The organism is Nonomuraea sp. NEAU-A123, assembly GCF_018603905.1.
Classification (GTDB): domain Bacteria; phylum Actinomycetota; class Actinomycetes; order Streptosporangiales; family Streptosporangiaceae; genus Nonomuraea.
The window spans coordinates 1-56049 of sequence record NZ_JAHFZZ010000030.1; the positions used below are offsets into that span (position 1 = coordinate 1).

Below are 56049 nucleotides of genomic sequence, written 5' to 3' on the forward strand. Positions count from 1 at the left end.
ATCGAGAACATCAACAGCTTCCGCGTCCAGCTGTCCCAATGGTCTCACCAGGGCTACCTCAACAAGATCGGACCAGCCCTCTACGGCCCCCTGCCCACCAGCACTTAAGCCTTTGTCAGCAGGCTCTTAGAAAACGCGCTACCGGACGATCCGGAACTCGCAGCAACTTGGCCACGCTATGCACGATTGCTCTCTCACGCACGCTTCGTGCTGACCGCCCAAGCCAACGGTATGCGCAAAATCGCCCGCTATCTCGGTGTGAGCGGCGACTACCGCACCGCCAAAGCTCTCTACCGGAAAATTCTTGACAACACTTGGGCGAACCTGGGATCCGAGCACCCCGTCACTTTGACCGCACGGTCCAATCTTGCGCGCTGGACGGGATGGGCGGGCGACGCCACCGCAGCTCGGGACCAGCTCGCCGCCCTGCTCCCCGTCGAGGAACGCGTGCTCGGTGCTGAACACGCCCAAACCCTTCTCACTCGCCATAATCTTGCGCGCTGGACAGGGGATGCGGGGGATGCGGTAGCCGCTCGTGACCAGTTCGCTGCCCTGCTCCCCATCCGCGAACGCGTACTCGGTGCCGAGCACCCCTCCACGCTGGCCACCCGGCATAACCTCGCGCGCTGGACAGGACAGGCGGGGGATGCGGTAGCCGCCCGTAACCAGCTCATCGCCCTGCTCCCCATCCGCGAACGCGTACTCGGTGCCGAGCACCCCGACACGCTCGCCACCCGCCACGAGCTTGCACGTTGGATGGGATGGGCGGGCGACGCGGCAGCCGCTCGCGATCAGCTCACTGCCCTGCTCCCCGTTCGGCAGTGCGTGTCAGGCGTTAATCATCCCGACACTCGAAGCATCCGGGCCGACCTCGCCCACTGGACGGATCACGCACCGTAAAAGAGAGGGCTCGGCCTTTCCTCTGTGTCGTATTTTCCCAACTACCAAACTCCACTGGGAAAATACGACACAGTCGAATACGTCACGCCACCAGTCTTCTGTGCAGTATTGCATCGGATGCGACTATTGCGCTTTGCGTTCGTATTGCATCGGGTGCGGGTCTGATTCGGGGACATCCCTGGGCATGTCCAGCAATCGCCTGCCGCGCCTGTCCGTGCGGCGTACGATCGGCTCACCCGTCGAGGTGGACCGGAGGGGCGTATGGATGTCTCTGCTGTGGTGGCGTTGGCGATGCCGTACGTGAGCGCGGCGATCGGCGCCTACGGGAATGCGGTGCTGAACAAGGCGCAGGATGTGGCCGCCGATGAGACGGTCGGCCTGGGGCGCCGGCTGCTGCAGCGCATCTGGCAACGGCCGGAAAGCCAGGCCGAGCTGGAGAGCGCGGTGGCCGACCGGGTCCAGGCGCCAGACGATGACGACAGCCTGGCCGCACTACGGTTACAGATCAAGAAGGCGCTCGCGGCCGACCCGGCGCTGGCCAAGGAGTTCGCCGACATGCTCGGCCCGGCCGCCGCTCCGGCGGCGGTGACGGTGAGCGCGGTCGGTGAGCGGGCGGTGGCCGCGGGAACCAACACCGGCATCATCCAGACCGGCGACAAAGCCCGCGCCGACCGGTGAGCATCCCCCCGCCGGATCACTCCTGTGTGTCCGCCCACGGGCCACGCGCGGTCAGCGTGGGCGGGAGCAACCCAGGTATCATCCAGACCGGCGATAACGCCTCGGCGACCATCGTGCAGCCGACCGGCCCGGCCCCGCAGGCCCTGGCCGGTCTGCCGGCCGCGCCGGTCGGCTTCGTCGGCCGCACCGACGCTCTGGAACAGATACTGGCGTTCCTGAACCCTGCAGGCCGGGGATGGCCGGGGGTGGTGGTGTCGGCGGTGGCGGGGATGGCCGGGGTCGGCAAGACCGCGCTCACGCTGGTAGCCGCCCACCAGGCAATGACCCAGGGCTGGTTCGGCGTCGGGGTGTTCTTCATCGACATGCGCAGCTACACCCCCGACCCCGGCGAACGCGTCTCCGCCACAGCCGCGGCCGGGCAACTGCTGCGCGCGATGGGCATCCGCGACACCGACCTGCCACCCACCGGCGATGAGCAGCTGGGCTTGTACCAGTCGGTGCTGGCCGACCGAGCCGGCGAGGGGATGCCGGTGCTGGTGGTGGCCGACAACGCCGCCGTCTCTGGCCAGGTCGAGCCGCTGCTGCCGGCCCAGCCGTGTCACCGGCTGCTGATCACCTCCCGGCACACCCTGACCCTGCCCGCCCACCTGGTCGACCTGGCCGTCCTGCCCGAAGCCGACGCGGTCGACCTGCTGCGCACCGCGCTACAGGCGGGGCGGGCCGATCCACGCGCCGGCGCCGAGCCCGAACCCGTGGCGAAGATCGCCCGACTGTGCGGACGGCTGCCGCTGGCGTTGCAGATCATCGCCGCTCTGCTGCGCGCCGAACCCGACCGGCCGCTGGCCGAGATGGCAGCCGAGATGGCCGACGCCCAGCAGCGGCTGGACGCCCTCGACAGCGGCGACCGGGACCAGCATGGCCGCCCGCTGGCGGTCCGGGCCGCGTTCGACCTGTCCTACCAGCACCTGCTCGTCGACCAGCCCGAACAGGCTCGGCTATTTCGGATGCTGCCGCTCAACCCTGGCCCGGACATCTCTCTCCCGGCCGCCGCCGCCCTGACCAGCGCTCCGGAGCCGGTGGTGCGCCGGCAGCTGGCCGCGCTGGCCCGGGCGCACCTGCTCACCATCCCGATCACCGGCCGGTGGAGCATGCACGACCTGGTCCGCCTGTACGCCGACCAACACGGCGTCAGCCCGGCAGCTGACGACCAACGTGAGCAGGCGCTGGACCGGCTGCTGTATTACTACCTAGCTACGGCCGAGGCCGCCAACGACCACCTGCAGGCCCTGCCCGGCCAGCCCGTCCCGGACCACTTCACCGGACGAGACGATGCCATGGCCTGGTTCGACACTGAACGCGCCAATCTAGTCGCTGCCGTCACTCTCGCCCAAGCCACCGCACGCCACCACATTGCCCACCTTCTGCCAGCGCGCCTGAACGTCTACCTGCACTGGCGACGCGCCCTCGACGATCTTCTGACCGTCAACACCATCGCGGCGACCGCGAGCACCCGCCTCGGCGACCGCCACGGTGAAGGCACGGCGCTGAACAACCTCGGCGTCGCCCTGCGCCAGGTGCGGCGCTTTGACGAGGCCATCACCGCCCTCCAGGACGCCGCCACCATCTACCCCGACCTCGGCGACCGCCACGGTGAAGGCACGGCGCTGAACAACCTCGGCGTCGCCCTGCGCCAGGTGCGGCGCTTTGACGAGGCCATCACCGCCCACCAAGACGCCGCCACCATCTCCCGCCAGCTCGGCGACCGCCACAGCGATGGCCTAGCGCTGACCAACCTCGGCCTCGCCCTATGCGAGATACGGCGCTTTGACGAGGCCATCATCGCGTTCAAGCAGGCCAAGTCGATGTTCGACTTCACGAAGGATGATCACAGCCGTGCTATCGTGCAGGCCAACCTCACAGAGACCGAGCGGCGACAAGCTGGCGGGTGATGCACGGCGCCACGTCAACCACCCCGACGAGCTACAAGACGAATACGACACAGTTGAATACGTCACGGTGCCGGTCTCATGCTCAATGATCTTGTCGTTGGTGTTTTGGTCGGTACGGCTTCGCTTTCATCTGAGCCTTGATCCCCGATGGTTTTATTGGCCACCGGCGTAGAGGAAACGCTGTAGCGGATCGCCGAGCGCCCACGTCCCGTTCACCCGGGTCACGATGCGTCGGAGGCCTCCCTCTGCGACCGCAAGCGAGTGCGCGAGCCGCTACGACGCCTCAGGGCTACATGCGGATACCGAGCGAGACTCGGCATGGCTCGGAGGCCCGGCCCTCGCATCCCCATCGAGCAGATCGGCGGCCGGTGAATCGAGCCCGATCACATTCGATCAAGGAAGTGCGATGAGAGTGCGACGTACTCGTGTTACTGACGCGTATTGTCGAACACTCGCAAGCATTCACTAGCACTCTGACCTGTATTTTAGTGCGATGACGTCGCTACTTAACGTCTCTGTATGTGTCTTGTAAACAGAAGGTCAGGGGTTCGATTCCCCTCGTCGGCTCTACAAGAGGAAGCCCTTGAACAGGCGTTATGCCGTCAGGGGCTTTCTGTTTGTCAGGACAATGTTGAGATCTTGTTAACACCTTTGCTAACACGGTGGCTCCTGGGTGGCTCCCATCTATCCGCCGACGGCCTTTGCGAAGATGTCAGCAGCGGTGGCCGCCTGTTCGTGGATGACGTGGACGTACACCCGAAGGGCGATCGCCGGGTCGGAATGGCCGAGGCGGGGCCGCGACGACATGGACGGGGGACGCTGGCCAGGAGCAGGGTCGTCGCGTGGATATGGCGGAGATCGTGAGTGCGCCGTGAGGCGCTGTGAGTTGAGTGGAGGTGAAAGACCTTCACCGCTGCCCCTGTCGCAGCAGGGAGGCGGAGCTGAGGGCAGCCTGATCCGGGTGGTGCCGGGGAGGGCGGGAGCAGCCCTGACAACGCCGGGACGGGCCAGTACTGCCAGATGGTGTCAACGACGCTCGAATCCTGGATCAGGCACAGATTTCGTGATCGGACCCTGGTCAGTCAGTCAGCAGGATGCGTTTGCGCAGGAGATCGGGGTTGGCGCGGCCGTACATCTGCCGCTTGAGCATCTTGGTCCGGTTGACGTGCCCTTCGACGGGCCCGGAGCTGTAGGGCAGGGTGAGCCCGGCGGTGACGGCGTCTTGGTCCCGGCGTAATCCGGTCACAAAGGAGTGCAGCTCAGGCAGGTCGTCGTTGAGAACGGCGGTCATCCACGTCTCCAAGTTCTGGCCCTGGCGGTGCATCATCATCTCGGCGAACTGACGCACACGCAGCCGAAGCATCGCCAGCTGAGGGCAGGCGGTGGCGAGCACCTGGAGCCGGCGGTTCTCCTCAGGGTCGAGATTGGCGGGGTTGCGCAGGAACCAGCCGGTGACCTGCCGGACCGTGGGCGGCCGCGATGGCGTCGGCGCGGGAGGCGTTCCGTCGCGCCAGGGACGGACGTACTGGCGGACGGTGGTGCCGCTGCCGCAATAGCCCAGAGCCTGCAGTTCCCGGTAGAGGAGTTCAGCGTTGGTGCATCCCTCGGCCCAGCGTCTGCGCAGGTAGGAGTCGTAGGCTCCCAGGTTCTTAGGCCGCCAGCCGGTACCGGCGTGAACGAGCAGGTCCTCGGGATTGGCGGCACGAGCGAAGCGCCGGACGGTGTTGCGGCCCAGGGACAGCAGGCGAGCGATCTCCCGCAGTCCCTGGCCTTGTTCGAGCAAGGCGTGAACGGCGGCATGCCGCTCGCGGGTTCGCATGGCGATGCGGTCCTGACGGTCGGCGGGCGAGCGAGGCGGAGCGGACGGCGCCGCAGGTGGCGAGGTGTCGGTGCGAGTGCTGGGCGCGGCGATCAGGGCTTGCAGGTGGTGGCGGTGGCGGGTGACGGCGCGTTCGACGGCCTCGCCGAGGTTGCGCCAGATGTGCCAGCGGTCCGCGACTTGGGTCGCGTGCGGCGCGCCCCGGGCGATGCCCTCGGCATAGGCACCGGCTCGGTCACGGCAGACGACCTCGACCCCGGGATGCGCACGAAGCCACGCTGCGAGGGTGTCGGCCGTCCGGTCGGCCAGCACGTCCACCACGGTGCTGGTGGAGATATCGATCAGGATCGTGCCGTAGGAGTGCCCCGCCGCAGAGCGAAGTCGTCCACGCCGAGCACCCGCGGACCGGCTTGGAGGGCCGGGTCGGGCAACGCGCGGATCAGCCTGATCAGCGTCATCCGGCTCACCGAGGCCGCCAGCCGGTCGGCGAGCCGGGCTCCGGCCCGGCCGCCCAGCGCCAGCGCGATCGCCTGCAACGCCCTCGCCGCCCGGATGCTGCGGCGGCCGTATCGGACGGTCAGCCCCGGAACCTGCTCAGCGAACGTCGCCTTTGTGCACGTGGAGGTGCGGCAGAAGAACCGGTGCACTCGCAGGTGAACGAGCACCTCCTGGCCCCCGACCGCAGTATCGGACAGCCGCCGTACATAGTGGCTGTGCACTCGCTGCGACGGCGTTCCACAAGCCGGGCAGGCGGCCTTCACGGTGCCAGTCCTGGCCCGGACCTGCACTGTGGCTCCCGACCGGAACACCTCGTCGACGCACACACCTGCCAAGTGAGGAAACAAGACGGCGAGCAGCTCCTTGATCAACACGCTGCAGATGTTGGTAATCAAGGAGTCGGCTACCGGCCGGAACGCCCGAATCGTGATCTACGCAACGGGTCCGATCACGGAAAGTGTGCCTGATCCAGTATTCACGTGTCGTCGACACCGAATGTTGGGTTCGGCTCAGCGTCCGGCTAGTCAGCCGGATGTGGTGTCGGTCGCCGTGGTGCTGGCGTCCATGGCCGTCAGCGCTTGGGCCGCGCGTTCCCCGTACGCCGTACCCTCGATCGGGTGCCGCCGCGGTGACGTCTGGGTGACATGCTCGAGGAAAATCGGTCTTAACGTCTCGAAGCGCCGGAGAGGGCCATGGCCTACAACGGAGCACGAATCGACACGAGCGCAACTGACGCAGTGTGTATAACGCTCACCGGCGAGTTCGAGCTGACTGTGGCAGACCGTCGGCTCGCGCTTCCACGTGGTGTCGAGCGGGTGCTGGCCTATCTGGCGCTGATGGAGCATCCCGTGAGCCGAACGGCTCTGGCAGGTGCTCTTTGGTTCGATACGTCTGCGCAGCGGGCGGCGAACAATCTGCGCACCACCTTGTGGCGTCTTAGCCGCGTCGGCGTTCGAGTATTGTCTGCCGCTCCCGACCGGCTCGGTTTGTCGTTGAACGTGAGGGTTGATGTCACGGAACTGTCCAGGCTCTCGCAGCGGCTAATTCACGAGGCCAATACGGACGATCTGAGCCGTCTCCCACTGCTTGTTAGGCACGCCGAGCTTCTGCCGGACTGGGATGATCCATGGGTGGTGGCAGACCGGGAGCGGTTCCGACTCCTCCGCTTGGAAGCACTGGAACACGCGGCATCGGCACTGATCGAACGGAACCACCTCGGGGATGCTCTAATTGCAGCTCTGGCCTCGGTCCGGGCGGAGCCTCTTCGCGAAAGCAGCCGTCGCCTGGCAATACGGGTGCACATCTCGGAGGGGAACGTTGTTGAGGCCCTCCGGTCATACCGCGAGTACCAGGCGCTGCTTTGGGAAGAGCTTGGGATCGAGCCGTCTGGCCTCATGCAGCAGCTGATTGAACCCCTGACCGTCCGGAGCGGGGAGTGACGCCAGCGTGCCGCGTCGGTGCCTTCCTCAGAGCAGGCTCCCCGACGTGGGACTTTCCGCCGGCACACGGCATGAGGTAGCTGTTGTTCGCGTCGAGGTTCGCGACACGAACGACGCAGCACTGCTGATTGAGCTACTCGAGGTGGGACACGAACACGGCCGCGACAAGCTACTCGGCCGGACTACGAACGCGGCGAGCGCCTGTCACATTCTCGAACAATGGCTCCTCACACTCGCCTGCGGACTCGATCGGCCATCTACTGCCGAAGACACTGGGGTGTCGGATGAGTGACGTCAGAGAGACGGTCCGGAACGCCGCGCAAGACATCCTTATCGGACTTCAAGGTGAGGAATGAGTATGAGCTCGCTTCCCCATGGCGACGCTGCCACGGTCTCCGGTCCCTGGCAGCCAGAAACGCCATTCCTCGGCCTCGCCCCCGCTGAGCCATCGCTGCGGTTGGGTATGGCGCAGACAGGCCCGTCGTCACCGATGGGCCAGTCGACGACGGAGGCCCCGTTCGTGGCCGAATACCGCCTGGGCGACGAGGTCGTCGACCTCGGCGCTGCCGAGGCTCGGGCCTTCTTTTCCGAGCTGCTCGACCCGGAGTTCGACGAGGCGATGGAGGAGCTGCTCAATGAGGCGGAGACCGAGGTCGAGAGACTCGGGACCGACGAATCAGCGACCGGGGCCTCTCGGGCCGAACGTCTGCTGGAGCGGTGGATCGAACCCCTTCGCTCGGAGGCCGAAGGCCTCTTCGAGCGGATGGCTTATGGCCTCGACACTGCACAGGTCGGCGCGTTGAGCGAAACCGAGTTGGATAAGCTCCTCCAGCGATACGAGCCGCGCGAGACCGACCTACCGCCGGTGTTCGAGAACTTTCTGGGCAAGCTTTGGAAGAAGGCGAAGGGAGCGGTCAAGGGAGCGGTCAGGCTGGCCAAGAAGATCTCGACGCTGATGCCAATCGGATTGATTCTGCGCAGGCTGGCCGGACTTGTCCGGCCACTGTTCAAACGCTTCGTGAACATGGCCCAGGACAAGCTGTCTCCGGCACTTCGGCCGTACGGAGCGATATTGGCGAAGAAGTTCACCGGCGAGCTGGCAGAGTTCGAGGAGCTCGGCCGTGTGCCGGCCGCCGCCGACACACGGGTGCTGCAGCTCGGCTTCGACTCCGAGATCACGGAGCTGTTCTTCGCCCCAGATGAGTTCGCGCAGGAAGAACTGGTCACCGAGGCCATCGTCGCCAGCGCAGCAGAAATCGATATCCTGGGCGAACTCGACGACGCACGTGCCAGGTTTTTGACGCAGTTCCAGGCCCTGGAGGCGGGAGAGGACCCGACGCCGGTAGTGGAGGAATTCCTACCGGCGGTGCTGCCTGCGCTGCGGATCGGTATACGGATGGCGGGTCGCCCGAAAGTCGTCTCGTTCCTGGCCCGCTATTTGGGCCGACTCATCGCACCCTACGTGGGGCCTCAGATCGCACCCGCGCTCTCACAGGCGATCGTCGACGCCGGACTGCGACTCATGACACTAGAGAGCCCTGCCGAACCCACGCCAGGCATCGCGGGCGAGGCATTTGCGAACGCGATAGAGGACACCGTCCGCCGGGTCAGCGAGCTAGCGGCTGACGAACTCGAGGACGAGCTCACGCTCGAGACGGTGGCTTATGAAGGTTTCCAAGAGGCTGTCGCAGCCAACTTCCCGATCGGGATGCTCGATCCGGCGAGCGAGTACCTCGAAACATCCCAACCAGCGGGAACCTGGGTTTCTATGCCGCGCGGTGGACACACGCGTTACCGCAAGCACACCGGCGAATTTCCAGTCACCGTAACGGTGCAGGCAGCAAATGCGATCCGCACCTTCGGCGGCCGCACTCTCGGCGCGTTCCTTCGCGATCAGCTAGGACGCACTGGCGTCGTTCACGGGCGCCTGCACCTCTACCAAGCCGTGCCAGGCACGCGGATCGGACGAATCCTGCGCGCCGAGCGTCGGTCCGGCAGGACAGGTCGGAGCAGCGAACGCATCGCCGTCCATCCGCTGACGCGTGAGGCTGCAGGCATCCTGCTCGGCGAGCCCGGCCTGGGACGCGAGGTGGATGAGGCATCCTTTGTCCAGCCTGAACCGTTGGCCGTCGGTGAACGCCTGTACTACCTGGAGGTGCCTGGAGCCCGGCCCCATGCGGGGCGTTCCAGCAGCGCCAGCATGATGCTCGACCTACGGGCGAGGGAGATCCGCCTCACGCTTAATCTCAGCGAGTCCGACGCCCAAACCATCGCGGTACGACTGCGCCGTAAAGAGCCTCTCGGGGCCGCCCTGGCCGCGCTGCGCCGAATCTACCGGCCCGCGATTCGGACCGCGCTCGCCAACCCGCGTGGCCAGATTCGCATCATTCGCGAAGAACCCGAGCCTCAGGACCTCGTCAGTGGAATGTTTCAGCTGGCCCGATCGCCGTCGCTGCTGCTGGCCAACGCAATCGAGCGGTGGACCGGGCGTGCCCTCGGTGTCGAGCTAGCCCGGCAGCGCGACGCGTTCGCCGCTGCCACAGCTGAAGACTCCGACGGTGTAACGCTCCTGGTCAGCCTGTCTGATCCGCCCGGCCTCCAGGCGATCGCCTCTCTCCTCAGCGGCGGAGCCGGCGGTCGCACCGTGCCCGCTGGTCTCTGGTCATTGGCCGACCTGCATGGCCTACTGAATGGCTATCCGCGCGCAGGTGTCCAGATCCGGCCGGGGCACCACCGTGCTTGACGACACGACCGCCCTGCGCCTTCAGGCCACCCGCCAGGTTGCTCACTGGCGGTCGGCAGTCATCGCTCTCGATGACTTCGAAAATTTCGCCTCGGCCTCGGCATGGGCGAATCTCGAGCACCACCTCGATGTGGCGATTCGCGCGCAGCTACGGAGTTCGGTGCAACGCCTCCAAAAAGGCGCCGACGTGCTTCAGGCGGAACTACAAGCTGCCGAGACCATTGCTGACCTCGACCGTGTCCGCCTTCTCGTTGTGCGCTTCCGGCGCAAGTACCTCCAGGTCGAGACGGCGCTCGACTTCTATGGCGACGCTGTCAACACACGGACCAGCCCGAAGACGGGTGCCCTTCTGCGCGCCTGCGACATTCTCGCCGGCCGAAGCCTGGAGCAAGTGCTGCGTCCGCTCGGCCATCTCACACCGCCCATACTTACTTACGTCGACCGCGGTCTTGGCGCCTCCGTCCTCCGCAGCGGACTCCGGCTGTGGGACGGCCGCTCGATCTCCGTCGCCGCCGCGATCAAGGTTACCCGGCATAACCTCGGCGGCGCCCGACCGAGTGCTCTCCTGCATGAAGCCGGACACCAACTGGGCTTCAGCCTCGGGTGGAACGACGAACTAGCCGCCGCATTCCGGCAGGAGTTCCGCCGCGACGCCCCAGATGTGGGCGATGCCTGGGCCAGTTGGTCAAGCGAGATGGCAGGCGACGCATTCGCCTTCGCTCACTCGGGCTACGCAGCCGTCGCGGCCCTACACGACGTGATCGCCGGAGAAGAGCGCCGAATCTGGAGTGTGCCACCAGGCGATCCGCATCCTCCAGCCGGACTACGCGTCGTCGCGAACGTGGCCATGGCACAACAATTCTACGGCGCGGGCCCATGGGATGACCTCGTGCGCTCCTGGACGCTCGCCCACCCGGCCGACCGAGCACCGACCGAAATCCGCGAACTGTACGTGCGCTCAGCCGCGCGGCTGGCACGCATCGTGGAGATCCTTCTCCTCAGACCGATGCGTGCGTTCCAAGGACGCCCGATCACCTCGTTGGTGGACCCGCTCCGGGTCCGACCAGACGAGCTGGCGCGGCTACAGCGCGATGCGGGCACAGCACTCTTCACGTCCCCGCACTGGCTTTGGGAAGAGGCCCTGCGGCTACTGGCCCTGTCGGGCTACCGGGCGGCGACCGAACCCGAGCACGCTACCGAGGTCGCGCAGCAATATGAGGACTGGATGACGCGGCTCGGTCGCGGCACCCAAGTCGCAGCCTGAGCAAAGGAGCGGAAAATGGAAGATCAACAACCCTTGGAAGACCAGACCGATTCTGTGAACCGCAGGTACGAGGAACTTTACGCATGGCTCGACGTTCCCTCACCGGCCAGCGAGTTCATCCCATTCTGGAGCGAGGACTGGCAACGCCCGAAGCCCGAAGAGCCCCAACCGTCTCGGCCGAGCGCGTGGGGTGACCAGAGAAATCTGACCGACGACCTCGATGCCTTCTTCAACCAAGCCGGTGGCCTTGGCGCCCACAGCACCGCAACCGACACCACGACATCGGCAGCACAATCCAAGCCACTGCCCAAGCAGTCACGCCGGCCCTGGAATTGGCACACCAGGCGCCAACCACCAGAAACCAGCGTGTGAGGGAGAGGCTGCCATGTTCCGCCAGATCGCCGCAAGCGTTGGCCGGGATCGGTTGATCAGCGCACCCGCTGGGCTACTCGCATCCCAAATCGAGGCTCTCTGGGCCGCCCGCAGTCGCGCCGCAAACATTCCCAGCTATCCCATCCCGCCGGCAACAGGCCCGATCGCGTTCGCATCGAGAGTTCCAAGAACAAACGTTGTGTGGGATCACCTGATCTACGCCTACCTTGTGGAAAACACCCGCTGCGACGAGATAATCCGACGCGTGATCTTTGAAATCACCCACGGTGAGCGTTTTACCGTGCCGCGAAGGCCGACCACCTACGCGTGGCTTCGCTCGACCGAAGAGCTCTTCTACTCCTTCGGCCAACCCCTGCTCGCCTCTACGACAGTCAGCCAGCTCAGATCCGACCCACGCAAGACGAGGCGGAATGCCTACTTCCGCATGTTCGGTATGGACCTGAACCACGGCACAGACGACGGTGGACCATTCCCCTACGAAAAGGCGGAGATCGCTAACCGGGACTTCATCACCACGTTCGAGCAGTTTCTTCGCGAAACGTGGCGGGCGATTGAGCATTCGCGCAACAGCGCTGGGCCGAACCCGACCGATGCTGGCGTTATCGCGAATCTGGCATTGCGTCTCCAGATCATGCTGAACGAACGCCGAGGTGGCTCTGCTGTGATGCCAAACCTGGCTAGGGAGGAGTTCAGCGCGGTCGCTGTCATGTCCTGGATACACCTCTTAATCGACTTCGACAACGATGTCTTGATCGACCTCCAGGCGCTCGGAACTTCGCCTGAGGAACGGCTTTCGCGTCTAAGCGCACGCGTGGGGATACCTTCGCACGCTCATTCACACAGTTTCTTCATCCTTGCCCCTCTCGTATCACGTCTGTTGATCGCCATTGAGGCAGGTGCGTTCAGCAACACGGCCGGGGCCGAGGTCCTATTCCGGCTACAGCCCACTCCCAGCCGCATCCGCGGCGAGGTACTGGAGATCATCGATCATTGGTCCCGGGTCACCGGTCGCAACCTCAAGGCAATCCCGGTCACCTCGAGCACGGTCGCTGCAACCCGGCAAAACACAACCTCCTCAGCCGCGATCGCCGTTGTCCCACGGCAGGGCATGGCACCCAGTGCGCCGTCGCCGAACAGGAACGGCGGCGTATCCCAAGGAACGCTCTAAGGCCGCGTAGCAGAAACCATGGAGTGGATCATGGCAAATAGCAGGGATATATCAGGAGCGAACCGGCGGTTCGACGCGGCGAATAGCAGTACAGTCTCCACTGGAATGAACGAGGATATGCCCACGCGGGTCGCTGTTACCGAGCACTGGGCCTACCAGGTCGAGACCCCATTCCGGCCGGTCCATGAGATCCTTCAGCTTGTCTCCGATGGTTACGGAGGCACACCCGCCATCAAACAGGAGATCCAGTCAAGCCACAATGAGCCCAAAGAGGAAGGGCTGTTGGACGGGTCCGAGAGTGACGGCGAAGACCTAGATGAGTTCGAGGAAGGTGGCAGACCGGTGAACGCAATACAGCCACCTGAGGACCTCGACTTCGAAGAAATCCTGGCCAGGATCCGCCAAGAGCTTGCTCTGCGATTCACGAACCCCAACGACCCTGGGCTCCTCCAACGCCGACAACGACTGCGTGTCCTCTTTACAAGAGTCCCGCAATCTCATGTAAGACAGCTCCACTCCCGACTCGGGGTCCAACGCACTGGTGACGAACTGTCGGGGCTATTCCACGGGCGATTGGCTTCAGCGACCCGGCACGAGTTGCTGAGGATTCTCCAAGACCGCCTTCTAGCTGGCCAAGACTCCTCGGCCCCACAGGGACAAGCCACCCAGCCGGAAACCTGGGGACCAAGGGACCCCCTGCCTGCCATCGCGCAACAGCGATTCGACTCTGCGCTAATGGCTTTGGAGCAGAAAGTCGCTGCAACATCTGATCCCCGCGCTTGGCGTTACCGCTGCTGGCTCGGCAAGCTCAGAGCCGGCGCCGACGACCGCGTAATCCAGTGGCACCGCATCTGTCCGACAACGACAGGCGCTCAAGGCGCGGCTTTCATGATCGACTGTTCGCCTGGACCGCCGGTCAACCAGGCCGAACTCCAGGCTGCAATCTCGTCGCTACAGGACGTAGAGCAGGCCGGTCGAAAGCTCAGATTCATAACGCATATGCGGTCACAGATTCTCTTTTTCCACGAGATGGCAGGCGAGAATGTCCACATGGACGCCTTCCGCGTCTTTCACGACGAGGTCTGGCTGGCGGAACGAAACCTAAATCTGTGGGCAAACTCGCCGACGGGCGGTAGCTCTGGAATGCCGAGGGCATACCGCTCCATTATGGCTTGGATACGCCAGAAACAGGATGATCCACGCAGCATCTATAGTTGCCTATGAGGGGTGTCGTTAAGGATCAGCGCACCAGGAGCGAAGTTGAGCTCGGCTCCGGCGCGGTTGATCAGCAGAGCGGCGGCGGAGTCTGCTTCGGCGGCGATGCGGGCTGAGGTCTCTTCGCTGAGGCGTACGTAGGCACCGAGGCTGGGCAGGTGTTGGTGGCGGGATTCGGCCTGGAGTTCGGGCGCGGTGCGGCCGACGGCGGCCAGGTGCTGGAGGCGAAGTGCCGCAGCTGGTGCAGGGTCCACCCGTTCCCGTGCGGGTCGTAGGTGGCGGTGGCGGTCCTGAATAGGTACTCGGCGCGTGGGTAGGACAGCCGGCCCCGTCCGATGAGAGGGCAGATGTCGGCATCCGCGTGAGCGCGGCGTCCTTCGGTGGGGGCGCGGCGGTCGGCGGGCCGGACCTTAGGCTCCGGCTGCCCCCGCCATCCCGCACGGAAGAGCGCCCTGACTACGTACAAGTAGAGGATGAAGGGCAGACCATAGACGGCGGCTCACTCCAATTCCCTACGGGCGTCAGATTCACCAGATTGACGAGGTAATCCAGAGTCACGTCGGGGGACAGCGCCAGTGTCACTTCCCCCCAGGAGGGCGCCCGCTGTCAGGCTGGCATGGGCCAGGCGTGGCAGCCATCGCCCGCCGACGGGTCAACAGGCTACTTGGCCTTGCATCGCCAGCCGTCTAGCGTTCGCTGGCGGTGGCGTTATCGGGCCTGAGCTGCTCGAAGGGAGACGGCGGACGTTGGGATCAGGACGGGTAGGCCGCTGGGCAGAGTGCTTGTAGTGGTCGAGCAAGATCAGGCATTCGGCTGCGGCGCTGGCGTACCGCTTGGAGTCCGGCAGACTGTGAAAGCGTACCCAGCAGTCCATAGCGCGGCGAAGTGTCGTAGCAGATGGGCGGACAGTTGGGCCAACGCGACCGCCACAATGCTGACGGCTCCGTTAAGGTAGGGGCCGAGAGTTCTCGGAAAGGCATTCGGTAGGGTAACGCTGGCGGCCTCGCGGCACGATCTTGCTAACAGAGATGCTAACAACTCCCTGAGACGATAACGGATGGCGGTGGATGGCCGGTCCTCTGAAGCAGGGCGTGACCTGGGCATCGTGAGAGCGATGGACAGCCGTGGACGGTCTCGTACTGGCTTGTAAACAGAAGGTCAGGGGTTCGATTCCCCTCGTCGGCTCGCAGGTAGAAGGCCCCTTTCGAGAGTTGGAAGGGGCCTTCTTGATCTCTATAGAGCAGCGTTGTACAGCAACGCAGGCAGTGCTCCTGTCCCTGGCGTCAGATCAGTTCACGCCGAGCTCCTTGCGCATCAGTCTTAGGTAGTCGTCGAACGCCGATGTAAGCGGTCCTTGATCGCACTTTCCATCTGCTCTGAAGAAGGTCATGAGTTCCTTGGTCGCTTTGTCGGCCGCACGATAGGTAGGGGAAGAGGCGAAGATCCGGACGGCTAGAAGCTGGTTGTTCAGTGCATCGAGGTTGTCCGCTTCGAGGTCAGATGGCCAGGGGCTTCCGTCGTATCACCGCGTCGGTGACGAGTAGCAGCGTTTGTCGGTCAGTTTGGACAGCACCTGTGGCGGTGGCGGGCCGGAATTGTCGATGAGAAATAGCAGCGCTGCAGCTTGGTCGCAGGACTGGTGGTGACGGGGCCGCGTTCGTGCCGCTGGTGTTCAGCCCACGCCCCCGCCGCACTTCGTTCAGCACGGCGCCGACCCGCTGCCATGGATCGCCATGACGCTGGCAGGCGGGTGCGGCGGGTACGGCCTGGCTGTGCTGAACAGGCCCAGAGACGGGGGAAAGCGCCCCTCACCGGATCTACCTAGGGAGCTCGGTGCTGCACTGGAGGGTGTCGTCGACGTGGGCCAGGCCGAAGACGGCGCCCAGCTTGCTCGGGCTGTCCGGCAGGTAGTCGGACGTTCTGATCCCAGCGATGATCTTCGTCCCAGGGGGCATAGCCGCCGGATCGACGGTGATCACAACTTGCCCGCCCTCCTCCTTGCTGCTGGACATGACCTTGTCGAAGCCCGGGATGTCGACCGGGGAATTACAGAACTCGTTGATCCGTATGTCAGCCGGGATGCCCGCCTGAGCCAAGGTGCTCTCCAGGGTCGCCGGGTCGAGGGTCTGCTCCTTGGTGAGCTTGACGGTGACCGTACCGTCGGCGTTGCTGTTGACGGAGAAGGCGGCGAGCTGGACGTGCACGCCCGCGGGAGGCCCGTTGACCTGCGGGCCGCCGGTCGCGACGGCCAGCGACAGCCCCCCGGCCACGGCGGCCCCCGCCGCGATCGCCGTGACCTTCCTGCGGCGGCGCGCCCGGCCTGCCGCGACGATCCGCTCAACGGGGGTGTGCATGTGCACGCCCTCCATCGACTCCCTCATGGTGTCGAAGACGTCGTTCATGGTTGGCCCTCCTGAGTGATAGCGGTGGCGAGGTCATTGCGCAGTGTGGCGACGGCCCGTGCCAGGTGTGTGGTGACGGTGCCCGGAGCGATGCCGAGGGTTTTGGCAGTGGCTTCAGTGTCCAGGTCGAGGAAGACCCGCAGCGCCACCACCTCCCGCTGCCGCCTGGGCAGGCGCCGCAGGACCGCCATTAGCGCGGGGTCGATGCCCTGCGCCTGCTGGTGTCCTTCGGTGTCCTGGCCGGCCAGGGCGACCTCACGGCGGCGTCTACGCCACCACGAGACATGGGTGTTGAGCGCGGTGCGTACGACCCAGGCGCGCGGCGCGGGATGCGCCCGCACCTTGCGCCAGGCGCTCCACGCCTGCGCGTAGGCCTCGGCGACCAGGTCCTCGGCCAGGTGCGGGTTCCCGGTGCCGACCAGTACGGCACGCAGGCACGCGTCCCTGCTGTTTCGGTAGAACTCCTCGAACTCCAGTTGCTCCACACCCTCTACACGCCTGGGAGCGTCATCACACTTACCGGAAACCGCAATTGTTCGCGCGTGGATGGAGACGACGATGCCCGGCGTACCGCCGGTGAAGAACCGCAGCAGCATCGGGGTGAGCGCGCCCAGCACGAACAGGGCCGGCCGCACCGCCGCCGGGTCCGCCTCAGCGTCGCGACGCCGAGGAAGGCGCATGCACAGTTGCCGAGCGCATCAATGCTCTCACCGCAAGCCCCCGGGCGCTGTTACTTCTCAGCGACACCGCCTTCCAGCGGAACTTCCATGGCCTTCTGAATGGCTACGGCTCCTGCAAGGCGTGCGTCTCCGAGGCGATCGCTTACTGCCCGCATCTCCGGCGCAACGCCATGGTCGTGACCGCAGGCGACTGCATCCCGCACGGAGTGCGTGCCGATCTCTTTCTGCCCTTGGTGCCGGACCAACACAACGCGGTCGTCCTCCTGAGCGACCGGACCGCGAACTGGCGCTCGCCCGAGAACTGCTGGTCCGATTGAAGAACGTACGGCCCGCCCAGATCGAGCGATGACTGAACCCTTTTGCAGGCTCAGACGGCCTGCGCGATGCGGTGGCTTTCGGTCCTGTGGTTACCGCCATGTGGTGCGGTTTGCGATCATTGGACCATGTCGGACGGCACATCAGGACGCTACCGAGCAGGTGAAACGGCCTTGCTCGCCGTGGTGAAGGAAGCTGAGCCATTGGCCGGGCGCTGGCGACAGCGTTTCGATACCTCCGCCTCGGCCGGGGTCCCCGCCCATGTGACGGTGCTCGTGCCGTTTCTGGACATCGATCGCATCGACGCTGTGGTGATCGACGATCTCGGGGCACTGCTCGGTGAGCACAGCCCGTTCACCGTCCGCTTCGCCAGGTGCCGGCGCTTCCCTGACGTGCTCTACCTCGCGCCGACGCCCGACCAGCCGTTTCGCACGCTGACTGAGGCCGTTGCGGCGCGGTGGCCCGAAGCGCCGCCCTACGGTGGACAGTTCGCGGAGATCATCCCGCACCTGACCGTCGCCCACGGCCAGCAGGCCCACGTTTACGACGAGGTGGAAGCCGCGCTGATCGCAGGGCTGCCAGTCACCGCCAACGTCGCGTCGGTCAGTCTCTTCGTCAGTGACGGCGACCGCTGGCACCAACACGCCGAGTTCCCGCTCCGCGGATGATCTGCCTCGTGCCATGAGGTCCTTGAGACCCTTCTCCCGACTCGGCGGCCGTCGGGGCGGCACGGGTCCGCAGTTCGGTGTTCAATCAGCGTCCGGCACGTGTTCTGTCCTGGGCTTGTCCGGTACGACGACGAGGCTGATGACGTGACGTATGCGGTCGTCATCCCTAGCTTGGCCGACCCGTGCGAGGACCACGCTCTCGATCTCCTCGATCATCGCGGCGAATTCTTCTTCGGTCAGCCACACAGCCGCCTGTCGGTAGACCACGCCGTCCGAGGTGGGATCGGCATCCTCGTGGGCCAGATAGCGGTCGAAATCCGTCAGCAACGATGCCGCGAACGTGGTGTACGCCCGTAGGTGATCCTCCCGCGTCATCGCCGTCCGCGCGGCGGGGTCGACCACCGCCTGCTCCGGGCGTACCCGGTAGCTGCGCTCCACCGTGCCGCGCACCCGTTTCTCCTCCACCACCTCCAGCACGCCCGCGTCGGCCAATACGGCGATGTGCCGATACATCGTCGCCGGTGCGATGTCGGGTAGCCGGTCGCGCAACTGTGCGGTGGTCAGCGGATCAGCGTCGAACAACGCTTGCAGGATGCGCATCCGGACGGGATGCAGGAGAAGGTCTGCGGTTGCCATGGACCAATATTCTCACTTACGATAATGTTCTCAAAGACGAGAACAACGAGAGGTGGGACATGTGGGATGTCGATATGAACAGCCACCGCGGACGATGGACTGTCCCTGGTCGGCACCCTAACCCTGCCCGCGGGTCCCCGGCCCGCACCCGGCCGTCCTGCTGCTGCACGGAAGCGGGCGACTGGACCGCGATGCCAACGCCGGCCGGCTCCGCATAGAGCTCGGCCCGCCACGCTCGCGAATAACAGGATCGCCACACTGGGTTATGGCCGGCGTGGTGTCGACGCCACATCCGGTGACTGGCGCGCGACCGGGTTCGCCAACAACCGGCACGATGCCGCCGCAGCACTACGCGTCCTGACCGGCCGGTCCGACTCCGGTGGTCCGTCGGGGCGCTCCTATCTCCGGCTGCTGTGCCGGTCGATTGACGCCGACCTGCTCGCGCAAGTGGCCGGCTGGCTCGCCCTCCGGCTCCAGGGGTGTCCAGGAGATTCGCCCCGTAGAGCGGACGGGTTCTCCCTGGCGGGACGGAATAGTCACTAATACGACCATTCCGATAGGTCGGGTGACGGCTGGGCGCTACGTCTGGTCAGCGTACTCATTTTCGTTGCTCTCGGGGCTCGCGGCCGGTCGTATCATTCTGCCGCTGATCGTCGAGAATGCTTCAATTGCAGTTTCCGCTCGCCTCCTGTGGAAGGAATCAGGAATTCCTTCATGCGATACCCGTGGAAGGAAGAAGGCATGACCATCTCAACTCCTGTTCGCCAGAAGAGCGGCCTTGCCGCTTTTTGGACGGTCACATTCACGACGAGCTGGGCTCTCTGGCTTATTGCGATCAGACTCGGTGGATCGCCGATGAGTTTCCCCACCGTCGTTCCCTACCTGTTAGGCGGCTTCGGTCCGGTGATCGGCGCGATCGTGGTCCGAGCGGGACGCGCTCGCCGCCGTCAGCCCGCTCCTGCTCATACGGTGCGACTTCGGTTGAGCGCGCGACTGCTCTGGGTGCTGCCCCTGCTGGTGATGGCATCGGCAACCGTGCTGGTAGCCGCGTTGCTCGCGTACCTCCTGGGTGGTCCTGCGGTGAGTTCAACGGCGGGGCAGAGTCTGATCGCGGCCGTCGGCGGACCTGTACCGTTCGTCGTCAGCATGCTGATCGCTGGGCCGTTGGCCGAAGAGCCCGGCTGGCGTGGCACGGCATATCCACGCCTGCGTGCGTCGATGAGCCGCCTGCGGGCCGGCCTGCTGCTGGGTGTCGTCTGGGCGGTATGGCATCTGCCGCTGTTCTTCGTCCACGGGACTGTTCAGGCTGCATTCGGTCTGATCAGCTGGGGTGGGCTGCTGTTCACGATCAGCGTCCTTCCGATGGCGCTGCTGACCGGTTACGCCTATGAGCGTGCTGGGGTTGCGGCGGCAATCGCGGTGCACTTCGGCGTCAACGCGACAATGGCGCTGTTGGGCGTCAGCTCGCCTATGACGCAGGCATTCATCGTGGCGGTGCAGATCATTGTCGCGATCGCGCTGCTTGCCTGGCGGCGCGATCGCCGGGCGGACCTGCCGATTCATGCGGACCCCCAACCCACGCCAGGCCGTCACTAACTCGACGTCCTCACCGCCCAAGCCGCAGACCTGCACCAAGCCCTGAACGCCGGCCTGACCCACATCAATCTCGACGGCATCCTCATCGCCACCGATCGTGTCGCCACCCCGGGCCCCAACGGCGCCGACCTGTGGTGGTCCGGAAAGCACAAACACCACGGCGGCAACATCCACGTCCCGATCAAGAAGAAGACCGGCCAGCACAAGGTGAGCGACGACCAGCACACCTGCAACAAGCTCCTACGAGGCCTGCGCAGAGTCGGTGAACGCGCCAACGCCCTGCTCACCGTCACCTTCAAGGCCCTGCGCGGGGTCAGCCTGGACCCCTGGCGCATCGGCAAGATCACCCGTACCGCTCTTGTCCTGCTCCACTGGGAGCATGACTGGACCATCTCGGCATCACACAACGTGATATTTGCTTACTGACAGTGGCTCGCTGAGAGGCTTACCGAGTGGCGACGGGAGCGTACAAGCTCGGACGCTAACGGACGCCCAGCGACCGTCTTTCCAGCTCAGAGCCCATAGAAGTCCTGTTGTGGATCATGGGTGAGTGGCTTTGGGAGCAAGAAGTCAAGGGCGTTGCTGTACGGCACGTCGTACAGCAACGCCGTCGCATGCGATCACACGGGTGGGGCGGCTTGTTGCAGGTTGGCGGCCAGCGACAGGATGATGCCGCCGGTCAGGACGAGCACAGGCCAGGACGGCGGGCCGTGCTGGATGCGTCCGGTTCTCTTGTCGCGTTGGCGTCCGCGGGCGGCCATGACGCAGGTCAGGTCGATGCAGACGGCGATGGCCCAGGCCATCCAGCCCTGCTGGCCATTCTCGGTGGCGGTGTCGCGGATGTGGGTGAAGGAGCCTGACCCCGCGATGTGATCGACAAGCTGTCTGCCGTTCCCTACGGATCAGAGGGATAGGGTTCGCATCCTCTCGGCTGTGCGCATGCCGAAGCTGCCGCTTCCAGATGTCAACTGAAAGCAGAACTACGTTGTTTGTTCTGGGGGGTGGGGGTGCGGAAGAGGAGGGCCAGGCTTGCCAAATGCAGGAGGAGAATGACGATGCCTGTGGTTGATACCGCGGGCTGGTTCCACCAGGGTGTTTCGATCCCCGTGGCCACGTAATTGTGGAACCGGCTCGTGTCGCTGTAATGCAGGGCGGACTCCAGCAGGGCCTCTGTGTAGGGCAATCCGAAGAATCCAGCGATCAAGCCGGCCCATGCCCGTGCGCGCCCGTGGCTGAGTAGCAGGATCAGGCCGCCCACCACGACAGCGATGGCCGGGATCGCAAGGTACTTGACGTGGACCTGCATGTCGAGGAGAAAGGCGCTGGGGAGGAGGTCTGGTTCGCCGCGCTCGTTGATCAGACCGGCCAGGCAGCCGACATAGTTCACTGCGGCGTAGATCAGGAGCAAGGCCGGGGTGAGCAACATCAGCACGGTTGCCTGGCGGGACGGGCTCGCCCACAGGGGTGGGGATTCCTGCTCGACGGGTTGCTTCTGATGCCTGGTCAACCATGACACTCCGTGGCTGCTGGTCAGCAGGACGAGGCCCTGTACTTGGGCGACTGTGCCGGCAACGAGCAGGGCGCCGCGGAGGGGGGAGTACCAACCGGGCTGACTCAGATCGATGACGTGCGTCAGTTCCCCGCCGTCGGGCACGATAAAGAAGGAGGACGGCTGCTTGAGGAATATCCAGAGCATGGCCACGTAGATGGCGGTCAGTCCGGCGGCCACCGCGAGGAGGAGCGTGGGCCGGCGTGTTCCACGCCATACCTTCCATGCGGTCACGCCGAACGCGGCGGAGGCCACCGCGGTGAGTATTCCCAGCCCGAGTAGCTGGTCGCGGATGTCCGTGCTGGACTGGCTTGCCGCTGAGTGCCACATCGCTGCCGAGATCTCCCGCTGGTCCTCGTAGTACGGCAGGGTGAGTGAGCTCTGCGCGTGGGCGAGCAGCGTGATCAGTGCCATCACGGTTCCGGCCGGGGCCGGGGAAAGGATCAAGGCGATCGCGATTTTGATCCTTCGTGGGGGAGCCTCCATGTGATCTTCGACGTGACGTGCTCACCCGGCGTTCCTCCCGTAATGGATCGCCACCCATTCCACCAACCCTTCAGCGGGCGTGCGAGGCAAGGCGCTGAGTTCTTGCGGCGCGTTCAACCACGCCCTGGCCTCTGCCGTACAGCACACAGGTACAGCAACGCCCCCTCGCACAGGCTCCTCGCTCCGTACTCGTGACCAGGGCGCGGCGACCCTTCGGCCACTGCTCTGCCGCTGACTCGTAAGGAAGAGTTATGGGGCTTGAGTTCCCAAGGCGGCTCCCAACTCGTGGTGATCGCGCATCTCCCTCCTCGGGAGGCGATCGGATTAGCTGCCTGGGGTCGTCTTTGGCCTTTCGGACGATGCCATCCAGGCGGCAATCTGAGTGCGCGACTTGAACCCGAGCTTGTTCAGAATATGGCGAACATGGCTGTCCACGGTGTGCTCGGAAATGAAAAGCCGGGCCCCGATCTGCTTGTTGCTCAGGCCGTCCGCGACCAGTCGCGCGACCTCTGCCTCGCGCTTCCCGAGTGGTGCCACGTCGGCGGAGGCGGAGGCGGGGACCTGGGGCGATTCGCCGAGTGCCAGCCTGATGGCGGCGGCTCGGCTCAAGTGTTTTCCCGACTCGAATTCGGACTCGAACCTGGAGGGCCCGAGTTCCGCCGCCGCCGATTGTTCGGCCCGGGTGACGAGTGGGAGGAGAAAGGGCAGGATGTCCGCGCCCGCGCCTGTGCGCACGGTTTCCGCCGCGCCCAGCAGTCGGGCCGCCAGTCGCGCCTCGCCTGAGCCGGCGGCATGGCAGCCTAAGGCGTCGAGCAGGCAATACTGCGCCACCCGGTCGTCGATCCGCTGGGCGATTCGCAGCGCCTCTGTGAACAGGGGCTTGGATTCGCCGAGATCGCCGGCCATCAGCATGGCGGAGCCGTGGTTGAACAGCATCATGTCGAGGCTGTAGAGGTCGCCGATTTCCCGGCTGATCCGTACGCCTTGTGACGACGCGGATCTCACGCTGTCGAGATCGCCGTCGAACAGTCCGTTGAGTGACTGGGCCTGCAGCGACATGAGCGTGGCCGGGAGGTCGTCGCAGGCCGCGCGGGCCTCGCCGAGCAGGCGCTTGGCGGATGCGCGATCACCGGCCATGTTCGCGGCCATCGAGGCCAGAGCGAGCGACTGTGACAGCAGACTCGGCTCCCGGGCCGCCGCCACCGCCTTTTCGAGCGCCGTTCCGGCGGTTACCGGATCGGACTGCAGCACGGCCAGGAATCCGCGCATGAAGTGTCCCTGCGCATCGCCGCCTCCGGACGCGATCAGCTCGTCGAGCCACCGAATGCCTTCGTTGGTCGCCCGCGTCATCCAGTACCAGCCGAGGGAGACGGCGAGGGCGGTTCCGCCGGAGAAATCCTCCTGGTCGAGGGATCGGCGGAGGACCGATCGGACGTTGTCGATCTCCAGGTTCATCCAGTCGAGCCATTCGACAAGCTGAAATCGGGCCTCGGCCGTGGAACGCTGGCACCTTGTTCTGTAGTAGTCGGCGAATCGCCGTTCGACGGCCTCTTGCTCACCGGCTGCCCGCAGCTTGAGAACGGCGTATTCGCGCATCGTCTCGTGCAGCCGATAGCAGGCGAGATCTCCGGCGTCCTCCTTCGTCACCAGGGATTTGTCGACGAGCGACGACAGAAGGTCCAACGCATCCGCGGAGTCGCAGACGTACTCGATGTCTTCCAGCGTGAACCTGCCCGCGAACACGCACAACCGCCGCAACAACCTCTGCTCGCCCGCCGCCAGCAGGTCGTGGCTCCAATCGATGGTCGTACGCAATGTCTGATGGCGTGGCAGCGCGGCCCGGCCACCCCCGACGAGCAGCCCGAACCGGTCGGTCAGGCGATCGAGGATCTGCCCGGCGGTGAGGACCCGGGTCCTGACGGCTGCCAGTTCGATCGCCAGGGGCAGGCCGTCGAGCCGGCGGCACAGATCGACCACGGCCGCCTGGTTCGCCGCGGTCAGCTCGAACGCGCCCGATCCCGCCGCGGCACGTTCCACGAACAGCGCGACCGCCTCGTTCTGCCGGAGCCGTGCGAGAGCCGTGTGAGGCACGGGCAGTTCGAGCGGCGGCACGGGGACCACGTGCTCGCCGGGCGCCGACAGCGGCTCGCGGCTGGTGACCATCACCCGCACGCCCGGCGCGGCCTTCAGCACCTCTGTCACGAGCCGGGCGGCCGCTTCGACCAGGTGCTCACAGTTGTCCACCACCAGCAGCAGCTTCTTGTCGCGCAGGTAGGACAGCAGCCGGGCCAAGGGCTCGGTCGCCGCCTGGTCCCGCAAGTCCAGGGTCGTCAGCACGGCGTCGCCGACCCGGGCCGGATCCCGTACCTCGGCCAGCTCCACCAGCCACGCCCCGTCCGGGAACCCGCGGCCGAGATCGGCCGCCATCCTGATCGCCAGGCGCGTCTTGCCGACCCCGCCCGGCCCGACGAGGCTGACCAGGCGCGCCTCGGTGAGTTTTCTCCTGACGTCTGCCAGCTCGTGGCGGCGGCCCACGAAGCTGGTCGCTTCGGCCGGCAGATTGCCCGAGGGGCGCGGCGGTCTGGCCATGATTGACCTGGACACTACTACCGAATCACGAATCTCCGGGATATTGGCGGTCCGGCCCCGCTGCCTACCGTGACGAGCATGTCCGAGGAGCCGGCGATGCAGCGCGTCGAGGTCAGCTTCGTCGGCGCACCGCCCGTACGGCAGGTGGCGCGCGCGTCGGGAGTCAGTGACGTGCGGGTCGATGGCACGGTCCTGCGCTGTTGCGTCTGCGGCAGCTTCCAGCCGTTCCTCGAGGCGCTGCGCGGCCACGAGGTCATCACCCTGGAGACATCATGAAGGCAATCCGCTTCAATCGGTATGGTTCGCCCGATGTCCTGAGCTTGGAGGACGTCGACATGCCCGCTGTCGGCGATGACGACGTGCTGGTCAGGGTGAGGGCGGCCGCCGTCAGCCCGCTCGACGTCCGCACCATGACGGGCACGCCGTACTTCATGCGCCTGATGTGCGGTCTGCCCCGGCCCAAGGCCATCGGTCTGGGCGGCGAGTTGGCGGGCTGCGTCGAGGCCGTGGGCGGGAACGTCACCAGGTTCCGGCCGGGAGACGAGGTCTACGGCGGCCGTGGCATGGTGCCCACCGCGCGCAGTGCGGCGTTCGCCGAGTACGCCAGCCTCCCCCAGGACGGGATGGTGGCCAAGAAGCCGGCCAACCTCTCCTTCGAGGAGGCGGCGGCCATGCCGGTGTCGGCGCTCAGCGCCATTCAGGCATTGCGCGACAAGGGCCGCATCCTGCCTGGGCACAAGGTGCTCGTCAACGGAGCAGGGGGAGGCGTGGGTACGTTCACGGTGCAGCTCGCCAAGGCGTACGACGCCGAGGTGACCGGCGTGTGCGGCACCCACAACGTGGACATGGTCCGCTCGATCGGCGCCGACCACGTCGTGGACTACACCCGCGACGACATCACCAGGACGGGACGCTGCTACGACCTGATGATCGACATAGCCGGCAACCATCCTCTGCCCGTGATCAGGCGGCTGCTCGCCCCGAACGGCGTGCTCGTGGCCGTCGGCGGGCCGCTCAAGGGGATGTGGATCCGTCCCTTGCTCGGTCCGCTCAAGCTGCTCGTGCTCTCCCCGCTGATCAGTCAGCGGCTGGCGCCGATGGTGGCGAAGGCGAGCGGCGACGATCTCGACCTGCTGCGCCGGCAGGCCGAAGCCGGGAAGATCACTCCGGTCATCGACCGGACGTACGCGCTCAGCGCCGTCCCGGACGCCCTCCGCTACCTCGACAAGGGACACGCTCGGGGCAAGGTGGTCATCACCGTCTCATAGGCGCTGGTGACCGGATCGGTAGCGGCCCGGGGTGGTGCCGATGATGTTGGTGAAGGCTGAGATGAAGCTGCTGGGATTCGCCCAGCCGCAGGCGTGGGCGACGTGGGTCGCGTCGTGGCCGTCGGCGAGAAGGATGAGTGCGTGATAAATGCGTAGTTGTGTGCGCCATTCATAGAAGGTCATGCCGAGCTCGTTGTGGAACAGCCGGCTGAGAGTGCGGGCGCTGGCTCCGATCGCCCGCCCGAGTTCGGCCAATGAGGTGTTGTCTCCGGGCTGCTCGTACATCATCTGGGCAATGGCCTGCAACCGGTCATCGTGCGGTTCCGGCAGTTGCAGTGGCTGCTCGCGTGCTTCGTGGAGTTCGTCGACGAGGACCCGACGGAGGCGAGCGCTCCTGGCCCGGTCGTGGTCGCTCGCGGCGCGGTCGTAGTTGCGTGGGCCCGTGAGGGCGAGCACGATTTCGCGGGCGAGGTCGGAGACCATGAACACGGCAGGATGGCCGGGTATGAGCCGGGCCAGGGACGCCGGTAGGAAGAGGATTCGCATATCGGTCTGGCTGTGAGCGCGGTGGTAGTGCGTGAACCCGGCGGGGGTCCATGCGACTCGATTGGCCGGCACGATCGATGTGCCACGTTCGGTGTGCACGGACAGGACGCCATGGGCCGCGTACACCAGATGTCCACGTGAATGGCAGTCCACCGGGCTGGTTCCGCCCGATGGCCATAGATGTACGCCTCCGGACGGCCATAGATGTGACGTCGGACCGGATCGGGCAACTTGGCGGCCAACGGGCATAACTTGGCATTCTACCGGTGGCCGGTCACAGCCCTTTTTCGCGACAGTGGATGCGTGCGCGATGAGATCTTCGGTGTCGCGACAACCCATGTTGCCGAGGGGTGCGAGATGAGTATGACCATGCGAGCGGCGGTCTGTGTCAGGCCGGGTGGCCCGGAGGTGCTGGAGATCCGTGAGCTGCCGGTACCGGCGGTTCGGGAGGGCTGGAGCCTGGTGCAGGTGAAGGGCGCGGGCTTGAACCGGTCGGAGCTGAGGACCCGCCAGGGGCATTCCCCGAACGTGACGTTCCCGCGTGTGCTCGGCATCGAATGTGTGGGAATCGTGGCAGCCTCGACCGATCCCAAGGTGCCGGACGGGACGACCGTCGCGGCGGTGATGGGTGAGATGGGCCGGGAGTTCGACGGCGGCTATGCGGAGTACGCCTTGCTGCCGAACTCGCTGTTGATGCCGGTCACCACCACGTTGCCCTGGGACGTCTTGGCCGCGCTGCCTGAGACGTACCTGACCGCGCAGGGCTCGCTGGACGCGTTGGGGGTCGTGCCGGGTGGCCAGGGGCGGTTGCTGATCCGTGGCGGGACGTCGTCGGTGGGGATGGCGGCCGCGTCGATCGCGGCCGGCTACGGTGTCGAGACCGCGGCCACGACCCGGCGGCAAGACAAGGCCGACGCGTTGACCGCGGCCGGCGTCGACCACGTGCTCGTCGACGCCGGGGGACCGCTGACGGCGAGCTTGCAGGCGGTCTGGCCCGAGGGTCCGGACCATGTTCTGGATCTCGTCGGGGCGCGTACGGCGGTGGACTCGCTGCACCTGGTCCGTCGTGGCGGGACGGTGTGCGTGGCGGGCTCCCTCAGCGGATGGATGATCCCGGACTTCGAGCCGATAGCGATGATCCCGTCCGGAACCAAGCTCACCGCTTTCCACAGCGACGACTTCAAGGGCAGCGCGGGCACGAACGTACTGCAGCGGATCGTCCACGAGGTCGAGGCCGGCGTCTATCGACCCAACATCGACCGTGTCTTCGGCCTGGACGACATCGTTGCGGCCCACCGGTACATGGAGAACGACCAGGCCACCGGGAAGCTCGTCGTGGTGCCCTAGGTGACTCGTCTACAACCGCAGACCGCGAAGCCGGCCCCACCTCCCTTCCGCGAACTGCGTGCCGAGTCGGTCACCTTCGTCTACCCGGGGTCGTCCACGCCAGCGCTAAAGGACGTTATGCCGTCCACGAGGCCGCGCGCCTGGCCGACGCCGACGACTTCCTGTCCCGCCTCCCCGAAGGCTACGAGACGATCCTGGGCAAGGAGTTCATGGGCGGGACCGATCTGTCGATCGGCCAATGGCAGCGCGTGGCTCTGGCCCGCGCCTTCTTCCGCGACGCCCCGTTCATCGTCCTCGACGAGCCCACGGCCGCCCTGGACGCCCGCGCGGAACACTAGCTGTTCCAGCGCATTCACCATCTGTTCCGGGACCGCACGGTACTGCTGATCTCCCATCGCTTCTCGATGGTCCGCTCGGCCGACCACATCTACTTCCTGCACAAGGGTGAGATGGACGAACATGGCACCCACGAGGAACTCATGACCTCCCAAAGCCGCTACGCCGAACTCTTCACCCTCCAAGCGGCGTCGTATCTGGACCCGGATGGAGCGTGACCTTGACGCTGCGGACGGCGCGGCCTCTAGCGACCTGCTCGACGAACGCGACCGGACGCTTCTGAAGATCGTTCGGGGACGTTGTAAACAGAAGGTCAGGGGTTCGATTCCCCTCGTCGGCTCGCAGTTCAGAGGCCCTCTCGGATGATCCGGGAGAGCCTTTTGCGATCTTGTACAGCTGACCAGGTGCTCGTGACCTATCGCCGATCCCGGCCGTGCCGCAATCCGGGGTCGACGGGCAGCTACGCCGGTCGGGCGAGCCTAGCGAAGGAGAGCACGACGACGGTCGACAGGAGCCAGCCCAGCAGGCTGGCCACGTTCAGGAGCGTCGAGGTCAGCTCTCCCGCCGTACTGCGCGTCTCGGGGTACCAGGTGGCGCGCTGGCCGAGCGAGATGAGCGGGATGACGGTGTCCACCGTGTAGAAGACGAGGTCGAAGCAGCGAACCTGGCCGTCACCGCATGGCCCCGGCAGCGCCGCGTGCCGGGCCGTTGTGGCAGTGGTGTCCGCTGTCGGCGTCGTTTCGTCAACGGTGATCAGGCGGCCGTCCACCGCGTACACGTTGCCGCGCGGGTCGGTGGCCCGCAGCGTCTGCTGCGCGGCGGGAGTCGACATCATGACGCCGACCAGGGCGAGCAGGGCTCCCAGTAACCACAGCGTGCGGCCCGGGCGGTAGCCGTAGCCGACCGTGAGCCCGTACAGGATGTCGCGGAGGTCGCGGAGCAGGCGCTGTGGTGTGCGGCCGTCCGGCGGCTGCGCTTTTCTGGCCTGCTTGCGCTGCTCGATGAGGAGCCGCTCGGCCTCTGCCGGGTGACCGTGCTGGCGGAACACCCTGGCCGCCTGCTCGTACGGGCCCGCATCGAAGGGGATCATGCCGTACAGCCAATCTCGGCGGGCCCGCCAGTCCCAGGAGCCGTCGAACCGGTCGTACATGAAGCCGGCGATCGACGAGCGCCGCGGCCACCTCGCTGGGTCATCTGCGAGCACGGTGGTGACAGCCCCCGTCAGGTCCACCGAGTCCGGGACGGTCGCCCAGCGCAGGTGCATGCCACCGCGTACGGTGGCCGACACCGCGGTGATCGCCCCGAAGGTGCCGCCCTCGCAGTCGAGCCGCCCCTCCACGACGGACCGGTTCAGCGATACACGGCCGTCGGCGGTGAACTCCTTGGAGAGCAGGATCGACCCTCTGACCGCTATTCGCTGCAGCGAGAGCGCCTCGCCGCCAGGGTGGTGCAGCCTGGCATGATGGGCGTCCAGGACGCCGCCGACTGTCGCGGAGTGGAACCTCACCCGGCCGCCCGTGGTCTCCATGCCGCGCAGGTTCACCGTCCCGTCGACTGTCACGCCCTGCGCGCTGATGACCGTGTCGCCCTCCGGGCAGCTCCAGCGGGTGCCCTGCAGGGTGAGGCCGCCCTTAATGTGCGCTCCCACCAACCGCAGCGTGCCCTGTACGGTCACCCCTTCTTCGAAGATGAGGTTGGAACGGAGTTCGGCGTTGGTCAGGTCGAGGGCGCGACCCCTGTCTGCGGCGAACTCACTGCCCTCGCGGATCAGGATGGTGCTGAACGAGCCCATGGACAGGTCCACACCGCCACCGATCCGGCATTCGCCTTCCATACTGAGGTCCCCGCCCACGAAGAGCCCGGGGGCGCTGACCGCGGAGCCGGCGCTGCGAAGGCTGGAATATCCGGCGCCCACGACCCTCCCGGTAGGCTCGAAGTCGGCGTTGCGGATGAGGAACTGCCCGGAGATCCTGGCATTACCCAGATCAAGCCGCCCGCCGATCATGGGGCGACGGCCCGTCTGGTCGTCGATGATGAAGACGCTGCCGCCGATCTGGGCGTCGCCCAAATCCAGCGCCACCCCGCGGTCGGGCCGCGTCAGGCGGGCGCCCGTGAGGTCCAATGAGCCCGCCACGTCGGCTCCGAGGAGTCGCATCCCGCCGCGTGCCTCGAACCCATGCAGCAGCCGGATCGTCCCGCCGACCCTCATCCGGTCGGCCTGAACGGCACGCATCTCGGCGTCGATGACCGTGTCCAGGCAGAGCAGGCGCCCGCCGATCTCCGACTCACATAGCCACACCGCCGCGCTGCACGAGGTGCTGGCCGAGGTCCACAGGCCGCCGTTGATGCGGGACCGGGACAGGTCGAGGTCACGGCGTACGCGCAGGCCGTTGGCGAGGATGCCGGAAATCGTGCAGCCGTCCAGCACCAGCAGGTGCATCTCGGCGCCTTCGAGGTTGAGGGGGCGGTCGAACGCGCAATTGACGAAGCGTAGGGGGAAGGGGACCTGCATACCACTCAGATCAAGGTCGCCTTCGATCCTGGCGCCCTCGATGGCCAGCCCGCGAGAGTCGAGGTCCTCGGGGTTCCGGCGGCACAACTCGCGCAGCAGGCGGCTGGCCACGATGAGTTCTTGGCCGTCCCGCGGGCGGACGACTTCGCCGGCAGCGCCGGCCTGGAACAAGGTGGCCTCATCAAGCATGAGATCACATTAGAAGTACGCAATGCGTATTGCGCCCTGCTTCTGACTTTGTCGACGAGAGACGGATCTGGCTGAAAGTTCACGGTCTTGAGTTGGAGTTGGTGGGCTTCTTCGAGTCGGTCCCGCCGCTCCGCTACGCGCCGTCCGTGCCATCCGCGACACGTATGGAGCCGCGGTCTGTCGGCACAGGCGAACGGCCTGGGAGGTTGGTGCAGCACCCCTATCAGCTGGCCTCGTCGAGGAGGTGCTGGAATGCCTCGTGTACGCGCACCGCCTTCTGAAGGTCTTTCACCGTCCAGTCGCCGTCGAAGTTCGTGGCGAACAGCAGCCGCGTGTCGTCGTCGAACAGCACCCACCGCGCGTCGTGCAGGGTTCCGATGCGCGCGCTCATCTCTGTCTCTTCTCCTCGAATCCCGGCTGCTGGAAGATGTCCCGGATCTGCTGCCCGTGACCGGGCTCAACGTTGAAGAAGAGGGTGAACTCGTTCGTCCGGCGGTACTTCAAGCCCGGGCGAGCCGGCTTTCCTGTATTCGTGGTCATGGTTGCTTCCCTTTCTGGGCCGGGGCCGTCAGGCCGTTGGCGGTGACACGAGTCTCCGGTGCGCTGTGGCTCGACCGGCGGCTCACGTGTCGAGTTCGGCGAGCCAGTTCAGCGCCCGGATGCCGGGCATGAACAGGTATTCACCTCCCCTGGTGACCGCGAAGCGCGGAAGTTCCCGCAGTCGCCGGCGGACGGGGCGCTGGGGGATCGTGAACATCCCGGTGGCGTCGTTGTCCCCGATGACAGGGTTCTTCTCGGTGCCGAGGGCGACGAAGTCCCCGTCGTTCGTCCGCCAACTGTCCTTCCGGAAGCATGGGACCGTAGGTGGCACCGCGGCGCAGGGCGCGGTGCAGCTTGATGTCCACGAACGTGTTCGACAGGGCATCACGCGGGTTCATGCGGCGGATGTGGGAGCCGAGCGGGCAGCGCAGGCCGCGGGGGTCCTCCTGTTGGTAGGCGAAGTCGTTCGCGCGCTGCGGATCCGCCGCGAGGCCGGGATTGTCGTGCTCGGGAGCCAGTACGAGAGGCGCCCCGCTGCGCCAGCGGCCGACCATCTTCGCCGCGAGAAGCTCCTCCTCCTCGGATGAGGAGGCGTTGTCCTTGAGGTAGCGGCGGAAGGCGGCCACCCGCATGTGCAGCTTGCGGAAGGCCACATAGGTGCCGTTACGGCCGAGAATGTCGGGTTTGGGCATCGGCCCGACCCGCCCGAGTTCGTTGACGTACCCGAGAAGGAACTCACCGGCCCTGATGGTCGGACCGAATCCCGGCAGGTAGCCGTAGTGGTCGCCACCCGCCTGCTTCCGCAGGATGCTGGCCACCCCGGCGCCTTCGATGTCGGGCTCGCCGATGCCGTCCACGAACCCCAGATGAGTGCGGCCGGTGGGCCTAGACGTCCACGCTGTGCGGGCGGTGGCCGGTGCCGCACCTCGACGAGACTCCGGCCTGGTGTCAACAGGTCGTATCGACATTTTCCAGAACGAGGTAAATCGTCAGCTTCCCCAGAATACCGCTGAGGGTGCGCATCGCCATTCCCCGGCACCATCAAAAAAACCGCAGCAGGGCGAAGCCGTAAAGAAATGGCAGCAGCGGATGCAGGACCGCGGCTGGCCCATCACGGTCGACGGGAGCTACGGGCCACAGAGCGAAGAAATCTGCCGCGAATTCCAGAAAGAGCATGCTTTCGTGGCCGACGGTATCGTCGGGCGGAACACCTGGACCAATACCTGGGTAGAGACAATCTGCACCCGCCTTCCGCAAGCCGGAGCGAAAATCCTTGGTTCATGCCAGAGCGGCCCTTCACCGGTGAGACACGGTGAAGGGCCGCTCTCGTCGATACCCTCCGCATCCTCTTCAGGCGGCGTCCGTCGGTGCGGGCTGCGCCGCTTTCGCGTGGCCGGTCTCCGGCCTGGCGGGAAACCCCTTCACGATGAGCAGGATCCCCAGGGCGACCTCGAAAAGACCGCCGGGGATCGACGTCGTCAGGGCGATCTTGTAGCCGAGGAGTTCGGCGATCGTGCCGGCCATGAAGAGCGCGTACCCGCCCAGCCCCCACACCGCCAGGAACGCGGGCACCAGCCGCTCGCGCAGCATCGCGCGGCAGAACACCACCATGGCGGCGCAGACCGCGAGCATCCCGAAGTGGAAGGCGTAGTAGTTCCCCTGCTCGGCGACCCGCGCCAGCGCGGGGAAGACCGAGGCGCGGCCGCTGGCCGCGTACTCCTGGGCGAGCGGTATCAGCAGCAGCAGGAACAGGATCCCGACGGCCAGCACCACCACCTCGATTGTCCTGATTGTCAGGTACGCGGTGACGGCGAACGGGCGGCGCGTCCTCAGCAGGTTGAAGATCAATAAGCCGTTGACGATGTCGAAGACGGAGTTGGCCAGCATCAGCAGGGCTCCCGCCGACAGCGTCGTCTTGGCGGCGAGAACACCGGACAGCATGTCGGCGCTGTCCGAGGCGGCTTCGACCAGCGCGCCGCCCGCGAGGTAGACGACGAACGCGAGCAGGTAGCAGGCGCCCACGATCCGGCCGATGGTACGTGCTGACATGGCCTTTCCCTTCTGTCGAAGCTTTCGTACTTAGTATTTTCGTACTTAGTACGGGAAGATAACGTACTAAGTATGAAAGTGCTAGAGTCTCGAAGCGAGATGTCAGAGCCGAAGAGCAAGAGAGCCACGCCGCGCGTGCCGCTCACCCGGGAGCGGGTGCTGCGGGCGGCCATCGACGTCGCCGACGCGGGCGGGATCGGTTCGCTGACGATCCGCTCGCTCACCCAGGCGCTCGGCGTCAAGCCGATGTCGGTCTACTACCACGTCGCCAACAAGGACGAGATCCTCGACGGCATCGTCGATCTCGTCTCCAGTGAGATCGACCTGCCGTCTCCCGACGGCGACTGGCGCGCGGAGATGCGGCGGCGGGCCGATTCGACCCGGCGCGTGCTCAGAGGCCACCCTTGGGCCATCGGCCTGCTCGAGTCGCGAGCCACCCCCGGCCCCTCGACGCTGCGGCACCTCGACGCGACCATCGCCACGCTGCGCGCGGCCGGCTTCTCGGTGCCGCTGACCGCGCACGCGCAGACCCTGCTCGACAGCTACACCTACGGCTTCGCGCTGCAGGAGGCCTCGTTGCCCTTCAAAGGCCCGGACTCAGCGGCCGAGGTGACCGAGTCCATCATGGAGCAGTTCGCCGACGGCGCTTATCCGCACCTCGTGGAGATGGCGACCGAGCACGTCCTCCGGCCCGGTTACGACTTCGGCGACGAGTTCGAGTTCGGCCTCAACGTGATCCTCGACGCCCTCGCGCGATCACTCCCCGGCGACGGCGGCCGGCCGTCTTCCTGACCGGCTCGTCGTTGACTTGGCCTGGGCGGACACTGTCAGCCCACGCCAGACAACCGTTGTGCCAGGATCCGAGCGCGGGCGAGCTGGACATTGCGCGCCTGACCTGCGGCGAACCCGGCCAGGAGCCACGGGGCCGTCAGGTCGAGCCGGTCGCTCACCCGGGTGCCGGTGCCGTCCGGCTCCAGGTCGAAGCGGTAGGCCATGCGAATGCGTCCCGGGCTCCGCACCTCGCCGTAGAGGGACAGGGCCTCGGTGTGGAGGGCCACTTTGATCGGATTGTCGTACGTGAAGATCCGGAGAAATCGGAAACGCTCGACGGCCGTGTACCGGATCACGCCGGGCTCCGAGCGGTCCACATCGCTGACGGCGACCACGAGGGGGGACAGGCCGATGTAGCTCTCCGGAGCCGTGAGGTGCTCGAACACCTTCTCCGGTGCGGCGTCCACGTGGAATTCGTGGGTCAGCACGCTGTTCGACACCCGGCCTCCCGTACCTGCGGTCCCCGCCGAGCATACGGGCCTGGTTGAGGCCGGGTCTCGGCAACTGAAATGATCAGCGTGGTCTCTGTCGCCCCTCTGTATCGCAGGAGCACTCTTGTTCAAGCGCCGTGGTTTGACCTTGTCCGCAGCCCTCGCCGCGCTGTTGGTGTGCGTCGCCGTCCCCGGCGCGGCGGCGGGCGAGCAGGCGGATGATCCGACATATCCGGGGCCGGTCTACAAGACGGTTACGGACAAGAGCGGGCTGCTGTCCTTGCAGACCAATGGGCGGCCTGACGGGCGGGACATGGTCTTCCGGATTTCGGGAGCCGTGTACGCCAACATCGAGGGCAACGCCTACGACCCGCAGCTTCGCCATGGCCAGAAACTGTTCAACGTCGAGGGCTACAACATCCGGCGGCTGTATCGGGTGCCCGGCACCACGCAGCTCTATCAGCTCTCCCGCGAGATCGTGTTCTACACCGACCCCGCCGACCCCACGAAGATCCTGCGGGAATGGAAGAACCCGATTGACCTCCGGACTTACCCGGTCGTTCCTATCAACAACGACGCGGTGAACTTCGGCCCGTTCAACGTCACCTCCGCCTATGTCGGCCCGCCCCTGCGGCAGATGTACGACGAGACGGAGTGGACCAGCGACATCCCGGTTCGCACGGACTTCAAGCTCGCGTTGGGCGAGTCGTTCGGCCTGGTGAAGGGCGTCTACGCGGCCCAGGAGATGTTCGACTTCTACGTCGACGCCCGCGAGGTCGAGGCCCGCACGGCCGCGGGCAGCGTCCCCAACGGCGCGATGAAGACCAAGATCAGCTGGGCCAGGACGAGCCCGTGGGCGCCGTTCATGTGCCTGCCGGAGACCGACGTCCGCGGGCAGCTCACCTACCACGCCCGTAGCTGGTCGCTGCAGTCCTACGAGGACATCGAGCCGTGGCTGCGTGCGGAGGTCGACGCCTCCTACCCGCTCTTCAAAGCCGCTCCCACCGCGCCCGGTTCGAGCGAGAACTCCTGGACCTCCTTCTACAACAAGCAGTTGGGCAAGGGTGCCACCACGTGGGCCGACTGGTGCGCCGCCAATGGAAAGGCCTGAGGCCGAACTTCTCCGACATTCCTCGCATCAGATTGGTCATGAACTCACGCGTCGACCACAAGAGCAGCCGCAGACTCCGTAGCTGGGCGGGGACCGTCGCCATCGCGACCGCGCTGGCGCCGTTCCTCGTCATGGGCACCGCCACCGCGGACAGCACGGCCGCCGCCCTCGAAGAGACCGGTCAGATCGCGGACGGGTTCGACTGGGCGCCCGTGGTGGAGCGGGCGCTGCACTGCCTCAAGCCGCGGCCGGGCGACACCTGGTATGTCGTGCGCGCCCGCGTCGCCGCTGTCGGCGACCTCACGGGTGACGGAAAGCCCGAGACTGTGGTCGTGTCGTCCTGCCCGAGCCCGACGTCGGGCAACCCCGTCATCTCCTTCGTCTACGACGGCGCCGCCAAGCGCTCAGCTCCTCGCCTGATCGGCGCGTTGGGCAAGAACCGCTACTTCAAGTCCCAGACCGTCGCCATCCGGAAGGGGCAGGTACACCTGCGCGGCAAGGTGGTCAGCGGCCGGGCCGCCAATTGCTGCCCCGATCTGATCGTCCGCCAGACGTACAAGTGGAACGGCACGAAGTTCCTCAGGACGTCTGAGAAATCGACCCACATCTCGTGAGCTGATCTCTGACCGCATGAAATCTCTCGGCCTTCGTTGCAGGAAGCAGGATAGTTTTCTATAGCGCGCCTCGCGGTATTTTCGTCACTCACCTGCAACCTTGACGCAACATACGCTTCCGTTCCATAGTGAGCCAGTCACCCCAAGCGCATCTACGGAGGCCGCATAGAACGCAAGAATGTTAGCGCTAACAAAGCAACTTCCTTTCCGTCCCTGCCGTGATGTCGCAGGTCGGCGGGGCATCTCCCGGCATCGCGGCGCCCCCTGAAAGGCAGTGGTTCATCATGATTGTTCGGTCCCTTAAAAAGGCACTGCTGTCCGCGGGCGCGGCCGTCGCGCTCGCCGCCGGCCTGCTGGCCGGCATCTCCACGCCCTCGCAGGCCGCGACGTCGCTCGCGTGTGACATCTACGCCGCCGGCGGCACCCCGTGCGTTGCGGCGCACAGCACGACTCGCGCCCTGTATGCCGCCTACAACGGCCCGCTGTACCAAGTGCGCCGCTCCTCGGACAACACCACCCAGGACATCGGCCTTTTGAGCGCGGGCGGATATGCCAACGCCGCCACGCAGGATTCATTCTGTGCCAATACGACCTGCCTCATCACCATCATTTACGACCAGTCTGGTCGCGGTAACCGCCTCACCCAGGCGCCCCCCGGCGGGTTCTCCGGCCCGGCCGCGGGCGGGTATGACAACCTCGCGGTCGCGACCGCGGCGCCGACCATGATCAATGGTCACAAGGCGTACGGCGTCTACGTGTCTCCTGGCACCGGCTATCGCAACAACAGCACCAACGGCATCGCGAAGGGGGACCAGCCCGAGGGCATGTACGCGGTCTTCGACGGCACGCACTACAACGGCGGCTGCTGCTTCGACTACGGCAACGCCGAGACCAACAGCCGTGACAACGGCAACGGCACCATGGAGGCCATCTACTTCGGGAACATCAAGGTCTGGGGCTACGGCACGGGCAACGGCCCCTGGGTCATGGCCGACCTCGAGAACGGCCTGTTCTCCGGAGTGAACCCGGGTTACAACGCGGGCGACCCGACCGTGAACCACCGCTACCTGACCGCCATCATCAAGGGTGAGCCGAACCACTGGGCGATCCGGGCCGGCAACGCGCAGTCGGGCGGCCTGTCGACCTACTACAACGGAGCGCGCCCCAACGTCTCGGGCTACAACCCGATGAAGAAGGAGGGGGCCATCATCCTCGGGATCGGCGGCGACAACAGCAACAGTTCCGCCGGTACCTTCTACGAAGGCGTGATGACGTCCGGCTATCCGTCGGACGCCACCGAGAACGCGGTGCAGGCCGACATCGTCGCCGCCGGATACACGACGTCGAGCGGCGGCGGCACGCCCGGAACGCTCACCCCCGGCTCGTCGATCTCGCTACGCGCGACGACGTCCTGCTGCACCACCCGCTACATCCGCCACCAGAACGACCAAGCCATCACGTCGGTGATCACCTCGTCCAGCTCGTCTCTCGACAAGAGCGACGCCTCGTGGATCGTCCGCAGCGGTCTGGCCGGCAGCTCGTGCCTGTCGTTCGAGTCGAGGAACTACCCCGGCGACTACCTGCGGCACCAGAACTACCAGTTGTACCGCCAGCACAATGACGGCAGCTCGCTGTTCGCCGCCGACGCCACCTTCTGCCCGCAGACCGGCAAGAGCGGCCAGGGCACCTCGTTCGCCTCCTACAACTTCCCGACCCGGTTCATCCGCCACTACAACAACATCGTCTACATCGCCAGCAACGGCGGCTCGAACGCCTTCGACAGCGCGACCTCGTGGGCCAACGACGTGAGCTGGGCCGTCGACCAGCCCTGGGCATAACTCCGACGACCTGAGCGGAGTCGTCCCCGATCCACGGGGACGGCTCCCCGCCGTGGGAGGCCTCACGGCAGTTGGTCAGGCGTCTCGGTCAAGCCGTAGTAGATGCGCGGGGCGCCGTCCAGGCAGACCTTGACCTTGCCGTCGCGGGCGGTGAGCCGCCGTTCCCTGCCGATGCAGTCGAGCTCCCTGACCGAGCTGCCGGCCGCGGCCACCTTCAGCTCCGTCCGAATGTGGGCGAGGTCGCGGGCCATCTGGCGGCGTACTGCCTGCGCCGGGGGGTGGAACCACAGGAGGTCAGGGAGCGGGAGGCGTTGCTGGCGGAGTTCACCGGGGAACTGGACAAGATCGGGGTCGAGCGCCACTGGCCGGCGCCCGCGGGCTACTGAGCCTTCCGAAGCTCAGGTCCGGCTCCGCTGGTTCAGATGAGATGCTCCAGGAAGACCATGACGGTCATGATGGTGATGCCGGTCACGATCAGGTCGACGGCCCACTGCAGATTGCGGTTCTTGGCGCGCGCGACCCGGGCGATTTCTAGGGCGGTGGCGGCCAGGAACAGTTCGTAGTCCTTGGTCTCGGCGTTCATCTGCTCGATCAGCGCCTCGGGTGTGGGTGCCTTGGCGTAGGAGAGGATCTTCGATCCGCCGCGTTCGGCGGAGACCGGGCGGATAGTGATGAGGATCAGCAGGACCGCCATGGACAGCAGGATCAGTGCCGCGATGACGCCGAAGCGCCCGGGGCCGGGGAAACGGGCCGGGCCGGTGAGGATGAGCGTGACGACCACGCCGTAGGCGACACCCGCCCAGGACAGCAGGAGTCCTGCCCTGCGCTCGCTCGCGCTGATCAGTTCCGCGCGGGCGGCGGTGGTGGCGGCGTCGAGCCGGTCCCTGAGGAACGGGGACAAGGGCACGTGCTGGGCAGCGCTGTCGTCTCCGGCGTGGGCGTCGGAGGCGGTTGGATCGTGGTTCATGGCGGGCAGGCCCTTTCCGCGGGGTCGGGGTGACCGGTCGTCGCGCGATGCAGCCGGGACATCGAGCGTCGCTGGTCTGAATGGGATGGCCTTCGGCGATTTAGTTATGTATGGAGAAGGTTGTCGGGTAAATGCCCAGGTGAGTGGGTCGGGGAGTGTGCCTTTGCCTGTTGCGGACGCTTCCGCCCACGGGATTTTGCCGGTGAGTACGGCTAGGCATCCGAACCTGGCGTCGTGGGGAGCTGCACGCCCCGGCGACGGCTCAGCACCGCCGCGATGGGCAGGGCCGCGGCCAGGCCGCTCAGCAGGACAGCCGCGAGCGCTCCCAGGATGGCCGGCTCGTTGCCGAAGGCGATACCGACGGCGGCGAGCGCCGGCCCCGCGTTGCGTACGGCCGCGACTCCACCCATGGTGGTGCGGCGGGCCCCTGGCCCGGTGGCCAGGGCCGTGCCGAGAGCGAAGGCGATGACGGCGAAGACGAAGCCCGCGAGCAGGGTGAGTGAGCCGATCAGCGCGATGACGGCACGCCAGTTGCCGACCAGCATGCCCACCAGCACGACGAGGAACGTCACGTTCGACACCATGGCGGCCACGGGATGCCACGCCTGCGCTGTGGACGGCGCGTAATGGCGCACGATCAACCCGACGGCGAACGGGACGAGCTGGAGGACCGCCACGGTCAGCATCAGCGTCGCGACGTCGAGCGAAACCCCGCCGCCCACGTTCGCGGTCTTGAGGATGACGTTCGCCGTCGGACCGAAGGTGATGCTACCGATGGCGGCCAGCAGCACCTGCGTCGCCGCACCGGCGACCACGTCGCCGTTCTGCACCATGCCGAGTTTCGCGCCGAACGGTCCGCCAGGTGAGGACGCGACCAGCAGCAGCGCGATGAACGAGGCCGCGGGCAGGCCGAACAGCGCGGCCACACCCCAGCCGAGAAGCGGGACGCACACCAGGTTGGCCAGGAGTACCAGCAGGAGCAGCGGGAGGTCGGTGAAGACGGTACACAGCGCCGGCAGTGTGGTCGCGAGACCGGCGGCGAACATGGTGGCCGCGATGAAGATGACGGTGACGGCGTTGAACAGCAACTGCAGTGTGTTCATGTGGATCCCGGTCCTCTTACCGGAGCGGCGTCGCCGCGCTCAGTCGGTGAGGTCACCAAGCCGGCGCAGCGCGGTCAGTCCCGGCATGAAGCAGTATTCGCCGCCGCGCGTGACGACGAACTGCGGCAGCGCGACCAGGCGTCGCCGTACGGGACGCCGGGGAATGGTGAAATCGCCGGAGCCCTCGCGGGAGCCGATGACGGGATCCCTCGCGTCGCCCGCGCCGAAGAAGACGCCGTCGTTCATCCATTCGGACTGGGCGAACTCGAACTGCCGCCCCAGATGCGCCCCGACGAAGGCGAATATCAGCCCGCGATCGGCCCCGTCGTCTTCCAGGACGCCCTCGGGCAGCAGCGGGCCGTAGGCGGTGCCGCGTCTGATCATTCGGTGCAGCCTCGGCACTCCGGCCACCGCCGCGTCCCGGGGGTTGCCCCGTCGGATGTGGCTGCCGCCGGGGGTGGCGAAGCCGGCCGGATCGTCCTGCTTGTACAGGAAACTGTTGTTGCGGTACGGGTCGGCGCCGAGGCAGGGATCGTCGTGCAACGGGCAGAGTGCCAGGGGCGCGCCGCTGCGCCAGCGGCCCATGATCTTGGCTGCCAGGAGCTCCTCGTCTTCGAGGCTGGTGGCGTTGTCCTTCAGGTAGCGCCGGAACAGGGCGACGCGCTGGTGGAGCTTGCGGAAGACCACGTAGGTGCCGTTGCGGCCGAGCACCTCGGGCTTCGGCGTCTGGATGCCGCCGAGCTCGTCGGGGTAGCCGAGCACGAATTCGCCGGCCTTGAGCGGCACCTCCAGCTTGTTGGATCCGGCGATGCCGCTGCCCTCGATGGCCGGGTGGCTGATGCCGTCGCGGTAGCCGAAGGGTTCGGTCTCGGTGGGCAGCGCGTGGCAGTTCTGGCGCCAGATGGCCGTCACGCCGGGGAGGGCGTCGTAGGCCGGTCGGGCGCGGTCGATGGCCGCCTCCAGGCGCGCATTGTCTGGGGCGAGTGCCACCAGCACCACGTGGACCTCGGGTGTGCCCAGTGGCGCCTCCCAGTTCTCGGGGGCGCTCTCGCCGACGTCGCCCAGCGCTTTGGCGCGTGCGGCCATGCCCTGCCGGAACTCCCAGGCGAACGTCTCCAGTGACTCGTGCGGCACCCCGAGCGCCTTGAGGCCGTGGTAGGTGAGCGCGACACTGACCCAGGTCTCACCCAGCGGGCTCACCGTGTCGGCGGCCGAGGTCACCACGGTGCTGACGCGCCGCATCAGCTCGCGCCCGCGGTCGCGGTCGTCGATGCGGAACAGGATGTAGGTGGCCGCGTACGGGCTCGGCCGGGGGCTGAGGACCCCGCGCTGGATGTCGTCGAGTTCGAGCTTGACGTGGGTTCGCTCGCTCACCGCGACCTCGCCTTCTTCCCGCTGCTCCGCTCTTCCCGCTGATTCGCTCTTCCCGCGCTACTTCGCCGAGACGATGTTGTTCCAGAAGGCGCGCAGGCTTTCGTCGACGCCGAACAGCGAGCTGAAGATCGTGGTGTCGGCCATGATCACGTCACCGGCCCGGTCACCGCTGGGCGGCATCCACAGGAACATGTTGAACTCGGTGTTTCCGGCCTCCGTGAAGGGATGCGGTCTGGACAGGTCGATCGGCTGTCTGCCCAGCACGTGGATGACGTTCGGGTCGTCGGTGGTCACGGCGTAGTGGGGGAGGTGCATGTGGAAGTTGAAGCTGGACACGCCCTCCAACCACCTCTTGGTGTCCAGATCCCGGGCGATGGACAGAGGGGCGCTCTTCTTCCCTTCCGTCACCGCGGGACGGAGGCCGTAGCGGTTCTCGACGGGCACTCCCAGACCGGCGATCAGCGATCGGGTGTACCTGCCGAAGCGTTGCCGGCGGGGCACCAGCGCGTCACCGTGGTGCCGATATTCGATCTCGCGCACCGCCATGTCGTCCGACGCGCCGACGTCATGATGCGGCCCCAGGGCCAGGCAGGTCCCTTCGCGGGTGAGGAAGTCACGCACCGCCTCGATCTCGCCGGGTGCGGCGTCCTGCCCGGTGATCATGTGGTCCAGCCCCCACACGAACATCGTGTCGGTGTCGGCCAGCACTCGCTCGTCCAGGGGAGTGTGGAATCCGGCCTGGTCGACGCGTTGATACACGGGCACGGGATGTCCGGTGGTCTCCTGGACGAACTGCTGGAAAGGCAGCCAGCCCCAGAAGAACAGCTCCAGCCCGCCCGCGATGCCTTGCTGGAACCGCAGCGGATCCGACCATTTCGGGTCCTCGTAGGCCGGCCAGGTCACGCGGCGCACTTCGGTCATCGTGGAGAACCGGTTGTCCAGCTCGGCCGGGTTCCGGCCCGCCTCGGCTGGATAGCTCCATGCGACGTAGATGCTCAACCGCCGCCGGCCGGGCGTGTACGGACGCGGTACGTGGTTCTGGTTGTAGGTGCGCGCCGTTCTGAACTCGCTCATCTCGCCTCCGGGTGGCGCTGGCGGCTCTCACTGCAGTTGGTCGAGCATCTCCGACAGGGCGCTCTTGATCCGCAGAGCCTTTTTGATCTCATCCGCGGTGACGTACGGATACTCGCCGTACTCGATGAAGCTCGGGCAGTGATGCTCGCGGACGAACTTGATGAACGCCTCGGGGTTGGTCTTCCAGTCCTCGGGGAAGCCTTCGAGGTTCTCGAAGGCCGTACTCACCCCCGCCTTGCTGAACAGCGCGATGGCGTCCTCGGTGTACTTGTCGAAGTCGGTGTCGAAGATCCCCTGATACATGAAGCGCGTGTCGTCGTCGAAGAGCACCCAGCGCAGGTAGTGCAGCTTGAGCGGCGCGAGGAGATACGGATCGCTTTCCAGGGCCTTGGCGAGCGCGTAGCCGTACTCTCGCATGGCATCGGCCCGGCCTGGTTTGACCTTCGCGATGACGGTGAACCCGTAACATGCCGGACTGCGCGGGTAGACGGGGCCGTACTTCCCCTGCTCCAGCCGGTCGGTCTCCTTCGGGATGACAACCGCCTGCGGCCTGATGTCCATGGCCGTCCCTCTCCATCGGCTTGCTCACGGGGGGAGATTGAAGCGGCCTGACCAGGACAATTGTCGCACGATACGGCGTCTGAACGCAGTCAGGGCCCGCATCCGAACGGATGCGGGCCCTGACCTAAGGCATGCGCCGTGATCAGGCGGGAACGATGTTCTCCGCCTGCGGGCCCTTCTGGCCCTGGACGACGTCGAAGGCCACCTTCTGGCCCTCGGTCAGCTCACGGTAGCCGCCATTGGCAATGATGTTGGAGTAGTGGGCGAAGACGTCGGCGCCGCCGCCGTCCTGCGCGATGAAGCCGAAGCCCTTTTCCGAGTTGAACCACTTCACGGTGCCAGATGCCATATCGATCTCCTTCTGATGGTTGCAGATACGGGATCCGCACTTTACGGATCCTGTGTCGCTTTGATGAGCCCATCCGGAGATGACCGGCAAACAAAAAACGCACCTGAACATCATGCTAGGTCAGGTGCGCACAAGTCTTTATGGGTACCACAACTGCAACGTTTCAGACTATAGCACACGTTTTGCTGCAGCCGCAAACCCGTACGAGCGGGCTCCGCACTTGACCTTGACCCCAGGGGCCGGGTTTAGCGTCTCGCCCATGGAAGACACCCTTCACGGCCGGGCCGTGCTCATCACTGGTGGCGGTACCGGGATAGGCCGGGCCACGGCGCGGCGCTTCGCCGCCGCGGGCGCCGATGTCCTCATCGTCGGACGTACGGCTGAGACTCTGGCGGCAGCCGCCGAGGAAGGTCCCGGCATCAGGACGTTCGTGGCCGACGTCGCCGCGCCGGACGGCCCGGAGGCCATCGTGGCCGCCGCGCTCGACGCGTTCGGCCGGATCGATGCACTGGTCAACAATGCCGCCATCACCCGTCCGGCGGCCCTTGAGGCGATCGACAGGAAGGTCGCCGAGGAGCAGCTCGCCACGAACCTGCTGGGACCGGTGTTCCTCACCCAACGCGCGCTGCCGTACCTGGAGAACGGGGGCACCATCGTCAACGTCACGTCCAACCCGCCGCACTACGGCTGGGCGAACAATTCGATTTACGGGTCCACGAAGGTGGCCCTCGACTTCCTGACCCACACGTGGGCGGTCGAACTCGCGCAGCGCGGCATTCGGGTCGTGTCCGTGGCGCCGGGGGTGACGTCGACGCCGGTGCTCAGCAATGCCGGTTTCTCGGCTGAGCAGATCGCCGCCGTGGGAGAGTCCCTTCGGGCCCGGATTCCGTTGGGACGGGTCGCGCGGCCGGAGGAGATCGCCTGGTGGATCGTGAACGCGGTACAGCCGGAAGGCGGTTATCTCAACGGTACGGTCATCCGGGTCGACGGTGGGCTGAGCGCGTCTGGGTGAGGAAATGCTGATCGGAGAGCTGGCCGGCAAGGCAGGCACCACCATCAAGGCGCTGCGCTATTACGAGCAGGAGGGTCTGCTACACCCCCGGCGGGCGCCGAACGGTTACCGGGAATATGACGAGGCGGCCGTCGCCCAGGTGGGCACTATCAAGGCGCTGCTTTCGCTCGGCCTTACCGCCAATGATCTCCGGGCCTTTCTGCCCTGCCTCGGTGAGGGCCTCCCCGACGGTCCCATCTGTCCCGACAGCGCGCGGGTCATCGCCCGGAAGCTCACCGATGTGGAGGAGAAGATCGCCGCGCTGGAAATCCTGCGCGGGCGGCTGATCGAAGCGCTGAGTTCATGATCCGTTGATGCTGAACGGCGAGAACCATTGACTGATGACCCGCACCTTTCCGGACGACGGAGGAATGACCGCGACGTAAATGGCTCCGCTCTTCATGGTGACCTTGGACTTGTAGAACGCGTTGCGACTCAGCGCCGCCCATCCGCGCTGCGTCAGCCTCAGCTCCGCCGCGCCGGGGCGGGCGGTGTAGGTGTCCTGCTGGCGCACGCCGTACCAGACCACGGCGCCACCGTCCGACGTCTCGAGCGCGAAGATCTCCGGTACGAGCTGCGGCTGGTATTTCAGCGTCCACTGGCCCCGCGCCTTCTGCCGGTCGCTGCGCAGGCCGGCGACGAGCTCGGTGGTGTAGTCGCCGGAGGCGAACATCTGCTTGGCAGCCGCGTCCTCGCCGAGTGTGCTCATCAGGCGCGTGTGCGTCTCGGCCGCCTCCCGGGGAGAGACGGCCAGGCCGCCGCGCTGGTCCACGTTCAGGGCGGTGGCCAGACCGTTGGGGTCCGTCGCGATGGCGGGGGGCCGGGCCACGGAGCCGGAGACCACACGCCATCCCTCGGCGGTCTTCTGGAAGATCAATTGTGTCCAGTTCGACCCGGTCTTGTACTCGGCCAGGAACCAGGCGCCACTCGGCGGAATCGCGAACCGCGGGTTGGTGATGGCGGGTCGCTTCTCCGGTCGTTCGCCGAGCAGCGCGTTCACCCGGTTGTCGGCGTTGGTCAGTTGCAACGAGAGTCCGGCTTCCGCGGCCTTCCAGTTCGCCTGCTTCGCCAGGCTCTCGTACTGGTCGAGAATGCGCTTGGCCTCGGTCTGGGGGATCGGGGCGAAGGCTGTGGGAGAGGGCAGCGTGCCACCGACGAAAGCCGGTTGTTCGGGTTCGCCGCCATTACATGCGGCGACGCCGGAAAGTGCGAAGAAAATGACCAGGTGGCGGATTTTCATGGCCGTCTCCGGAAAGTCGATTGCCACGAAGTACGCAGCGCGCCCCTTTAAAGGTTCACTTGTATTCCAGATCAGCACGCCTGCCGGAAAACAATCTCCATCGTGCCCGGGTGAACGTGGGCAGCAGCCCGCGGGGCAGGAAAAGGACGACGAGGATGAGGACGAGCGCGTAGACCGCGTACGACAGCACGCTCGGCGCGTACGACGGCATCCCCGGCAGGCTCGCGACCCTGTCGAGCCCCTGCACCAGCAGCGTGATCGCGGTGGCCCCGACGACGGCTCCCCAGATCGTGCCCAGCCCGCCGACGACGGCCATGACGATGTACTGGATCGAGATGAGCACGGGGAACGACCCCGGCGCGACGTACCCGGTGTAGAAGCAGTAGATGCCGCCCGCCAGGCCGGCGAAGGCGGCCGACAGCGCGAAGACGACGAGCTTGTAGCGGCCGACCGGGATGCCGGCGGAGGCGGCGGCGGTCTCGCTGGTGGCCAGGGCGCGCAGGGCCCGGCCCGGCCGGGAGGTGATCACGTTGTGCGTCACGAGCATCACCAGCGCCAGGCCCGCCCACGTCAGGTAGGCGTACGCGGACGCGCTGCCCGCCTCGAACGAGCCGATGCCGAACTGGGGGATGGCCTGCAGCCCGATGTCGCCGCCGGTGACGTCCAGCTGCCCGGCCAGGGAGAGCAGGATGAGCTGCATGGCCAGGGTGGCGAAGGCCAGGTGGTGGCCGCGGAGCCGCAACAGCGGCGTGCCGATCACGAGGGCGAACGCGGCCGCCGCGACGGGGGCGGCGATCAGCCCGATCAGGGGAGGGACACCGTTCAGCGCGAGCAGGGCGGCGGTGTAGGCGCCGATGGCGTAGAAGGCGCCCTGGCCGAGCGAGACCTGCCCGGCGTATCCCATGAGCAGGGAGACCCCGACCGTGACCATGGCCGCCAGGCCGAGCAGGATGTACACGGCCAGCGAGCTGTCGTCCAGTACGGCGGGCAGGGCGAGCGTGACGGCGGCGATCAGCAGCCCACCGGCCAGCCGTTTCACACCGCCTCCTGGTGGATGGTCGATCGGCGGCTCGCCTGTACGACCATGACCACGAGCATGAGACCCAGGGCGACCTCCAGTTGGTGAGACCCGTACCCGTACCCCGCGGCCATGGTCTCGGCGACGCCGAGCAGCAGCGCGCCGCCGAGCGCGACGGCCGGACGGGTGAGCCCGCCGAACACGGCGGCGGCGAAGCCGTTGACGATGAGCGTGACGTCGGTGTCGAACGAGATGGGCCGCAGCGGCGTGACCAGCACTCCGGCGATGCCGCCGAGCAGTCCGCCCAGGGCGAAGGCCAGCAGGCCCATCAGCCGGGTGTCGATGCCGATCACGCGGGCGGCGTAGGGGTTGGAGGCGCACGCGGTCAGCGCCTTGCCCAGGTAGGTACGGCCGAAGAAGAGGACGAGCAGGACGAACGTCGCCGCGGTGACGGAGATGACGAGCAGGTGCTGGGTCTGGACACGAGCCCCGGCGATGGTCACGGAGCCGGCCAGGCCGGGGGCCGAGCGCGGCTGGTCGCCCCACAGGACGATCTCGACGGCGTAGGCGAGGACGCCCACGCCGAGCGTGATGATGAGCGACGACAGCGGGGTGGTGTCCCGTTTGCCGGTGGCGGCCAGACCGGTCAGCAGCCCCGCGAGCGCGGCGACCAGGACGGCGGCGACCTCGCTGACCCCGTGGGGGACCCCGAGCCCGAGCAGCGAGGAGGTGCAGAGCCCGGCGACGACGGCGAAGGTGCCCTGGGCGAAGTTGACCACCCCGGTGACCCGGTAGATGGTGACCAGCCCGCTGGCGATGAGCGCGATCGCGCACCCGACGGCCAGACCGTTGAGCAGGTAACCGATGAACGCGCTCATGTGATCGCCCCACCCAGGTACGCGCCGGCCACGCGCGGGTCGTCGGCCAGCTCGGCGCACTCGCCCTCGGCCACCACGCGGGCGGACTCCAGGACGTACGCGCGCTCGCACAGCTCGAAGGCCAGCCGCGCATTCTGCTCGATGAGCAGCACCGTCAGGCCCAGCGTCCGGTTGAGCTCGACCAGGTGACCCGCCAGCTTCGCGGTGAGCAGCGGCGCGAGCCCCAGCGACAGCTCGTCGACCACGAGCACGTCGGGCCGCGACATCAGGGCCTGGCCGAAGGCCACCATCTGCTGTTCGCCGCCGGACAGCACGCCCGCGCGCCTGCGGGACAGCTCGGCGAGCTGGGGCAGCAGCCGGTAGACGGAGGAGGGGTCGCGCAGGCCGGAGCGCCAGCCGCCGAGGGCGAGGTTGTCGGCGACCGACAAATCCGGAAATACCTGGCGGCCCTCCGGGATGAGCGCCAGCCGGCCGCCGATCCGCACGGTGCCGGACGCCGGGGTGAGGAGGCCCGCCAAGGTGTTGGCCAGCGTCGACTTGCCCGCGCCGTTCGGGCCGAGCAGCGCGACCATCTCGCCGCGCGCCACCGAGAGCGTGACGTGGTCGAGCGCGGTGGCCGCGCCGTACGAGACGACCAGGTCGGAGACGTCGATCATGAAGCCTGTCCGAGATAGGCGGCGAGTACGAGCGGATCCGCGCGTATTTCGGCCGGAGAGCCGTCCGCGATGACCCGCCCGAGGTCGAGGACGACCACGCGGTCGGCGAGCCGGGTCACGAACGCGACGTCGTGCTCGATGAGCAGGATGGTCAGCCCGCTCGCGCGCAGCTCCTCGACCAGGGCCGCGAGCCGTTCGCGCTCGCCGCCTCGCAGACCGGACGCGGGCTCGTCGAGCAGCAGCAGCCTGGGCCGCGCGCACAGGGCGCGGGCCAGTTGCAGCGCCCGCTGCTGGCCGATCGGGAGCTGGTCGGCGGCCCGGTCCGCCCACTCGGCCAGCCCCACCCGGTCGAGGGCGAGATCCGCCTCACGGGCGATCTCGCGCTCGTCGGCGCGATGCCGCGGCAGCCGCAGCGCCGCCGCGACGAACCCGGCCCGGGTGCGGCTGTGCATCCCGACCATGACGTTCTCCCTGACCGTCATGCCGCGGAACACCCGGGCGCCCTGGAAGACGATGGACATGCCGAGCCGGGCCCGCCGATGCGGCGGCAGCCGCTCGACCCGGCGCCCGAGAAAGGTGATCTCGCCCCGGTCCGCCGGCAGATGGCCGGTGATGAGGTTGAACAGCGTGGACTTACCGGCGCCGTTGGGCCCGATGACCCCGCACACCTCGCCGTCGGCGACGCTCAGCGAGACGTCGCCGACAGCGTAGACGCCTCCGAAGGAGCGCGAGATCCCGGTGACCGTCAGCACCGCTACTCCGCGGCCACGGTCTTGGCGAGCTGCGCCTTGGCCCAGGACGTGGTGATGAACTGACCGTTCTTCACGGTGTTGACCGAGATGTACTCGGGGGAGAGCCCGGAATGGTCGGTGGGGGAGTAACGGAACCGGCCATTCGGCGTGACCAGGTCCATGGTCTCCAGCGCCTGCTGGACCTTGGCCTTGTCGGTGCCCCCCGCCTTCTTGATCGCCTCGAACAGCAGCAGGCTCGCGCTGTAGCCGTCCTGCGCGAACTGCGGTGGCGGGTAGCCGTGTTTCTGCTGGTACGGCTTGGCCATCTGCTCGATGACCTGCTTCTGCTTGCCGTCGGGTAACTGCTCGCCCACCACGCCGATGGCGCTCTGCACGGTCATCCCCTCGGCCGCGGCGCCCATCGGCTCCAGCCAGAGCTTGCTGGCCTGGGACGCGGTCAGGAACAGCGGCACCTTCAGCCCCGCGGCGGCGTACTGCTTGGCGGCGGTGACGCCGGGCGCGCCGGAGCCCCAGAAGACCAGCGCCTCGGCCGCGGAGCCGCGTACGTGGGTGAAGAGCGGGCTGAAGTCGGAGGTCGTGGTCTCGTACGACTCGTCCACGGCTAGGGTCACGCCGTACTTCGGGGCGAGCGCGACCATGGCCTTGTGGCCGGAGACGGAGTAGGCGCTCTTGGAGTCGTAGGCGACCGCGATCGTCTTGAGGCCGGTGGCCTGGATGTACTGCAGGTAGCGCTCGGCGTACATGCTGGACAGCGCGGGCGTGACGAAGACGTACGACTTGACCGGCTCGACCTGCTCCTGGGCGGGCGCCAGCGACAGGTACGGCATCTTGTCCCGCTGCGCCAGAGGCTCGATCGCCAGCGCCGAGTTGGAGAAGACCGGGCCGATCAGCGCGTCGATCTCGCCCTTGATCTGGTTGTAGGCCACGATGCCCTGGTCCGGTGCGGTCTTGTCGTCGCGGGCGACGAGCTCCACCTTGCGGCCCAGCAGGCCGCCCCCGTTGTTGATCTGTTCGACGGCCAGCTCGACGGCCTTCTTGTCCTCGCTGCCGAGCGGGGTGTAGTTGCCGGTCAGCGAGACGATGAGGCCCACTTTGATGGGGTCTTGGGCGCCCGATCCGCCACTGCCGCAGGCGGCCGTGGCGAGAACGAGACAGGCCAGGGACGGGAGAAGCCTGCGCATCAGGACCTCCTGGACCGCGAATGTGGCCCTGAATGTAGGCAGGCTTTTTACGCCTGTCAATAGAGTGCCCAACATTGTGATCGGGAGGACGTTGGGCAGAACGGTGACAGCCGTTGCACAGTGGCCTAACTTGGGGCGTACGACGCTCAAGAGAAGGTGATCCACATGCGCACCTCACCCCCTTTCCGCGCAGACCATGTCGGCAGCCTGCTGCGGCCGCCCGCCCTGCTCCGCGCCCGTGAGAGTCTCACCGGCGAGGCGCTGCGCGAGGTGGAGGACGAGGCGATCCGCGAGGTCGTACGCAGGCAGGAGGAGCTCGGCCTGCAGGCGGCGACCGATGGAGAGTTCCGCCGGGCCTCCTGGCACATGGACTTCATCTACCAGCTCGGCGGCATCGGCCAGGCGACCGGCGAGCACATCACGGTCCGCTTCCACAATGAGCAGGGCGATCTCGAGTTCACCCCTGCGGCGATGCGGGTGCACGACAAGATCAGGCTGGACGAGCCGATCTTCGCCGACCACTTCAGGTTCCTGCGCGACACCGTGACCACGGCGGTGCCCAAGCTGACCATCCCCTCGCCCAGCATGGTCCACTACCGGGGCGGGCCCGCCTCCATCGATCCGGACGTCTACCCCGACGTCGAGGAGTTCTGGAGCGACCTCAGCGCCGCCTACGCCGAGCAGGTCCGCAGGATCGGCGAGCTGGGCTGCACCTACCTGCAGTTCGACGACACCAGCCTGGCCTACCTCAACGACCCGGCGCAGCGGGCGGAGCTCGCCGAGCGCGGCGACGACGGCGAGCACATGCACCTGCGTTACATCAAGCAGATCAACATCGCGCTCGCGGCCAAGCCCGAGGGCATGGCGATCACCACGCACATGTGCCGCGGCAACTTCCGCTCCTCCTGGGCCGCCTCCGGCGCCTACGACTTCGTGGCCGAGGCGCTGTTCGGCGAGCTGGCCGTGGACGGGTTCTTCCTGGAGTTCGACGACGAGCGCTCCGGCGGCTTCGAACCCCTGCGCTTCGTGCCGCCGGGCAAGATGGTGGTGCTCGGCCTGGTCACCACCAAGCGCGGCGAGCTGGAGTCCAAGGACGCGCTCAAGCGGCGCATCGACGAGGCCGCCAAGTTCATCGACCTGGACCAGCTCTGCCTGTCCCCGCAGTGCGGCTTCTCCTCCACGGTCGAGGGCAACGTGCTCACCGCTGACGAGCAGTTCGCCAAGCTGGCCCTGATCGTCGAGACGGCTCGGGAGGTCTGGGGCTAAGCGAGGTCGCGCTGGACCGCCGCGAGGTCCCAGAACGCCTTCTGGCGGGTGATGGCGCCACTCTCGTCGACCTCGTAGGTGTTGATCCCGGAGAAGTCGGCGGCGGCCGTATCGGACTCGACGTGGCAGGTCCACTTCACCGCGGCCTGCGAGCCGCCCCAGTAGTGCTCGACGGGGGTGAGCACCATCACCGGGAACGCGTCGAAGATGCCCTGCTGGAAGGCCTGCAACGCGGCCCGCCCGCGTACCGGCTCGCCGCCGACGGGGTCCTCGCTCTGCCCGTCGGGCGCGAAGTTGGCGGCCCACGCAGCCGCGTCGCGGGCGGCGATCGCCGCGAAATACCGGGAAACGGCCTCTTCGACCGGGGTACGGCTCATTTCTTCTCCCATGTGGTTAGACGCCCAGGTACTTGTGCTGGAGTTCGGCGGTGTTCAGCAGCTCCTCGACCGGCACCTGGGCCACCAGCCGGCCCTTGTCGATCACGTTGACCGAGGGGGTCACGTGGGCGACGAAGTCGAGGTTCTGCTCGGCCACGAGGACCGCGATGCCCCGCTCCCCGGCCACGGAGACCAGCAGCTCGGCGATCTCCACCACGATGGACGGCTGGATGCCCTCCGAGGGCTCGTCGAGCAGCAGCACCCGAGGCTCGGTGATCAGCGCGCGGGCGATGGCCAGCACCTGCTGCTGGCCGCCGCTCAGGCTCCGGCCCGAGTCGTTCAGCTTGTCCGCGAGCAGCGGGAAGTCCGCCAGGATCCGGTCCAGCCGCTGCCGCCACTCCCGCCGCTTGGTGCCCAGCACGGCCACCCGCAGGTTCTGCAGCACGCTCAGCCCGGGGAAGATCTCGCGGCCCTGCGGAACGTAGGCCAGGCCGAGCCGGGCCCGCTCGTGCGTGGGCAGCCGGCCGATGTCCTGCTCGCCCAGTGTGAGGGTGCCCTGCCGGAGCGGTAGCTGGCCCATGATCGTCTGGAGCAGGGTCGTCTTGCCCACCCCGTTGCGCCCCAGCAGCACGGCGACCTCTCCCGCCGGCACCTCGTACGAGATGCCGTGCAGGACCTGGGTCGAGCCGTAGCCGCTGGTGATCTCATGAAGCCTCAACATGCGCCCGCCCCAGGTAGATGCTCAGCACGCGCTCGTCGGCGCGGATCTCGTCGATGGTGCCCTGGGCGAAGACCGCGCCCTTGTGCAGGACGGTCACCGGGGCGCCGACCTCGCGGATGAACTCCATGTCGTGCTCGACCACCACCACCGTGCAGTAGGCGGCCAGGGTCCGCACGACTTCGGCGATGAGGTGGGTCTCCTCCCTGGTCATACCCGCCGTCGGTTCGTCCAGCAGGACGACCCGGGGCCGGGCCGCCAGCACCATGCCGATCTCCAGGAGCTGGCGGTGGCCGTGCGCCAGCTCGGCGGCCAGGTCCGCCGAGCGGCCGGACAGCCCCAGCCAGTCCGCCATCTCCCTGGCCCTGCGGTCGGACTCGGGCACCGATCGGCAGTCGGCGTAGGCGCAGACCCACAGGTTCTCCAGCACGGTGGAGTCCAGGTAGACGCTGGGCACCTGCCGCTTGATGCCGAGGCCCAGCCTGGCCCGCTGGAAGGTGGAGCGCCGGGTGATGTCGGCGCCGTCCAGCCAGACCGTCCCCTCGGTGGGCCGGTTGGCGCCGACCAGCAGGGAGAACAGGGTGCTCTTGCCGGCGCCGTTGGGACCCACGATGGAGTGCGCCCGCGTCGGCTCGAACTCCAGCGAGACGTGGTCGGTGGCGAGCAGCCCACCGAACCGCTTCACCAGGTCATGGGTGGCCAGCGTGGCGGGGGGACGCCCGTCGAGCGGCAATGGCGGCGGACCTTCGACGGCGAGCACCGGAGCGGCCTCGTCGGCGTGCCCGGCCCGGCGGCGGCGGACCAGGGAGATGAGCGCGGGCACCACGCCTGAGGGCAGCAGGAGCACCATGACGATGAGCACCGCGCCCAGGATGATCGGCCCGAGGTCTCCGCCGCTGCCGCCCAGCGCCGAGGTGAGCGGCTCGATCATGGCGACCCCGGCCAGGCCGCCGAGCAGCGAACCGCGCCCGCCGACCAGCACCCAGACCACCACCAGCGCGGACTGGGCCAGCCCGAACACCGACGGGTCGACATAGAGCGCGCTGGCCGCGTACAGGGCGCCGGCCAGGCCCGCCACCACGCCGCCCAGCGTGAACGCCTGGAGCCGGACCCGCCGGGGGTCGAAGCCCATCAGCTCGGTGCGGCCCTCGTTGCGCGCGGTGGCCAGCACGATCCGGCCGAACGGGCGGCCCAGCAGCCGGCGCAGACCGACCGCGACCAGCGCGGTCACCCCGACGACCAGGTAGAACGTGGCCGGAATGGTCAGCCCGTCGGGCGCCCCCGGCGCGGTGAGCACGGGTGCGCCGAGCCCGTTGTACCCGCCCAGGACCGCGACCCCGATGCGGTAGCTCGGGTCGGACAGGCTGCTCATCACGGTCAGCAGCAGCAGCGAGAAGGCCAGCGTCACCACCGCGACAGGCAGCTCGCCGAGCCGGCCGTAGAACACGAAGTACCCGATCAGCGCGGCCGCGAGCCCGCCGCACACCGCCCCGACGAGCAGCGCGGAGAACGACTCGCCGGTCACCGGCAGCAGGTTCGCCCCCGCCACGCCGTACGCGTAGGCGCCGATGCCGAACAGCGCACCCTGGGCGAAGCTGAAGATGCCGGCCTTGCCCCAGACCAGGACCAGGCTGAGCGCGAGCAGGCCGTACACGGTCCAGGTGGTGAGCTGCTGCACCTGCGCGATGCTCCCGGCGCCCGCGGCCAGCGCCGCCACGGCGGTGATGACCAGGATGCCCGGAGTGCTGGAGACCAGGCGGGTGAAAGTCACAGGGTCGTCCTTCGGTAACGGCCGGAGATACCGCCCGGCAGCAGACGCAGGATCACGGTCGCGGCCACCAGCAGGGCGGCCGTGCCGAGCAGCGGCGTGGACAGCAGGGTGACCACCTGGCGGACCAGCCCGAGCAGCCCGGCGGAGGCCGCCGTGCCGGTGACCACGGCCGGCCCGCCGAGCACCACGGTGATGAACGCCGAGGAGATCAGCGGGATGCCCATCGTGGGTACCACCGCCACGACCGGCGCGAGCAGCGCGCCGGCGGCACCGGCCAGGGCGGAGCCGAGCCCGAAGGTGAGCATGTTGATGCGGGAGGTGTCGATCCCGAGGTTGGCGGCCATCGCCCGGTTCTGCATCGTGGCGCGGGCCAGCAGTCCGTAGCGGGTCCGCAGGAACAGCAGGAGCACCAGCCCGACCAGCGCCAGGGCGGCGGCCACGATGACCAGGCTGTACCAGCCGATCGAGTACCGCCCGAGCGAGAAGCTGCCGAGCGGGGTGGCGATGCCCTCCGGGCTGCTGCCCAGCAGCAGGGTGGCGCCCTGCTGCAGGATCAGCCCGAGACCGAACGTGGCCAGCAGCGTGCCCTCGATCCGCTTGCCGTACAGGCGGCGGATCAGCAGGCGCTCCGTCACGACGCCGACCAGGCCGGTGACGACCGGACCGGCCACCATGGCCGCCCAGAGCGGGACGCCCTGCCGTACGGCGAGGACGACGGTGAAGGCGCCGATCATGATGAACTCGCCGTGCGCCATGTTGATCACGCCCATCATGCCGAACACGATGGACAGGCCGAGCGAGACGAGGACCAGGGTGGCGACGTCGAACAGGATGTTGGTCCCGGCGTTCGCCAGGTAGTCGAGTGGCATAGTGCTCCATCCAGCGGGGGACCCGCGGTCCTGCGGTCCGCTACGCGGGGGTGAAGGCCCGGTTCAGTGTCGGGTTCCGTACCAGGTCGCAGACGGTCTTCTCGTACTGCGGCGGCTGCGCGGGGAAGGTCTTGAGCAGGTCGAACCCGCGCTTGTCGTTGACCGTGGCCAGGGTGATGTCCTCGGTGACGTGGTGCGTCGGCCCGTCGACCTTGATGGTCCCGGACGGCGAGTCGATGGACAGG

55 protein-coding genes, 1 tRNA gene and 4 pseudogenes (1 of these 60 only partly in view) are annotated in these 56049 nt (G+C 66.9%); 26 read left to right on the plus strand and 34 right to left on the minus strand.

All coding sequences use genetic code 11. The features are described 5' to 3' along the window. The first annotated feature begins 207 nt into the window (after window positions 1–207). The 3 genes from KLK06_RS51385 (at window position 208) to KLK06_RS62775 (ending at window position 3527) form a co-directional block, all read left to right on the plus strand. Window positions 208–900, plus strand: coding sequence for a tetratricopeptide repeat protein (locus KLK06_RS51385; RefSeq protein WP_214643179.1), 693 nt, complete (start codon window positions 208–210; stop codon window positions 898–900). Window positions 901–1161: 261 nt separating this feature from the next. Continuing rightward, a complete protein-coding gene (locus KLK06_RS51390; RefSeq protein WP_214643180.1) occupies window positions 1162–1578 on the plus strand; it encodes a hypothetical protein in 417 nt (138 codons plus the stop codon). Between the two features lie 26 nt (window positions 1579–1604). Further along, entirely contained in the window at window positions 1605–3527 is a 1923-nt protein-coding gene (locus KLK06_RS62775) for a tetratricopeptide repeat protein (RefSeq protein ID WP_214643181.1), read from the plus strand. A 1078-nt stretch (window positions 3528–4605) separates the two neighbouring features. Here the strand turns inward: KLK06_RS62775 and KLK06_RS51400 are convergent. Further along, window positions 4606–5667, minus strand: coding sequence for a transposase (locus KLK06_RS51400; RefSeq protein ID WP_308168846.1), 1062 nt, complete (start codon window positions 5665–5667; stop codon window positions 4606–4608). Window positions 5668–5687: 20 nt separating this feature from the next. Further along, window positions 5688–6218, minus strand: coding sequence for a transposase family protein (locus tag KLK06_RS51405; protein ID WP_214643183.1), 531 nt, complete (start codon window positions 6216–6218; stop codon window positions 5688–5690). A 318-nt stretch (window positions 6219–6536) separates the two neighbouring features. Between KLK06_RS51405 and KLK06_RS51410 the strand changes: the two genes are divergently transcribed. The 6 genes from KLK06_RS51410 to KLK06_RS51435 all read left to right on the plus strand — a co-directional run bounded on the left by KLK06_RS51410 (window position 6537) and on the right by KLK06_RS51435 (window position 14075). Next, window positions 6537–7283 (plus strand): BTAD domain-containing putative transcriptional regulator, encoded by a 747-nt coding sequence (locus tag KLK06_RS51410; protein ID WP_214643184.1) that lies wholly within the window; start codon window positions 6537–6539, stop codon window positions 7281–7283. 358 nt (window positions 7284–7641) lie between these two features. Beyond that, the gene (locus tag KLK06_RS51415; RefSeq protein WP_214643185.1) at window positions 7642–10026 is read left to right on the plus strand and encodes a hypothetical protein; all 2385 of its coding nucleotides are present in this window, start codon (window positions 7642–7644) and stop codon (window positions 10024–10026) included. Then, a complete protein-coding gene (locus KLK06_RS51420; protein ID WP_214643186.1) occupies window positions 10019–11290 on the plus strand; it encodes a hypothetical protein in 1272 nt (423 codons plus the stop codon). Before KLK06_RS51415 ends, KLK06_RS51420 begins: the two co-directional genes overlap by 8 nt. Before the next feature lie 15 nt (window positions 11291–11305). Next, the gene (locus tag KLK06_RS51425; RefSeq protein ID WP_214643187.1) at window positions 11306–11662 is read left to right on the plus strand and encodes a hypothetical protein; all 357 of its coding nucleotides are present in this window, start codon (window positions 11306–11308) and stop codon (window positions 11660–11662) included. Window positions 11663–11675: 13 nt separating this feature from the next. Then, a complete protein-coding gene (locus KLK06_RS51430; protein WP_214643188.1) occupies window positions 11676–12851 on the plus strand; it encodes a hypothetical protein in 1176 nt (391 codons plus the stop codon). 18 nt (window positions 12852–12869) lie between these two features. Continuing rightward, window positions 12870–14075: a hypothetical protein gene (locus KLK06_RS51435; RefSeq protein ID WP_214643189.1), complete on the plus strand. Its 1206-nt coding sequence runs from the start codon at window positions 12870–12872 to the stop codon at window positions 14073–14075. Here KLK06_RS51435 and KLK06_RS51440 read toward each other — a convergent pair. Beyond that, window positions 14060–14320: a hypothetical protein gene (locus tag KLK06_RS51440; protein WP_214643190.1), complete on the minus strand. Its 261-nt coding sequence runs from the start codon at window positions 14318–14320 to the stop codon at window positions 14060–14062. The genes KLK06_RS51435 and KLK06_RS51440 overlap by 16 nt on opposite strands. Window positions 14321–15187: 867 nt before the next feature. Between KLK06_RS51440 and KLK06_RS51445 the strand changes: the two genes are divergently transcribed. After that, window positions 15188–15251, plus strand: a tRNA-Thr gene (locus tag KLK06_RS51445). 632 nt (window positions 15252–15883) lie between these two features. Here the strand turns inward: KLK06_RS51445 and KLK06_RS51450 are convergent. Next, window positions 15884–16468: a hypothetical protein gene (locus KLK06_RS51450; RefSeq protein WP_214643191.1), complete on the minus strand. Its 585-nt coding sequence runs from the start codon at window positions 16466–16468 to the stop codon at window positions 15884–15886. Then, a complete protein-coding gene (locus tag KLK06_RS51455; protein WP_214643192.1) occupies window positions 16465–17148 on the minus strand; it encodes a SigE family RNA polymerase sigma factor in 684 nt (227 codons plus the stop codon). The genes KLK06_RS51450 and KLK06_RS51455 overlap by 4 nt, the downstream gene beginning before the upstream one ends. A gap of 443 nt (window positions 17149–17591) precedes the next feature. On the opposite strand from KLK06_RS51455, the gene KLK06_RS51460 reads away from it, so the two are divergent. Next, on the plus strand, window positions 17592–18131 hold the full coding sequence (locus KLK06_RS51460) for a 2'-5' RNA ligase family protein (protein WP_214643193.1): 540 nt from the start codon (window positions 17592–17594) through the stop codon (window positions 18129–18131). A gap of 81 nt (window positions 18132–18212) precedes the next feature. On the opposite strand, the gene KLK06_RS51465 is transcribed toward KLK06_RS51460, so the two are convergent. Further along, on the minus strand, window positions 18213–18767 hold the full coding sequence (locus KLK06_RS51465) for a helix-turn-helix domain-containing protein (RefSeq protein ID WP_214643194.1): 555 nt from the start codon (window positions 18765–18767) through the stop codon (window positions 18213–18215). A 741-nt stretch (window positions 18768–19508) separates the two neighbouring features. On the opposite strand from KLK06_RS51465, the gene KLK06_RS51470 reads away from it, so the two are divergent. Beyond that, complete coding sequence (locus KLK06_RS51470) at window positions 19509–20363, plus strand: CPBP family intramembrane glutamic endopeptidase (RefSeq protein ID WP_214643195.1); 855 nt, start codon at window positions 19509–19511, stop codon at window positions 20361–20363. Then, a pseudogene (locus KLK06_RS60950) lies at window positions 20364–20789 on the plus strand (hypothetical protein); the annotation flags it as partial. 203 nt (window positions 20790–20992) lie between these two features. Here the strand turns inward: KLK06_RS60950 and KLK06_RS51480 are convergent. From KLK06_RS51480 to KLK06_RS62070, 3 genes and pseudogenes are all read right to left on the minus strand, one after another. Next, window positions 20993–21232, minus strand: a pseudogene (locus tag KLK06_RS51480) (DUF2637 domain-containing protein); the annotation flags it as partial. A 95-nt stretch (window positions 21233–21327) separates the two neighbouring features. Further along, the gene (locus KLK06_RS51485) at window positions 21328–22326 is read right to left on the minus strand and encodes a hypothetical protein (RefSeq protein ID WP_214643197.1); all 999 of its coding nucleotides are present in this window, start codon (window positions 22324–22326) and stop codon (window positions 21328–21330) included. A 396-nt stretch (window positions 22327–22722) separates the two neighbouring features. Continuing rightward, window positions 22723–25236: a LuxR C-terminal-related transcriptional regulator gene (locus KLK06_RS62070; RefSeq protein WP_214643198.1), complete on the minus strand. Its 2514-nt coding sequence runs from the start codon at window positions 25234–25236 to the stop codon at window positions 22723–22725. A gap of 23 nt (window positions 25237–25259) precedes the next feature. On the opposite strand from KLK06_RS62070, the gene KLK06_RS51495 reads away from it, so the two are divergent. Then, window positions 25260–26255: an NAD(P)-dependent alcohol dehydrogenase gene (locus tag KLK06_RS51495; RefSeq protein WP_214643199.1), complete on the plus strand. Its 996-nt coding sequence runs from the start codon at window positions 25260–25262 to the stop codon at window positions 26253–26255. Here KLK06_RS51495 and KLK06_RS51500 read toward each other — a convergent pair. Continuing rightward, window positions 26250–26738, minus strand: coding sequence for a helix-turn-helix transcriptional regulator (locus KLK06_RS51500; RefSeq protein ID WP_214643200.1), 489 nt, complete (start codon window positions 26736–26738; stop codon window positions 26250–26252). The two genes, KLK06_RS51495 and KLK06_RS51500, sit on opposite strands and share 6 nt — an antisense overlap. Window positions 26739–27158: 420 nt before the next feature. Here KLK06_RS51500 and KLK06_RS51505 point away from each other — a divergent pair, with 420 nt between their 5' ends. The 3 genes and pseudogenes from KLK06_RS51505 to KLK06_RS51515 all read left to right on the plus strand — a co-directional run bounded on the left by KLK06_RS51505 (window position 27159) and on the right by KLK06_RS51515 (window position 28702). Then, window positions 27159–28148 carry a zinc-binding dehydrogenase gene (locus KLK06_RS51505; RefSeq protein WP_214643201.1) on the plus strand — a complete coding sequence of 330 codons (990 nt, stop codon included), beginning with the start codon at window positions 27159–27161 and terminating at the stop codon, window positions 28146–28148. 128 nt (window positions 28149–28276) lie between these two features. Further along, window positions 28277–28486 (plus strand): annotated as a pseudogene (locus tag KLK06_RS51510) (ATP-binding cassette domain-containing protein); the annotation flags it as partial. Window positions 28487–28552: 66 nt separating this feature from the next. Beyond that, window positions 28553–28702 (plus strand): hypothetical protein, encoded by a 150-nt coding sequence (locus KLK06_RS51515; protein ID WP_214643312.1) that lies wholly within the window; start codon window positions 28553–28555, stop codon window positions 28700–28702. A 242-nt stretch (window positions 28703–28944) separates the two neighbouring features. Here KLK06_RS51515 and KLK06_RS51520 read toward each other — a convergent pair whose 3' ends face one another. The 4 genes from KLK06_RS51520 to KLK06_RS51535 all read right to left on the minus strand — a co-directional run bounded on the left by KLK06_RS51520 (window position 28945) and on the right by KLK06_RS51535 (window position 32582). Then, window positions 28945–31185 carry a hypothetical protein gene (locus KLK06_RS51520; protein ID WP_214643202.1) on the minus strand — a complete coding sequence of 747 codons (2241 nt, stop codon included), beginning with the start codon at window positions 31183–31185 and terminating at the stop codon, window positions 28945–28947. Window positions 31186–31408: 223 nt separating this feature from the next. Beyond that, complete coding sequence (locus KLK06_RS51525) at window positions 31409–31576, minus strand: hypothetical protein (RefSeq protein ID WP_214643203.1); 168 nt, start codon at window positions 31574–31576, stop codon at window positions 31409–31411. Then, on the minus strand, window positions 31573–31725 hold the full coding sequence (locus KLK06_RS51530; RefSeq protein WP_214643204.1) for a hypothetical protein: 153 nt from the start codon (window positions 31723–31725) through the stop codon (window positions 31573–31575). Before KLK06_RS51530 ends, KLK06_RS51525 begins: the two co-directional genes overlap by 4 nt. Before the next feature lie 140 nt (window positions 31726–31865). Then, window positions 31866–32582 carry a hypothetical protein gene (locus KLK06_RS51535; protein WP_214643205.1) on the minus strand — a complete coding sequence of 239 codons (717 nt, stop codon included), beginning with the start codon at window positions 32580–32582 and terminating at the stop codon, window positions 31866–31868. An 88-nt stretch (window positions 32583–32670) separates the two neighbouring features. On the opposite strand from KLK06_RS51535, the pseudogene KLK06_RS62075 reads away from it, so the two are divergent. Further along, window positions 32671–32931, plus strand: a pseudogene (locus tag KLK06_RS62075) (peptidoglycan-binding protein); the annotation flags it as partial. A gap of 144 nt (window positions 32932–33075) precedes the next feature. Here the strand turns inward: KLK06_RS62075 and KLK06_RS51545 are convergent. Next, complete coding sequence (locus tag KLK06_RS51545; protein ID WP_214643206.1) at window positions 33076–33774, minus strand: DUF4386 domain-containing protein; 699 nt, start codon at window positions 33772–33774, stop codon at window positions 33076–33078. 72 nt (window positions 33775–33846) lie between these two features. Here KLK06_RS51545 and KLK06_RS51550 point away from each other — a divergent pair, with 72 nt between their 5' ends. Further along, the gene (locus tag KLK06_RS51550; RefSeq protein WP_250907363.1) at window positions 33847–34566 is read left to right on the plus strand and encodes a TetR/AcrR family transcriptional regulator; all 720 of its coding nucleotides are present in this window, start codon (window positions 33847–33849) and stop codon (window positions 34564–34566) included. A 35-nt stretch (window positions 34567–34601) separates the two neighbouring features. Here the strand turns inward: KLK06_RS51550 and KLK06_RS51555 are convergent, their stop codons facing one another. Beyond that, window positions 34602–35045 carry an SRPBCC family protein gene (locus KLK06_RS51555; protein ID WP_214643207.1) on the minus strand — a complete coding sequence of 148 codons (444 nt, stop codon included), beginning with the start codon at window positions 35043–35045 and terminating at the stop codon, window positions 34602–34604. 139 nt (window positions 35046–35184) lie between these two features. On the opposite strand from KLK06_RS51555, the gene KLK06_RS51560 reads away from it, so the two are divergent. The 3 genes from KLK06_RS51560 (at window position 35185) to KLK06_RS51570 (ending at window position 38599) form a co-directional block, all read left to right on the plus strand. Continuing rightward, complete coding sequence (locus tag KLK06_RS51560) at window positions 35185–36147, plus strand: DUF1838 family protein (RefSeq protein ID WP_250907364.1); 963 nt, start codon at window positions 35185–35187, stop codon at window positions 36145–36147. A 38-nt stretch (window positions 36148–36185) separates the two neighbouring features. Beyond that, a complete protein-coding gene (locus KLK06_RS51565; protein ID WP_214643209.1) occupies window positions 36186–36761 on the plus strand; it encodes a hypothetical protein in 576 nt (191 codons plus the stop codon). A 284-nt stretch (window positions 36762–37045) separates the two neighbouring features. Next, a complete protein-coding gene (locus KLK06_RS51570) occupies window positions 37046–38599 on the plus strand; it encodes an alpha-L-arabinofuranosidase B (RefSeq protein ID WP_214643210.1) in 1554 nt (517 codons plus the stop codon). Between the two features lie 62 nt (window positions 38600–38661). Here the strand turns inward: KLK06_RS51570 and KLK06_RS51575 are convergent, their stop codons facing one another. Then, window positions 38662–38811 (minus strand): hypothetical protein, encoded by a 150-nt coding sequence (locus KLK06_RS51575; protein ID WP_214643211.1) that lies wholly within the window; start codon window positions 38809–38811, stop codon window positions 38662–38664. 18 nt (window positions 38812–38829) lie between these two features. Here KLK06_RS51575 and KLK06_RS51580 point away from each other — a divergent pair, with 18 nt between their 5' ends. Further along, window positions 38830–38985 (plus strand): hypothetical protein, encoded by a 156-nt coding sequence (locus KLK06_RS51580; RefSeq protein ID WP_214643212.1) that lies wholly within the window; start codon window positions 38830–38832, stop codon window positions 38983–38985. A 32-nt stretch (window positions 38986–39017) separates the two neighbouring features. On the opposite strand, the gene KLK06_RS51585 is transcribed toward KLK06_RS51580, so the two are convergent. The 6 genes from KLK06_RS51585 to KLK06_RS51610 all read right to left on the minus strand — a co-directional run bounded on the left by KLK06_RS51585 (window position 39018) and on the right by KLK06_RS51610 (window position 44027). Next, on the minus strand, window positions 39018–39566 hold the full coding sequence (locus KLK06_RS51585; protein ID WP_214643213.1) for a Pycsar system effector family protein: 549 nt from the start codon (window positions 39564–39566) through the stop codon (window positions 39018–39020). A 212-nt stretch (window positions 39567–39778) separates the two neighbouring features. Then, window positions 39779–40669, minus strand: coding sequence for a bile acid:sodium symporter family protein (locus KLK06_RS51590; protein ID WP_214643214.1), 891 nt, complete (start codon window positions 40667–40669; stop codon window positions 39779–39781). A 39-nt stretch (window positions 40670–40708) separates the two neighbouring features. After that, the gene (locus KLK06_RS51595) at window positions 40709–42043 is read right to left on the minus strand and encodes a peroxidase (RefSeq protein ID WP_214643215.1); all 1335 of its coding nucleotides are present in this window, start codon (window positions 42041–42043) and stop codon (window positions 40709–40711) included. Window positions 42044–42100: 57 nt separating this feature from the next. Continuing rightward, window positions 42101–43117 carry a hypothetical protein gene (locus tag KLK06_RS51600; protein ID WP_214643216.1) on the minus strand — a complete coding sequence of 339 codons (1017 nt, stop codon included), beginning with the start codon at window positions 43115–43117 and terminating at the stop codon, window positions 42101–42103. 27 nt (window positions 43118–43144) lie between these two features. Further along, window positions 43145–43678, minus strand: coding sequence for a hypothetical protein (locus KLK06_RS51605; RefSeq protein ID WP_214643217.1), 534 nt, complete (start codon window positions 43676–43678; stop codon window positions 43145–43147). 142 nt (window positions 43679–43820) lie between these two features. Then, on the minus strand, window positions 43821–44027 hold the full coding sequence (locus KLK06_RS51610) for a cold-shock protein (RefSeq protein WP_214643218.1): 207 nt from the start codon (window positions 44025–44027) through the stop codon (window positions 43821–43823). 259 nt (window positions 44028–44286) lie between these two features. Between KLK06_RS51610 and KLK06_RS51615 the strand changes: the two genes are divergently transcribed. Together KLK06_RS51615 and KLK06_RS51620 are read left to right on the plus strand one after the other, a co-directional pair. Next, the gene (locus KLK06_RS51615) at window positions 44287–45039 is read left to right on the plus strand and encodes an SDR family NAD(P)-dependent oxidoreductase (RefSeq protein WP_214643219.1); all 753 of its coding nucleotides are present in this window, start codon (window positions 44287–44289) and stop codon (window positions 45037–45039) included. Between the two features lie 4 nt (window positions 45040–45043). Next, a complete protein-coding gene (locus tag KLK06_RS51620) occupies window positions 45044–45385 on the plus strand; it encodes a MerR family transcriptional regulator (protein WP_214643220.1) in 342 nt (113 codons plus the stop codon). Here KLK06_RS51620 and KLK06_RS51625 read toward each other — a convergent pair. Genes KLK06_RS51625 through KLK06_RS51650 form a run of 6 tightly spaced genes read right to left on the minus strand, consistent with a single transcriptional unit; the run spans window position 45380 to window position 50803 of the window. Then, window positions 45380–46396: a hypothetical protein gene (locus tag KLK06_RS51625; RefSeq protein ID WP_214643221.1), complete on the minus strand. Its 1017-nt coding sequence runs from the start codon at window positions 46394–46396 to the stop codon at window positions 45380–45382. The two genes, KLK06_RS51620 and KLK06_RS51625, sit on opposite strands and share 6 nt — an antisense overlap. Next, window positions 46374–47357, minus strand: coding sequence for a branched-chain amino acid ABC transporter permease (locus KLK06_RS51630; protein ID WP_214643222.1), 984 nt, complete (start codon window positions 47355–47357; stop codon window positions 46374–46376). Before KLK06_RS51630 ends, KLK06_RS51625 begins: the two co-directional genes overlap by 23 nt. Then, window positions 47354–48214, minus strand: coding sequence for a branched-chain amino acid ABC transporter permease (locus KLK06_RS51635; protein ID WP_214643223.1), 861 nt, complete (start codon window positions 48212–48214; stop codon window positions 47354–47356). Before KLK06_RS51635 ends, KLK06_RS51630 begins: the two co-directional genes overlap by 4 nt. After that, a complete protein-coding gene (locus KLK06_RS51640) occupies window positions 48211–48870 on the minus strand; it encodes an ABC transporter ATP-binding protein (protein WP_214643224.1) in 660 nt (219 codons plus the stop codon). Before KLK06_RS51640 ends, KLK06_RS51635 begins: the two co-directional genes overlap by 4 nt. Then, complete coding sequence (locus KLK06_RS51645; RefSeq protein WP_214643225.1) at window positions 48867–49622, minus strand: ABC transporter ATP-binding protein; 756 nt, start codon at window positions 49620–49622, stop codon at window positions 48867–48869. The genes KLK06_RS51640 and KLK06_RS51645 overlap by 4 nt, the downstream gene beginning before the upstream one ends. A gap of 2 nt (window positions 49623–49624) precedes the next feature. Next, a complete protein-coding gene (locus tag KLK06_RS51650) occupies window positions 49625–50803 on the minus strand; it encodes an ABC transporter substrate-binding protein (RefSeq protein WP_214643226.1) in 1179 nt (392 codons plus the stop codon). Between the two features lie 165 nt (window positions 50804–50968). On the opposite strand from KLK06_RS51650, the gene KLK06_RS51655 reads away from it, so the two are divergent. Then, window positions 50969–52069, plus strand: coding sequence for a 5-methyltetrahydropteroyltriglutamate--homocysteine S-methyltransferase (locus KLK06_RS51655; RefSeq protein WP_214643227.1), 1101 nt, complete (start codon window positions 50969–50971; stop codon window positions 52067–52069). Here the strand turns inward: KLK06_RS51655 and KLK06_RS51660 are convergent. The 5 genes in view from KLK06_RS51660 to KLK06_RS51680 are tightly spaced (at most 40 nt apart) and all read right to left on the minus strand, a layout consistent with a single transcriptional unit that may run on beyond the window. Further along, window positions 52066–52446 carry a nuclear transport factor 2 family protein gene (locus tag KLK06_RS51660; RefSeq protein ID WP_214643228.1) on the minus strand — a complete coding sequence of 127 codons (381 nt, stop codon included), beginning with the start codon at window positions 52444–52446 and terminating at the stop codon, window positions 52066–52068. The two genes, KLK06_RS51655 and KLK06_RS51660, sit on opposite strands and share 4 nt — an antisense overlap. A 16-nt stretch (window positions 52447–52462) precedes the next feature. Continuing rightward, window positions 52463–53167, minus strand: a complete 705-nt coding sequence (locus tag KLK06_RS51665) for an ABC transporter ATP-binding protein (protein WP_214643229.1) — start codon at window positions 53165–53167, stop codon at window positions 52463–52465. Next, a complete protein-coding gene (locus KLK06_RS51670) occupies window positions 53151–54935 on the minus strand; it encodes an ATP-binding cassette domain-containing protein (protein ID WP_214643230.1) in 1785 nt (594 codons plus the stop codon). The genes KLK06_RS51665 and KLK06_RS51670 overlap by 17 nt, the downstream gene beginning before the upstream one ends. Continuing rightward, on the minus strand, window positions 54932–55804 hold the full coding sequence (locus tag KLK06_RS51675) for an urea ABC transporter permease subunit UrtB (RefSeq protein WP_214643231.1): 873 nt from the start codon (window positions 55802–55804) through the stop codon (window positions 54932–54934). The genes KLK06_RS51670 and KLK06_RS51675 overlap by 4 nt, the downstream gene beginning before the upstream one ends. 40 nt (window positions 55805–55844) lie before the next feature. After that, window positions 55845–56049 carry the final stretch of an ABC transporter substrate-binding protein gene (locus KLK06_RS51680; RefSeq protein ID WP_214643232.1) on the minus strand. It continues 1043 nt past the right edge of the window, so the window shows 205 of its 1248 coding nt (coding positions 1044–1248); its start codon lies beyond the right edge, outside the window; its stop codon occupies window positions 55845–55847.

Bases quoted from the DNA above. Each gene is read 5' to 3' on its own strand.
- KLK06_RS51390 (WP_214643180.1), top strand. From the start codon at position 1,162: ATGGATGTCTCTGCTGTGGTGGCGTTGGCGATGCCGTACGTGAGCGCG.
- KLK06_RS51410 (WP_214643184.1), top strand. From the start codon at position 6,537: ATGGCCTACAACGGAGCACGAATCGACACGAGCGCAACTGACGCAGTG.
- KLK06_RS51415 (WP_214643185.1), top strand. From the start codon at position 7,642: ATGAGCTCGCTTCCCCATGGCGACGCTGCCACGGTCTCCGGTCCCTGG.
- KLK06_RS51425 (WP_214643187.1), top strand. From the start codon at position 11,306: ATGGAAGATCAACAACCCTTGGAAGACCAGACCGATTCTGTGAACCGC.
- KLK06_RS51430 (WP_214643188.1), top strand. From the start codon at position 11,676: ATGTTCCGCCAGATCGCCGCAAGCGTTGGCCGGGATCGGTTGATCAGC.
- KLK06_RS51435 (WP_214643189.1), top strand. From the start codon at position 12,870: ATGGAGTGGATCATGGCAAATAGCAGGGATATATCAGGAGCGAACCGG.
- KLK06_RS51450 (WP_214643191.1), bottom strand. From the start codon at position 16,468: ATGAACGACGTCTTCGACACCATGAGGGAGTCGATGGAGGGCGTGCAC.
- KLK06_RS51455 (WP_214643192.1), bottom strand. From the start codon at position 17,148: ATGCGCCTTCCTCGGCGTCGCGACGCTGAGGCGGACCCGGCGGCGGTG.
- KLK06_RS51460 (WP_214643193.1), top strand. From the start codon at position 17,592: ATGTCGGACGGCACATCAGGACGCTACCGAGCAGGTGAAACGGCCTTG.
- KLK06_RS51465 (WP_214643194.1), bottom strand. From the start codon at position 18,767: ATGGCAACCGCAGACCTTCTCCTGCATCCCGTCCGGATGCGCATCCTG.
- KLK06_RS51470 (WP_214643195.1), top strand. From the start codon at position 19,509: ATGACCATCTCAACTCCTGTTCGCCAGAAGAGCGGCCTTGCCGCTTTT.
- KLK06_RS51485 (WP_214643197.1), bottom strand. From the start codon at position 22,326: ATGGCACTGATCACGCTGCTCGCCCACGCGCAGAGCTCACTCACCCTG.
- KLK06_RS51495 (WP_214643199.1), top strand. From the start codon at position 25,260: ATGAAGGCAATCCGCTTCAATCGGTATGGTTCGCCCGATGTCCTGAGC.
- KLK06_RS51500 (WP_214643200.1), bottom strand. From the start codon at position 26,738: ATGGTCTCCGACCTCGCCCGCGAAATCGTGCTCGCCCTCACGGGCCCA.
- KLK06_RS51505 (WP_214643201.1), top strand. From the start codon at position 27,159: ATGAGTATGACCATGCGAGCGGCGGTCTGTGTCAGGCCGGGTGGCCCG.
- KLK06_RS51515 (WP_214643312.1), top strand. From the start codon at position 28,553: ATGGTCCGCTCGGCCGACCACATCTACTTCCTGCACAAGGGTGAGATG.
- KLK06_RS51520 (WP_214643202.1), bottom strand. From the start codon at position 31,185: ATGCTTGATGAGGCCACCTTGTTCCAGGCCGGCGCTGCCGGCGAAGTC.
- KLK06_RS51525 (WP_214643203.1), bottom strand. From the start codon at position 31,576: ATGAGCGCGCGCATCGGAACCCTGCACGACGCGCGGTGGGTGCTGTTC.
- KLK06_RS51530 (WP_214643204.1), bottom strand. From the start codon at position 31,725: ATGACCACGAATACAGGAAAGCCGGCTCGCCCGGGCTTGAAGTACCGC.
- KLK06_RS51545 (WP_214643206.1), bottom strand. From the start codon at position 33,774: ATGTCAGCACGTACCATCGGCCGGATCGTGGGCGCCTGCTACCTGCTC.
- KLK06_RS51550 (WP_250907363.1), top strand. From the start codon at position 33,847: ATGAAAGTGCTAGAGTCTCGAAGCGAGATGTCAGAGCCGAAGAGCAAG.
- KLK06_RS51565 (WP_214643209.1), top strand. From the start codon at position 36,186: ATGAACTCACGCGTCGACCACAAGAGCAGCCGCAGACTCCGTAGCTGG.
- KLK06_RS51570 (WP_214643210.1), top strand. From the start codon at position 37,046: ATGATTGTTCGGTCCCTTAAAAAGGCACTGCTGTCCGCGGGCGCGGCC.
- KLK06_RS51585 (WP_214643213.1), bottom strand. From the start codon at position 39,566: ATGAACCACGATCCAACCGCCTCCGACGCCCACGCCGGAGACGACAGC.
- KLK06_RS51590 (WP_214643214.1), bottom strand. From the start codon at position 40,669: ATGAACACACTGCAGTTGCTGTTCAACGCCGTCACCGTCATCTTCATC.
- KLK06_RS51600 (WP_214643216.1), bottom strand. From the start codon at position 43,117: ATGAGCGAGTTCAGAACGGCGCGCACCTACAACCAGAACCACGTACCG.
- KLK06_RS51605 (WP_214643217.1), bottom strand. From the start codon at position 43,678: ATGGACATCAGGCCGCAGGCGGTTGTCATCCCGAAGGAGACCGACCGG.
- KLK06_RS51610 (WP_214643218.1), bottom strand. From the start codon at position 44,027: ATGGCATCTGGCACCGTGAAGTGGTTCAACTCGGAAAAGGGCTTCGGC.
- KLK06_RS51615 (WP_214643219.1), top strand. From the start codon at position 44,287: ATGGAAGACACCCTTCACGGCCGGGCCGTGCTCATCACTGGTGGCGGT.
- KLK06_RS51620 (WP_214643220.1), top strand. From the start codon at position 45,044: ATGCTGATCGGAGAGCTGGCCGGCAAGGCAGGCACCACCATCAAGGCG.
- KLK06_RS51635 (WP_214643223.1), bottom strand. From the start codon at position 48,214: ATGAGCGCGTTCATCGGTTACCTGCTCAACGGTCTGGCCGTCGGGTGC.
- KLK06_RS51640 (WP_214643224.1), bottom strand. From the start codon at position 48,870: ATGATCGACGTCTCCGACCTGGTCGTCTCGTACGGCGCGGCCACCGCG.
- KLK06_RS51650 (WP_214643226.1), bottom strand. From the start codon at position 50,803: ATGCGCAGGCTTCTCCCGTCCCTGGCCTGTCTCGTTCTCGCCACGGCC.
- KLK06_RS51655 (WP_214643227.1), top strand. From the start codon at position 50,969: ATGCGCACCTCACCCCCTTTCCGCGCAGACCATGTCGGCAGCCTGCTG.
- KLK06_RS51660 (WP_214643228.1), bottom strand. From the start codon at position 52,446: ATGAGCCGTACCCCGGTCGAAGAGGCCGTTTCCCGGTATTTCGCGGCG.
- KLK06_RS51665 (WP_214643229.1), bottom strand. From the start codon at position 53,167: ATGTTGAGGCTTCATGAGATCACCAGCGGCTACGGCTCGACCCAGGTC.
- KLK06_RS51675 (WP_214643231.1), bottom strand. From the start codon at position 55,804: ATGCCACTCGACTACCTGGCGAACGCCGGGACCAACATCCTGTTCGAC.